Genomic DNA, 57,671 nt, shown 5'->3' on the forward strand with positions numbered 1-57,671 from the left:
CAGCAGTCGTAAACCCTAAAATCACCGCTGCCTGTTTTGGGGCGGCTTCGCCACCCAGCGGGAGCAAGCTCCCTCGCCACATTTAATGTTTGCCACATTTGTTGATTGTGGTTTTAAAACTGCCAATTGAGGCTCAGGCCTACGCCATGGCTTTTCTCGCGACTGGCCAGTTGGCCGGTGTAATCGAGGTTCAAGCGAATGTCCCGGCTCAAGGCCAGGCTGGCATGGGCACCCACCAGCGCCGCATCACGCATCATCGGCGAACTCTCCACGGAAAACGCTGTGCTGCCGCCGGCAAATGCCAGGTGTTCTTCAGAATCAGTAGGGCTCAGGTTGTGCTGCCAGCCGAGACTGCCGCTCAGGTCCAACTTCTGCTGGCCGGACAAATTCACGGTTTTCAATGCACGCACGCCCAACGTGCTGAGCACCGCGTCACGCGTGTCGCCACTGCTTTTCAGTGCCGCAGCGTCACCTTTCTCGGTGAAACCTTCGGTGTCGAGGTGCACGTAGGCCAGGTTCGCGAAGGGTTCGAGCGCCAGCGGTTGCAGGTTCAGGCGATATGCCGCTTCACCAAACACTTGGGTGGTTCCGGCATTGACCTTGGCTTTCTGTTTGGCGCTGACGTCGCCGTATTGCAGGTCACGTTTGACGTCGGCCCGATGCCAGCTGTAGGCGCCGCCGGCACTCAGGCGCCAGGCACCCAGCTCGCGGCCGGCATAAGCACCCAGGTGATAGCTATCGACTTTGGCCGATGAATGAGTGCCGGAGCCCATGCTCACCGAGCTGTCGCTGTAACCGGTGACCAGGCCGATCCGGGTTTGCTCATCGAGCGCCCCGTCGACACCGGCCAGCAAGCCGCCAATCGAAGTGGTGTAACCGGCGGTGTCATGGCGCTCATCGGTTTTGCCCCAGGCGCCCAGCGCCTTGATCCAGCCATTGCTTTGAGTGCCTTGGGCGTCAATCAACCGCTCACCGACAGCATCGCGCAGGTAGCGGCTGTCGTTGATCAGTACCGAACCCAGTGCCGGATAGATTTCCCCCGACAACTGCTGAAACGCCTGTTGGGCGGACGTCGCGGTGGGCGACAGCAGCAGGCTTTCGTAAACCGGATTGCCCGCCCCCAGCCCTTCGACGGCAGAAGCTACGGCGCGCTGGTTGGGCGTTTGGCCGACGCTGGCGAAGGTCGTGTCGTTGCGCTCGACACTCAATTGAATGCCGGTGGCGGCGTAATCGAGGCTGCCACCGATGAACAGGTAGTTGGGCAGCACCGCGCCGAACTGACCTTGAATGCCACCGGCCGCTTGCAGGATGTTGTACTGATGACCGAGCAGGCTTTGCACTTGTTGAGTGCTGAGCAAGTCCGGGCTGTTTTCCAGTGACAGGCTGACGGTCGCGCCGCTGACCGTGGCCGTGCCGCCCGCGACGATCCGGTCGCTATCGGTCGGCGATAGCTCCACCGCGTAGGTCGAACCCGGCGCAAACGTGACGGCACCGCTGACCTGCAAGGTGCCAATGGAATTGCCCGGCGCAACCGTAGCGCCGCGGTTGGCCGTCAGTGCGCCAACGCGCCCCGATCCGCCCAACGTGCCGCTGTCATTGACGGTCACTGGCGATGCCAGCGAACCGTTAACCGACAGCAGGCCGCCATTCACCGTGGTCGGCCCGCGATAAGTGCTGTTGCCGGTGAGCATCAGGCGCCCGACACCAGACTTGATCAGGCTGCCTTCGTAGACCCGAGTGGCGGCGGCGAGATCACGGGCCGTGCCCACCGCATAGTCGGTCTGATCCTGCTGGCTGGCACCGAGCGGTACACCGTTCTCCCAACCTTTGGTCTTCAGTGTCTGTTGCCAGGCACTGTGCTCCGCTGCGTCTTCGCTTTGACGCTGAATCAGCGCCTTGTCGGTGATGTCGTTGCTCCAGACATCGCTCTGCCCTGCCCCCAGATTGGCGTCGAAACGTCCGAGCAATTGGCCCGGCCCGTGCATCGCCAGTTCGAGGTTGGCGACGCCCCAGCCGATGCGGGTACTCGGCGCCTCGGTGATCGAGCCGTCGAGTTGGGTGGCGGTGGTCAGCAGCGTTTCCAGCGCCTGCTGGTTGTTCATGTACGGATAGCGTTCCATCACCAGCGCCAGGGCACCGGTGGCATGCGGCGCGGACATGGAAGTGCCGGACTTGATCGCATAGCCTGCGCCGGGAATGGTGCTGTCGATCTTCGCGCCGGGGGTGGTGATGCACCAATACTTGGCGATCCCACACTGGTTGTATTTCTGTTGGTTGCCTTGATCCAGCCCCGACACGGCCAGCCAGTGGCCTTCCAGGTCCGGCTCGAAATACGGCAAGGCCGAACGCACGCTGGCGTTGGGGTAACCGCTATTACCGGCGCTGAACACGTTGATCACGCCGCGCCGGGAAACGTCTGCGGCTTCATCGAGCCAGGTGCCTTTGTTCCAGTGCTGGGCGTAGGCCGCCTGCAGATCGGCGAGGGTCCGATAGCTGACATCCGGGGGTTGGCTGCCCCAGCTGTTGTTGATCGCTCGCACACCGGCATCCGCCAACGCGTTATAGACCGCTTTGAAGTAGCGTGGATCAGGGTTGGGGCCGAACAGGAAGCTGTCGTTCTTGTTGGTGTTGCCGACGTAAACCTGCGCGTTGTAGGCCACGCCGTGCATGCCGGTGCCGTCGCGCGAGGCACCGATAGTGCCGGCGACATGTGTGCCATGGGAGTCGTTGTTGGCGTTGAGTGTGCCGACGACATTGAACGGGGAGCCATCAACGTAACTGCCGCTGGCTGTCACCCCGTGGTAACGGTCGGTGGCGAATTCGGGATGGGCTGCATCGAAGCCAGAATCGAGCTCGCCGATTTTCACGCCTTTACCGGTGATGCCGGCGGCATAGGCTTGATCGGCTTGCATGCGGGCGAGTCCCCAGTCGCGCTGGAACTCCGCCGAGCGCCAACTGGCGGCATCGCCAGGCGTGCCGGTTTCCAGATAAGCGGCTTGCACCGAGACGGGCATTGCCGACACCAGGAGTAATAGCGTGCCGACCGACATCGGCTTGATCTGTACATCCATGTTCACTTCTCGCTTTTTTTGTTTTTTTGGGGGGCATTTATTGCGTTCTTGGGCCTTGGCCGAACGCCTCGTCAACCCTGGCCAAATCCTGCTCGTTCAACGTCCCGGCGTAGTAATGCAACTTGGTCCAGGCCATCAAGTAGTCGTAGCGTGCCTGTGCCAGATCGCGGCGGGTGGTAAATAGTTGTTGTTCTGCATTTAATGCATCGAGGTTGACGCGCTCGCCGCCCAAAATGCTTTGCCTGGTCGAAATCACCAGCGCTTCGGCGGACTTCAGGGCTTTCTGATAAGCCCGCAACTTGTTCACGCCCGACAGGCAGGCGCTGAACTGGCGACGCAGTTCAATCAACGTTTCCCGGGTCTTGCCGTCCAGTTCGTACTCGGCCTGCTCCATGGTGCGGCTGGCCTGGCGAGTCGATGCGGATACCCCGCCACCGGCGTACAGCGGCACGTTGACTTCAATCCCGATGGTGTTGGTGTCGTAACGCTGGTTGTAGGTGTTGCCGCTTTCCGACTCGTTCTGGCGTACCGAGGCGTAGGCGCTGACTTTTGGCAGGTGCCCGGCGCGGTTGCGTTCGACTTCATAACGCGCGACTTCCACGGCATGGCGCTGCGAAGCCAGGTTCGGGTTGTTGGCCACGGCCATCTCGTGCCAGGTGTCGTAATTGGCCGGCTGCAGGGTGAACGTCTGGAAACTCTGATCCAGCGGCGCTAAGTCCCCGATGTTGATCGCCGGCACGCCAATCAGCGCGCCCAGCTCTCGTAACGACGCGTCCTGCTCATCACGGGCTTCTATTTCCTCGGCCGTGGCCAGTTCATAGCGCGACTCGGCCTCAAGGATGTCGGTACGCGTGCCCTCGCCCTGACGGAACATGTGTTCGTTCTGCTGGAACTGTTGCTCGAAAGCCTTTTTCTTGGCCTGCGCGATGTCGATCTGATCCTGAGCGAACAGCGCCTGGGTGTAACTCTCCAGCACCCGAACCAGCAATTCCTGACTCTTGCCGCGAAAGGCTTCGTCGGCAAACAGCGATTGCGCCACGCCTTTGCGGTACGAGGCGTAAGCCTCGTAGTCGAGCAGCGGTTGTTGCAGGGTCAGGGTCGAGCCGTAACTGCTGTAGTTGCGGTCATCGGTGCGGTTCTGCCCGCGCTCATTGAGGGCGGTGGCCTTGGAGGAGTTGCGCCCCTTGTTGTAGTTGTAACCGATCCTGGGCAACAGCCCGGCGCGGCCAATGGCGCGGTTTTCAAGACCGGCATCGCGTTCCTTGATGGCGCCGAGAAACACCGGATCATTGCGCAATGCTTGTTCGTAAATGTCGAACGGTCCCATCGCCAACACACTGTTGCAGGTCAGCAACGCCAGGGTCGCTGCGAGCATGGAAAGCTTATTCATACAGCGGAACATCCTTATTCCTCAGTCAACGCGGAACCTGCCCGGTCGAGCAGCGGTTTGAACAAATAGTTGAGGAGTGAACGCTCACCGGTGCGCACGAACATTTCCGCCGGCATGCCAGGCTTGATCACCAGGCCGTTGAGTTTTTCCATGGCCTGATCGCTGACGCTGCTGCGCAGTACGTAATACGGCGCACCGGTTTTCTCGTCGATCATCTGGTCGGCGGAGATCAGGCTGACCTCGCCGGGCACCCGCGGCGTGCGGCTCTGGTTGAACGCGGTGAACAAGATGTCCACCGGCAAGTGCGTGCCGACCTTGTCGACCAGGTTGACCGGCAGGTGCCCTTCCACCTCCAGGCTCGTCCCCTGCGGCACGATCTCCAGCAGGGTATCGCCCTGACGCACCACCGCGCCCACGGTGTGAACCCCGAGGTTGACTGCAATGCCATCGGCGGTGGCGATGATCTCGCTGTGTTGCAGATCGAACCCGGCGGAGGTCAGTTGCTCTTCCAGCGTCACGCTTTTCAATTGCGCATCGGCCAGTTGGGTGCGGACTTCTTTCTGGTATTCCTCGATGTGCTGTTGCAGTTTCAGCCGCGATTCGAGGATGCCCTGCTCCACACGGCCGCTGTCGCCGCTGTTTTCCGCCAATTGTTGCTGAACCTGTGACAGCTGACGCTGGTACTCCATCAACCGATTGCGCGGGATGTAGCCGTTGTCCGCCAGGGGCTGAAGATTGCTCAGCTGTTGTTGCAGAGAGCTGGCCTGGGCCGTCAGGTCCATGCGGGCGCGGCGCATGCCGGCCAGTTGCGCGCTGGCGCCTTCGATGCTGGCGCGCAAGGCAGCCTGCTCGCGGGAAAACGCTTCACGGCGGCTGCTGAACAACTGCCGTTGACCTTCCAGCACCAAGGCCAGGCGCGGGTCGGGGTTGTTGCTTAGTTCAGCGGGGAAACTCACTTGTTTGAGGTTGTCCCGTTCACTCTGCCACCGCGCCAGACTGGCCCAGGCCATGCGGTATTGCGCTTGCAGCGATTGCACGTCCGCGGCGACTTGGGTCTGGTCGAGCTGGAACAATGGCTGGCCCTGCTTCACCACTTGACCCTCGCGCACCAGAATCTGGCTGACCACGCCACTGCTCATCGATTGCACGGCTTTGCGCTTGCCCGACACCACGACCGTGCCTTGCACGGGAATGCCTTGGTCAAGCGGCGCGAGACTGGCCCAGGTGAAGAAACTGCCGGCGCCGACGATCGCCAGAATCCAGCCCATGCGGACAAAGAAACGCGCGTCGCGCTCAGGGCGTTCGGCGATGTAGTCATGTTCCATGGTGGCTTCGCTGATGTTGCTCATACGCCCGAATTCCTTGTCGAGGGCTGATACTGCCGGCTCATGCTGAGCCCGCCCGGTGCTGGCGCGGTTTTCTCCCGCGGCTGCTCCTGATTGGCGGCGAGAGCCTTGAGCACGTCCTGGCTTGCACCGAAGGCTTGCAGGCGTCCTTCGTTGAGCACCAGCAGCTTGTCGGCCTGGGCCAGTGCCGAGGAGCGATGGGTGACCAGAATCACACTGGTGCCTTGGGCTTTCATTTGCGCAATGGCACTGGCCAATGCGGCTTCGCCCACGGTGTCGAGGTTGGAATTGGGTTCATCCAGCACCACAAGGCGCGGGTTGCCATACAACGCACGCGCAAGGGCCACGCGCTGCTTCTGTCCCCCGGACAAGCCGCTGCCGTCCTCGCCGAGCACGGTGTCATAGCCTTGCGGCATGCGCAGAATCAGTTCGTGAACGCCGGCCTGCTGCGCGGCTTCAACGACTTTTTTCGGCTGTGTCTCGCTGAAGCGGGCGATGTTTTCGGCGATGCTGCCGCTGAACAGCTCGATGTCTTGCGGCAGATAACCGATGTAGGGGCCAAGATCGTCGCGGTTCCAGCGATGAATGTCCGCGCCGTCGAGCCGCACCGTGCCACCCAGCGTCGGCCAGACGCCGACGAGTACCCGGGCCAATGTCGATTTCCCGGAACCGGAGGCGCCGAGCACGCCGAGCACTTCCCCGGCACCGAGGCTGAAATTGACCAAATGCAACGTGGCGGCCCGTTGCCCCGGCGGCGCGGCGCTGACCTGTTCAAACGCGATCTGGCCTTTCGGCGCGGGCAGCGCCATGGCTTCGTCACTCGGTGGAAAGGCTTGCAGCAATGAATCAAGACGACGGTAAGCGAGCTTGGCGCCGCTCCACTGTTTCCACACGGCGATCAACTGATCGATGGGGCTCAGGACACGGCCCATCAGAATGGAACCGGCGATCATCATCCCGGCAGTCATATCGCCCTTGATCACCAGCAAGGCGCCAAGGCCCAGCACCAACGATTGCAGGCACAGGCGCAAGGTTTTGCTCAGGGAGCTGATGACGGCACCAGTGTCGCTGGCCTGGTTCTGCAAGCCGAGGAAACGTGAGTGGACCTGGAACCAACGTGTACGCAACGCCCCGAGCATACCCATGGCCTGAATGGTTTCGGCGTTGTGCAGGTGGCTGGTGGCCAGTTGGCTGGACTTCTGGGAAAAACCGGCGGCGTCGCCCAAGGGCTTTTTGGTCATTGTCTCGTTGAGGCAAGCCAGGCCGATCAACAGCACCGTGCCCACCGTCGCAAACACGCCGAGCCAGACATTGAACAGGTAGATCACAAACAGATAAACCGGAAACCACGGCGCATCGAAGAAGGCAAACAGCGCGGGACCGGTGACGAATTGGCGAATTTGCGTCAGGTCCCCCAACGCTTGCCCGGCGTTGCCCTCGCCCCGAAACAGGTTGCGCTCGAAGGCGGCCTGGTAAACCCGCAGATTGAAGCGGCGCTCCAGTTGGCTGCCGATGCGGATAACGATGAAGCTGCGCACGATCTCAAGCAGACCGATGAAGGCAAAGAACCCGACCACCATTAACGACAACATCGCCAGGGTGGTTTCATTTTGCGAAGACAGCACGCGGTCGTAGACCTGCAGCATGTAAATCGACGGAACCAGCATCAGCACGTTTATTAACGCGGTAAAACAACCGACGCTGATCAGGATGCTCTTGTAGTCGCCCAATGCTTTGAACAAGGGAGCGCTGGCCGGACTCTTTGCCATCTTCATGGGTTATTCCTGAGGTGTTCTTCCTCGCCTTCTTCTGGCGAAGTTTCCATTAACTGTCCGCACTGGGGCGGATATAGGCCTTGCGGTAGCGCTTACAAACTAATAACAACTTTCCGTGGGCGACAGAACGCTGCCACTAGTTGGGTGGTGCTTATGCCAACCATGACAAGCGTTATGTTTGAATCGTGTTATTGCACCTGACGCACAAGTGTTATGACCAGATCGGATTTCAATGTGGCTTTATACGATCCATCACGTTGGCGGCTGAGAAATAGAACCTTCGAACCTTCTTTGCCAGTGATTGCCAGGCCATCCGGCTCAGGGAACCAGCCAATCGCAGATTCGCCGTCCAGCCAGGCGCTGAGACAATCGGCGCCCGCACCCAGCGACTGTTGCGGTTGAAAGTCGATGACGCAGACATTGGACGGTTTGTCCTGCAACGCCTGGGACTCTGACGAGTCATCTTTGGCCATCAGGGTCGCCTGCCATTTACCGGCCAGTTCCGAGGGGTCTGCTAATTTCAGGCTGCTCGCCATGGCTACATCTCCAAAAATCATCATGAACGTCGCCAATAGCCACGCGGTTGTTCTGTAAGTGAAGCCGTTGTGGATCATAAGGCGCTTTACTCATTTCAAGGGGCAGAGAGCAGCGCGTCTGCGCCGCCCTCCTTTTCACCTCACATTACGCAGCGATGTCGGAGTAAGCCGCCTGGCCCACGGTGCTGACCATGAAATCAGCCACGCCGTGCCCGGAGAAGTCCACCGACAACAGGCTGTTGCCGCCCGAAGAGGTCAACACTGCATCGCCTGCCGCACCGGTGAACGAGTTCACGAAATGCAGGCCCGCGCCGTTGGTGATGCCGGTCAGGTCAATCTTGTCCAGGCCGCTGACAAAATCGAGGATCTGGTCGATAGCACCGGGTTTGGAATCGCTGCTGGCGGCGAACACAAAGGTGTCCGAACCGGCGCCACCCCACAGTTTGTCCGCGCCGCCCGCGCCGAAGAGAATGTCGTTGCCGGCACCGCCCTTCAGTTCGTTGGACACGCTGTTGCCGATCAGCAGGTCGCTGCCCGAACCGCCGATAGCGTTTTCGACGGTGACGCCCTTGGCGATGGACACGTTACCCACCATGCCGCCAACGTCGGAGAACGAGGCCTCATTCAGGTTGATCTTCTGGTTTTGGGTAAAACCGGAGAAGTCCAGGGTGTCCTTGCCGCCCGCATCCCATACCGAAAACACAACCTTGTCCGACGACGAAGCCGCGCTCAGGAAGTCCCGTCCGGCGTTGGAGTTGAAGCCGTAAGTGGTGTCACCGGTACGGGTGGTGGTGTTGGCGCCGTAGAGCTTCTGGATGGCGGCGATATCGTCCATCAGCGGGCCGGACGAATAGGCTTCGACGCCGCCCTTGCTGAAGTTCTGGCTGGTATTGCTTTCACTCCAGTAGCTCATGACGCTGTAACCGCGGGTGTCTTGCCCGTAGGAAGCGTCGTTGTAGGTCGGAGCACCTTCGCCGGCGTTGTAGTCGCCAGGGTGGGCCAGGCCCAGGGAATGACCGATTTCGTGGGTCAGGGTCTGACGCCCGTAGTTGTTCAGGTCCGGCGTCTTGTTGACGTTATAGCCACTGCCCGTCAGATACCACGAAGTACCGTCATAACCAGCACCGGTGCCCGGCAGATAAGCGAATGCCGCTGCGCCATCCTGGCCACCGCTGTAGTTGCCGAAGGTCATATGAGCGTCGCCGCCCGTGGCTTTGTCGGTGAACGTGACATTGGCCACATCGGCCCAGGATTGCATGGCTAGCACGGCCTGGCCTTTCTGCTGAGCGCTGAACTGGCTGAACCCGGTAATCCCGTGTTTGTTCATGGTGCTCGACGACGCCGAGGTCAGGAACGTGTAGGTGAGTTCAATCTTGCCGCTGCCGTCCTTGTCCTGGTAGGCAGCACCATCGCGCAGCAACTGGGTCGCTGCCTGGTCGACGGAAAAGGAGGGTTTGCCATTGACCATGAGGTTGCCGCCCCGATCATACTGATGGCTGAAGCTATTGATCTGGTTGAACGCAGAACTGGATGCAGCCAATGCTTGCAGTGGCTGGAATGCCTGTTCGGCGGTATCAATAGCGTTGTCTTTTACTTTCGACATAAACACACTTCCTTGTTTAGCTATGGAACAGTTTTTTGTCAGACAGCGACAATCTCTGGCGAGATCGTCCTATCACTCGCCCAATGAAGGCGAAAGAAAACTGACACAATTCGAAATCAAACGTCTACATTTTTTTTGACGTCAAATTGAGTTGTTCCTGCAAGTACCCGGAAACAATGCCTGCGCTGTCGAAATATTGTTGGTTAGATGGCGGCTTGCGCAAATCGTCTGACGATTTGTTATTTAATTATTAAATAGAGGTAAGTTGCTTTTTGTCGACGGGGTCTCACTTTGCTGAACTTACTAATATAAGTGCCAGTGCATTGCCATCAATCAATCAATTAAACGTTTGGTGAGTACCGCGTGCAACAAGGTCGCGGAAGGAATTACCGACCAGATAAATCCCGCCGCTCTCCACTGATAAGTCAATCCTGAAGCTTTTTGCGTCCAGGCGGCACATGGATGCCTTCTATCTCATACACAACCCTGACATCAACATGCCTGCCGTTCTTGGCTCTCGCGCGGAAGTCCATGAGCCCGTTAATGCGAAGAGGTTCGCCAGGGTGCCTCTGAATCGTGACGTACCCCTCCTCTGCATGAAAAACAGGACCAAAAGGTTGAATGGTGTAGTAGGCGCTTACCTCATGACTGCTCACATCATATCTGCCGCTTGGTAAATCGTTGTTATCAATACTAAAACTAATTGATTTGCCGGCCCCCGGCACCTCTCCTTGCTCCTGGTCAGGCATCAACCCCCAAACATTGAATCGGCCTTGCGATTCATCCCTACCCACATGCGCAGCCAGATAATTGATCTCTTCGGCACCTACTTCGGTGACCGTCCCCTTCATGACGCCCGTTTGCGTAGACATAACAAACCCCCGATTAAAAATCAGTCCTCCCTGACGGCCATCAGCCGTCAAAGCATTGAACCAATCGCACGAGAGCTTTGCGACTGTCATAAATGACAGTTAGTTATACTTTTTCGCAATATCAGGCAGCTCGGCTTCCATGAACGGAAGCTAACGCTTCCGTTGAATATTTCTAATGCTTCAGCTCCCCGTTCGAATCTTGTTCCACACCCGTGTCCGCACCCGGTCGATGTTCAGCGGCATCGCCTCCAGCGCAAACAATTTCCCCATCATGTCCGGGCTCGGATAGACCTTGGTGTCGTTCTTGATCGCCGGGTCGATCAGGCTGTCGGCTTGCTCATTACCGTTGGCGTAGTGCACGTAGTTGCTGATGCTGGCCATGACGTCCGGGCGCAGCAGGTAGTTCATGAAGGCGTAGCCGGCCTTTTCGTCCGGGGCGTCCACCGGCATGGCGACCATATCGAACCAGATGGCGGCGCCTTCCTTGGGAATCTCGTAGCCGATGTCGATGCCATTCTTCGCTTCTTTCGCACGGTTTTCGGCTTGCAGAATGTCACCGGAGAAGCCGACGGCCACGCAGATGTCGCCGTTGGCCAGGTCGCTGGTGTACTTGGACGAGTGGAAATAGCTGACATACGGACGGACTTTCATCAGCAGCGCTTCAGCCTTTTTGTAGTCTTCCGGGTTCTTGCTGTGATGCGGCAGGCCCAGGTAGTTCAGGGCCGCCGGCAACAGCTCGGGGCCGTTGTCGAGGATGGCCACGCCGCACTTTTGCAGCTTTTGCATGTTTTCGGGTTTGAAAATCAGGTCCCACGAATCCACTGGTGCGTTATCACCCAACACGGCCTTGACCTTGGCGATGTTGTAGCCGATGCCGGTGCTGCCCCAGAGATACGGGAAGCCGTGTTCGTTGCCCGGATCGTTGGTTTGCAGGGCCTTGAGCAGCGTCGGGTTGAGGTTTTTCCAGTTCGGCAGTTGGCTCTTGTCGAGTTTCTTCAGCGCCACGCCTTGAATCTGCCGCGCCATGAAGTGGTTGGACGGGAAGACCACATCGTAGCCGGATTTGCCGGTCATCAATTTGCCGTCGAGGGTTTCATTGCTGTCGAAGACGTCGTAGCTGAATGCGATGCCGGTTTCTTTCTGGAAGTTTTTCGTGGTGTCCGGGGCGATGTACTCCGACCAGTTGTAAATCTTGACGATCTCGGCCGCGTGGCCGAGGGTCGCGAAGAGCGCAAGGGGAGCCAGAGTCAGTGTCTTTCGGATCATGAGTCGATTCCTGTTTGGTTTGTCTTGTTTTTATTGGGGAGCTGGCAGGCAATCAGTGGATCAAAAAATCAAAACGTAGGTCTTGCGCACGGTTTCCTGGATATCCCAGATACCGAGGCTGTTGGCTGGCAACATCAGTGCATCGCCGGCTTCTATGTGCAGGGTTTCACCGTCATCCGGGGTAAACGTGCAGCGCCCTTGGACGAAATGACAGAATTCCTGGGCGACGATCTGCCGCCGCCAGCGACCGGGCGTGCATTCCCAGACGCCGGTTTCGACGCCGTCGTCGCGTTCAACGCTGGTGGTCGAGGCCACTGCCACGGGCGAGCCCAGCGGTACGGCGACCGGATTCGACTGTTCCAGCTTCAGGGTTGCGGTGTTCTTGAATTGGGTGATGCTCATGGGAGTACCTGTCGATTGAGCCGATAGATGAATAACGCGCCGTTTACCGCATGAAACCTTCCATGAAGCCGGCAATACCGCTGGCCAGTTTTCGGCGCCAGGGTGCGGTGGTCGGGTTGGCCAGGGTCTGGTCTTCGTGGACAAAGCTGCGGATGATCGCGTTGTAGCCAAGCCAGCGGCAGGGCTCCGGTTCCCAGGCCCGGAGCGTGTCGAGTCCGCCGTGGATGACCCACGGCTGGCGAACCAGTTCGGTGTCGCGCTGCAGAATCAGGTCGGCCAGCGTCCGGCCGCCCAGGTTGCTGGCACCGACGCCCTCCCCGCCATAGCCACCCGACAAAGCGATGCCGCTGGCGGGATCGCACAACATGTGCGGCTTGAAACGCCGGGACATCCCCAGATTGCCGCCCCAGGCATGGGTAATCCGCACGTTCTTGAGCTGCGGGAAAAGTTCGCCAAACAGATAACGCCGCAGCTCCACTTCGCTGGTGGTCAAGTCGAAATTGTGGCGTAACCTGGCAGCGAACTGATAACCGCCCCGCGCGCCGAACACTAACCGGTTGTCAGCCGTGCGCTGACCGTAAGTGACCTGGCGACTGCTTTCGCTGAAAGCTTGGCCGCGACTCAGGCCGATTTCATCCCACGTGGCGGCGGATAACGGCTCGGTGGCCACTATCAAGCTTTGCACCGGCAACTGATAACGCCCCAACGGTGGCAAGGTGACCGAGTAACCTTCGACCGCCGGCACGATCCAGCGGCTGCGAACCGAGGCTTTCGCCGTGCGCAGCCCCCCCGACTGCCATTGGGTGACCGGGCTGTTTTCGTAAATTCTGACGCCCATTTTCTCCACCGTCCGGGCCAGGCCTCGCACCAACTTTGCCGGGTGAATGGTCGCGACGTGCGGTGCATAGATACCGCCATAAGGTTTGGCGACTCTGATCTGTTGCGCCAACTGCTCGGGGCTGAGCCAGCGGTAATCGCTTTCGGTCAACCCCTGGCTGTAGAGCGTGTCGAGATAGCGTCGAAGGCTGGCTTCCTGTTCCGGGTAGCGGGCAGCGCAATACAGCGCCCCGCCTTTGCGGTAATCGCAGTCGATGCCTTCACGTTCGAGGACAACCCCGACTTCATCCGGAATGCCGTGCAGCAAATCGAAAGAAGCCCGACGTTGTTCGGACGGCAAGTCGGCGAGCAAGCGGTCTTCGCCCAGCACATTGCCCATCAGCCAGCCGCCGTTACGCCCCGAGGCACCAAAACCGGCGGTTTGCGCCTCAACAATCGCAATGTTGAGATTGGGCGCCTGGCGTTTGAGGTAGTACGCGGTCCAGAGGCCGGTGTACCCCGCGCCAATGATGGCGACGTCAACGTCCAGATCCTGATCCAGCGCTGCACGCGCCAATAATGGCTCGTCGAGTTGATCCATCCACAAACTGATAGTGCGCCACGCCGACATGCAAGACTCCGCCACTCAAACTTCGATGGCGTCGATCCTAGTGCGTGGACTCAGAGGCTGTCTTGCGCGCGTGCACGCAAAGAAATTTGTTTGACGTAGGCCTTGGGCGACTGGCCGGTGTGCTGGCGGAAGCAACTGTAAAACGCCGACAGCGAATTGAACCCGGCGGCAAACGCCAGTTCGTCAATACGCAGTGGTGGCGTGGCGTTATCCAGTGCGGCGAGCAAATGCTGCAGGCGCGCCTGGTTGACGTATCGGTAGAAGCTCTGGCCAAGCACCTGATTCAGCAAGTAGGAAATTTGATTGCGGCTGTACCCGCACTCCTTCGCCACCCGTTGCAGGTCGAGTTCGGGATCGAGATAAGGTTGCTGGCGCTGAAAATACTGCTGCAAGTCTTCAGCCATGAAACTCAGCTGGCGTGCAGACAGCCCGAGTCGACTGACCGCCGGACGTTGGCTGCTGGTGGCCTTGCTGACGGGCTGTTCATGCACCAGCGAGGCATATTCGTTGACCCGCCAGATCAGTCCGTCACGGACGGTAATCGCCTCGCTGGCCCGGAACGACACCAGGCCTCCACCACCGCGCAGGGTAATACGGTACTGAATGAACGCCGTGTTGCCGTCCAGACGAATACGGTCCGAGTGCTCCAGGGCTTCATCGGCATCGCGGGGCATGCTACTGCGCACGTATTCATGTAACTCGGACAGCCCCATCACACGGTTCTGGAAGAAATCGCTGTACTGAATCTCCGGATGATAGAGCGCCATCACCCCGTCCAGATCCCGGTGTTTCCAACGCAAGTGATAGCGCATCACCGTGTCGCCCGTGGCCTGGGCTTGCAGCGGACCATCATCATCGGCGTGCATAGAGGACTCGGCGAAAAAAAACCGAGCTTGCCGAAATTCCGTCTCGGCTTCAATGACCAACCGTGATGGCCCATTGCCGGACCCGGGCTATTTCTATGACCTGCATCAAAAAAACTGAACCAATCGCTAAACGGCCTGAAAAATCCACATTCTTTTCACATTCGGATGCTACTTTTAAAGGCAGTCACCGGTTGAGCCATTGAAGGCTCTTCCCTCCTAACATGAGCTAAAGGAAGCGCTCGATGAATAAGGCGGGCTACATATGAATAAAGGCTTCAGTAAAGTCACCTTTCCCAATGCCTGCCAGCTGATGCGCTGGCATTTTCATCCCATGGGTTTCGAGGCGAGCATGGATGCGCCGGGCAGCATGATTGCCCGTCTTTTTGACCGTGCCAGTGGCGAGACCATGATCGCCATCGCCGGCATTCCTTGCGCGACGGTAATGAATGCCGCGGATGTAGAACGAATAATCGAAGCGGTGGAAGACGAGCTTGAGGCCTTCATTCCGCCAGCCGCCCTCAGGAGCTATGCCTGAAGGCTGAACTTCAAACAACAAGCCCACGTTTAGTGGGCTTTTTTGTGCGCGACGATTTTTTACGGTTTACGCCGATGTCTTGCCCTGTCGGTGATCGGCAAAGAACGCCTTGCCCTTGCCGATCCTGTCGGAAGCTTTAGGCACGTTGGCCGCCTGGGTGTCTTGCCCATCGACATACCAATAGCAATGACTCACCGCCCGAGTGATGCCGACGTAAGCCAGTCGCAGGATCTCGTCTTTCTGTGCGCTGTCATACGCTTCGCTGTCGCCTGGTTTGCCGAGACCCGCCATGCGGTAGACCTGATTCTTGTACGGCGAACTGGTGAGGTGTTGGCAGTCACCCAGCAGGAACACGGCGTCAGCCTGAAGTCCCTTGGCGCTGTGATAAGTCAGCTGCTTGAGCCTCCGCGCTTCGTACGGCAAGCTAGAATCCACATTAACTACAGACTGAATATGTTCTTCTATCAATGACTTATCGCTGCTTTTTCGATAAAGCATCAAGATTGAATCGCCCTTTTGGTAGTGCTCCATCAGGCGTTTGGCCATGCCTTGATCGTCACGATCGAGAACGTTAACCGGCAGCAATGCCTTCGGCTCGCCACTGGCCTTGGCCTTCTTGCCTGCGATCGCCGGCGCCGCACGAACGATGTGTTCGGCGGCATCGATGATGTGCTGGTGACTGCGGTAGTTGTCGCTCAGCATGACTTTGGTCGTGCCAGGTGAAGGGAATTCCTTGTTGAATTCCATAAAGTAAGTCGGCGAACTGCCCCGCCAGCCGTAGATGGACTGCCAGTCATCGCCGACACACAGCAACGACGAACGTTGTGCGCCGCGCCCCACGTGCATGGCCGGGCCGCGACTGCGGATTTCCGTGAGGCTCGCGCGAATCCAGGAAACGATCTGCGGCGATACGTCCTGAAATTCGTCGATCATCAGGTGCGACATCGGCCTGAGCAGCTCATCGCTCAGCAGCTTCAGATTTTCCGGTGAGTGTTCGCTGAACAAGGCAAACATCCGGTTGTAGGTCATCACCGGTGGTTTCTGATCAAGCAGATGATCTTCCAGCGCTCGCCAGTACAGGCTCAAGGCCTCGAAGAAAAACCGGTCGGGGTCGTCCTTGGCAAAACTCATCTGGCCCACGGCATTGGGAACATCCAGGCCAAGATTCTCGATAAATCCGGCGGCAGCGACAAAACAGTCCAGTAACGGCGCAGAGCTGAGCTCGCCCTTGACCTTGTAATCGAAGCCCGGCCCGGCACTGGCATCTCCAAGGGACGCCAATACACGTTTTGACGATTCGTAACTATCAATCCAAATCAATGGCTTACGACAGAAAGCTTGAAACAGGGTGCGCTTGACCGCCCATTCCGCACGCACGCTCAATTTGGCATTGGGGCGGCTGACCTGCGGGTTTTCCCGCGGATCGAATCCCAGCACCACCCAAGCGTCCAGGCTCGGAATATAGCCATGACAATGAAATGTCGAGCCGTTGATATCGAATGTCTGGCGCTTCGGCTCGATGCCTTTGATGGGCCAGGCACCCGCGCGAAACCACAAATCTTCGATTGCGTCGCAGAGCTCTTCATCACGCTTGGCGGCCAGTTCGGTCACGGCCATGCGTTTCTGCACGTCTGGGTGATCGCGCTCCAGCTCCTTGAGTTGCAGTGCATGACGAGACAACGGCTTGATCAGTTCGCGAAAGCGCTCATCGCGCGTGTGCAGGCGGTGATAGCAGGCGTTGAGTTGCTGGCGCTGGGCGTCGTTGATGCGCAGGTCGAAAGGGTTGCTGTCGACCTCTTCATCGCCACTTTGCGCACGGTGACTGAGGTTTTCGAAGGCTTGCAGCCGCTCGAAACCGGGCAGGCTGCGAACCATCGGCAGGATTCGCGAATGGAAAGTGCGCACCAGATCGCGCGCCGCCTTGAGGCTGAGCGACCGGCCCCAGAGCGCAAACAGCTCGATCAGTTTGTTGATGAAGTCTTTGCGCGATTCACGGGTAAAGGTCACCACCGTCATCGAACTCAGCTCGAACCCCAGATAATGGGTGAGCAGCAAAATACGCAACACCAACGTGGTCGACTTGCCCGCACCGGCACCGGCAATCACCGAGGTCGAGGGCGTGTCGCTGAAGATCATTTTCCATTGCGCGGTGCTGGGCTGGGCGTGCGCTGGCAACAGTCGAGCGACATCCGTCTTCATGCGCTTCTTCAACTCAGCGCTTAACGGCAGACGCCAATCGTCGAACAGATTCTCGTCAACATTGGGCGGACGGTGTTCGGTCGAGCGCGAGTCGCGGATCAACAATACCTGCCGGCCTTCCTCCAGCCCGTCAAGTTTGCCTTCCTTATAGCCGTAATCCACCCCGGCGCTGTGCCCGCTGCGAAAGCCGTCGGCCTGGCCGTGCAGCCAGGATGCCCGGTGTTGTGCGCGCAGACGCGTGAGTCCGTGACCAAAGAACCGGGCGGCCAGACGCTTGAGCAGCGGCATCTCGGCCAGGGGACGAAGCTCAGGAGGAAGATCGGGGGTGTGTTGCGGCACGCGGGCTGACTCCAGGGTGTGAGGCTGTTGCGGGCTATGGTGTCTGCATTTGCCATTCAGTTCTAGTGAAATGCTTACAGCTCATTGGCTTATGCGATGAAGTGAAGGTTGGGTGAGAATCTTTCGAGGTGATTAGATATCAAGTTATTCGATTGTATTGAGGCATTTTTTACGCTTTTTATCGATTAGTTCCTGATAGATGATGCTCGCCATCAACCACCGGTTCGCGTTTCGTGGCTCAGGCGCTGCGCCCCATGACGAACCTATTCAGGAGACGATCATGCTTGAACTCAGACCTTTCAGCTCCCTGGGCGGCGCCCACCATGGCTGGTTGGATGCCCATCACCACTTTTCGTTCGCCGAATACCACGACCCGAAACGCATGAACTGGGGCAACCTGCGGGTGTGGAACGACGATGTGATTGCGTCTGGCACCGGCTTCCCGAAACACCCGCACCGGGACATGGAAATCATCACTTACGTTCGTGAAGGCGCAATCACTCACGAAGACAATCTGGGCAACAAAGGTCGTACCGAAGCCGGCGACGTTCAGGTCATGAGCGCGGGTACCGGGATCGCCCACAGTGAATACAACCTGGAAGCCACCGAGACCAGGATCTTCCAGATCTGGATTATCCCGAACGAAACCGGTTTGGCACCGTCCTGGGGCGCCAAGCCGTTTCCAAAAGGCCAACGCGAAGGTTTCGTAACGCTGGCGAGCGGTAAAGCCGGCGACGATCAAAGCCTGCGCATTCGAGCCGATGCGCGATTGGTGGCCGCGAACCTGAAAGCTGGTGAATCCGCCGAGTATCGCCTGGACAATGGCCGTCGCGCCTATCTGGTACCGGCCACCGGCGTCATTGAAGTCAATGGCTTGCGCGCACAAGCTCGAGACGGTGTTGCGGTCGCCGATGAGCACGTGTTGCGGGTGACCGCCATCGAAGACAGTGAAATCGTCCTGGTGGACCTGGCTTGATCGGTTAAACGCGGGACAAAAAAATGGGGCGGCCATCATGGCCGCCCCTTTTTTACGTTCTGGATTACTTCGCAGAGATCGCGCCGTCCACAAGTGTTTGCGCTTCTGCCACCAATTGCTTGAGGTGTTCGTCACTGACGAAGCTTTCAGCGTAGATCTTGTAGATGTCTTCGGTGCCCGACGGACGCGCCGCGAACCAGCCGTTCTCGGTCATGACTTTCAGACCACCGATCGCCTGGTCGTTACCCGGCGCGTGGCTGAGGATGCTCTGGATTGCTTCGCCCGCCAGTTGGGTCGAGGTGACCTGGCCTGGCGACAATTTGCTCAGCAGTGCCTTCTGCTCAGGATTGGCCTTGGCATCGACGCGCACCGAGAACGGTTCGCCCAGTTCTTCGGTCAAGGCGCGATAGGCCTGACTTGGGTCGCGGCCGGTACGGGCGGTCATTTCTGCGGCCAGCAGCGCCGGGATCAAGCCATCCTTGTCGGTGCACCAGACGCTGCCATCCTTGCGCAGGAACGAAGCGCCGGCGCTTTCTTCACCGCCAAAGCCCAGGGAACCGTCGAACAGGCCGTCAGCAAACCATTTGAAGCCGACTGGCACTTCGTACAGACGACGCCCCAAACGTTTTGCCACGCGATCGATCAAGCCGCTGCTGACCACGGTTTTACCCACGGCCGCATCGGCGCGCCACTGCGGACGGTTCTGGAACAGATAGTCGATCGATACGGCGAGGTAGTTGTTCGGCGCGAGCAAGCCGCCGGACGGGGTCACGATGCCATGGCGATCATGGTCCGGGTCGCACGCGAAAGCTACGTCGAAGCGCTCTTTGAGACCGATAAGGCCCTGCATGGCGTGAGTGGACGATGGGTCCATGCGGATCTGACCATCCCAGTCAACCGTCATGAAGCGGAAGGTCGGATCGACCTGTTGGTTGACCACTTCCAGATCCAGGCGGTAATGCTCGGCAATCGCCGACCAGTAGCGCACCCCTGCTCCACCCAGCGGATCGACACCCAGACGCAGCTTGGCATCACGGATGGCGTCGAAGTCGATCACATTGATCAGGTCGGCAACGTAGGTATTGAGGTAGTCGTGACGATGGGTCGTGCTGGCCTTCAGCGCCTGCTCGTAGCTGATGCGTTTGACGCCGGCGAGCTTGTTGCTCAGCAGTTCGTTGGCCTTGGCTTCGATCCACTTGGTGATGTGGGTATCGGCCGGGCCACCGTTGGTAGGGTTGTATTTATAACCACCGCTTTGCGGCGGGTTGTGCGACGGCGTGATGACGATGCCGTCCGCCAGCCCCGACGTGCGTCCGCGGTTGTAGCAGAGAATCGCGTGGGAAATGGCCGGTGTCGGGGTGTATTCGTCACCTTCGGCAATCATTACCGTCACGCCGTTGGCGGCCAGCACTTCAAGGGCGCTGGTGCCGGCCGGGGTGGACAACGCGTGGGTGTCGATGCCGACGAACAGCGGGCCGTCAATGCCTTGGGCTTCGCGGTACAGGCAGATTGCCTGGCTGATTGCCAGAACGTGCCATTCATTGAAACTCAAGTCGAACGAGCTGCCTCGGTGCCCGGACGTGCCAAACGCTACGCGCTGGGTCGAAATGGCGGCATCGGGCTGACCGGTGTAATAGGCCGTTACCAGTCGCGGGATGTCGACCAACAGTTCTACCGGTGCCGGTTTGCCCGCAAAAGGACTGAGTGTCATGCAAAACCTCTGAAGTAGAGTGGTTCAGGAATAGGAACGCAGTTTACTGGCAGTTTGACCGCAGCGCGATGGGATCGATCCATGAGTATCACGCAGGGGCTGGGACCCCGTTCAATCGATCGATTCCAGACGCAAGGCGTCTCCTAACAAGCCCATCGCCGCGGCAAGGTCGTGATCACCGCCGAAGGTATGACTCAGGCGCAAATGTTGCGCATGCAAGCCCTGGAGACTGAACAGCTCTCCCGGTGCGAACACCACCTGATGCTTGAGCAGACGCTGGAACACCCGACGTACATCGACCTGGCGCAGCGAACGAACCCACACGGTCGCCCCGCCCTGAGGGTCGACAAAGTGCAAGGCATCCCCCAGACGCTCCTGCAACAGTTGTGTCATCTGCACTTTGCGGTCCTTGAGCATCCGCCGTAACACCTGAAGATGCTGATCGACACGTCCATTGCCGTACAAGCGGGCGATGGCTTTCTGGCGAATCGGTGACAAGCGGAACGAACGCAGCAGAAAGTACCGCTGCAATTCAGCACTGAAGTGCCGCGACAGCAGGTAGCCGTAGGGCGCCTCCGGCCCGATGATTTTCTCGAAAGTGGAAAACACGATCAGCCGATCGGGGTCCAGCAGGTCGCGAAAGCGCGGGCCGTCCGGTTCGAATCCTAGTTCGCCGTAGCAGTCGTTTTCCAGCACCCAACTGCCATGTCGCTCCAGCAACTGCGCGACGATTTGTCGGTTGTCGTCGGGTGCCAGGCTGCCTCGCGGCATATTCAGACCGGATGAAAGCATCACCAGCCGCACCGGCTCGGTCTCCAGCAGCTCTTTGAGCCATTCGACGTCCAGGCCACCGCAGGATTGCACCGCCAGCTCGATCACTCGCACCTGCGCAGCCTGGAGCAACCGCAGAATCGCCCAGTCGCACGGCGACTCGACCAACACCGTGGCGTCCTTGAGATTCAACACCGCGATTAGTATTTCCAGTACGCCACGCAGGTCGGCACCAATATAGACATCGTCGGCATGCCAGCAGCGCAGCGGCGAAGTGGTGTAGCGCGCGGCCAGGGCGATGCGCAACTCCAGCTCGCCGCAAGGTTGGGATGTCGGTTGCGGCTGACGCGGATACTGGCGCAGCAGTTCTCTTTCAAGTAGCAATAACGGACTGTCGAGGGGTTGCAGCAGCGCCGGTTCATCGGCGCTCAAGACCAGCATCCCCGGACGTCTGGCATTGACATAAACGGTTTCGAGCAGGTCGTTGCCACTGCTGAGCGTGTTGATAGAGGATACCGGCAATGCGTAATACCCGGACTTGGCCACCGAATAGACGCGACCTTCCTTCTCCAGCAGCGAATATGCGTACTGAATGGTCGAGATCGACACGCTCAGACGCTCTGCCAGCTGTCGCAACGAAGGCAGGCGGACCCGCGTGTCACTGACCGGTTCGTTGATCAGGTTAGTCAGATATCGGTACACCGCCTGATACGCGAAGTCTGTTTCTCGTGGCCCTTTCATGGACAAGAGCCGAATGCCGTGTGAACGTCCTCATGCATCGTCAGGAAGTCTGTCAAGCCACGCACTTTCAGCGCCCCGCTGACCATTCATCCGCCACCGCCGTGTCGTCGTCGCAAGCGGTTGCCGCTTGCACACCCGCGCTGTCGATTTCCAGCGCGCCTGCCCTGCTTTCATCTGCAGACAGCGGGGCCATGCGGTAAATCTTGCCAATCAAGTTGACAGGCAAACCGCTGACGTCGGTCATCCATTGCAGAACCTGCTCCGGCACCGGTTTGCCCTGCATTGCCCGGTGCAAATCAGGCATCGCCACGAGCATGCCGGGGTGGCACTGGCGAAGAAAACGCTCAAGCGCCGCGCCATTTTCGACGAAAGGTGAAAAAAGCAGACACACCAGTTGAGCCTCGTTCAGGCCAAAGCTTTTTTGCGCCTCGGCCGCCGCCAGCACGCGCAGTTCGGCCAACATCGCCGGATTGCCGAACGCCTCTACCGCTTGTTCGCACAACCGTTCCGCCAATTGCTTGCGCCGCATCATGATCAATGCACGCTGCAGGTATTCGGTGACACCTGTTTCGTAGCCGCGGTCGTGGACGAAGCACGACTGCAAACCCCGCATGTGGGCGCAGATAGAAAGGCTGACGTACTCGTTGTCGCTGAGCTGAGCCGCCAGTTCGTCGGCTTGAAAACCGAGAAACTCTGTGAGCAGCGGCCAACGCTCTTCCAGGTTGCTGACCAGCAAGTCGTGAATGTCGATGTACGTGGCGCGACGACAGGCCTCGAATCGTTCGGCCGGGCGCCATGCAACCTGGCCATGCTCGGCATAAAAAGCGCGGTAGCAGTCGCTGCCCAGTTCATCGAGCAATGCGAAAAGCGCCTCGTAGCCGGTTTCGTGATGATCCGGGGTCTTGAGCCCGGCCTTGGCGGCTGCACGTTTCAAGCCGTCGAGAAACTGCTTCTGCTGACGAGGTGAGTCGCTGCTGATCAACGCATCGACGCCGCGGTCCCAACGAGCTATTTGTCCATAGAACTCGCCGGTGGCCAAATACCCGTCGTCCCACAGTTCAAGCGGCCCGTTCCAGGCGCGACAATGGCCCACCATCAAAAGATTGAGCCGATTGGACTCTCGGCCACCTTCGGAAATCGGCGTCAAGTGGTTGAACGGCAGGACCTCCCGGTTATCAACCATCAACACTTCGACCCGAGGATCGTCGTAGAGGAACAAGGCGCTGTAGCTGCGATGGATGTTTTCCAGGGCGGTCGGGCTTGCGTCGTTCAAGCGCAAGGATGCCACACGCAACTGGAACGTCGCTGGCGCCCGGCCGGCGATACTCAGCTGTGCAGCGCGCAGCAGCGCCAAGGTGTAACAACTGTCACGGGATCCCGACTGAATGGCCAGGACCTTGAATTCGCCAATACGCTCCATGCCTCCGGCGGCCACCACCAGTCGCTGAATCATCAGCTGCAAAGCCGTGCGTTCGGCACGCGAGAAGAAACTCAACAATCGCTGCAGCACTTGCTGATAGACATAGTTCATCGCTTGGTCGTGGATATTGGTCATCTTTATTTACCTGATGCTTGTAAGTTCGATGTCGGGCCAACAACCACACGCATTGCGCAATGGGTTGCTTGCCCCGACTGAAGTACTGGACGCTATTGCCAAATGCTAGCACTTAAGCTTTTAGTAATTATTTGAAATAACTGGAAGTCCCCCTTGCTCCCGCCAGAGACAGGTGGCCGCGAACCCCTGTAGAGCCGGGCCCTTGCAGCCGACCGCGAGGTCCTAGGAAATATCCGACAACGTCCCACAGACAATTAGCACAAGAAATAGAGAAAGAAGTCACCCATGTTTTTTTGGTAACGGCGCAACGACGAACTATTGGTCGGATATGTATTAACAGTGTGTATTGAAAAGTATCAAGCTGACACCCAGCCATGACTCATTCCTTGAGATGAAAGTAATCATTCAATTATCAAGGCTTATATGATGATTAGAAGATACAGATTGAGAGCAAAAACCAGTTCAGTTGCTGGACTGATCCATTGACGGGGCAATGTGACGTCTCATTTCAGCGGGAGCTGAAAACAGAAAGTCCGCGGCGGGCACGGACTCTTGCAGAGGGGTTTACATGAAGGGCTTATGCAGGTGCGACCTGAAGGGCGACCCGTTCGCGGCATGGGCATTCGTCCATGTAGCGGTGTGCTTCTACAAACTCGGCAAAGGGGAAGACCCGAGTCTTGAGCGGTAGCAGCACGCGGTCGGCGGTCATCTGGTTGATGTCGCGCAAGGCGCGTTGCAGTGCAACCTGGTCCTGGATGATGCCCAGTTCCGGCTTGCCGGTGAAGTTGCCGATGCAGTGCACAAAGAACTGGATGTTCTTCTGGAACGCTGCGCAGGCCGGGAACGGCGTCTGGTTGCCACCTTGCAGGCCGTACAGTACCAGGCTGCCGCGAGGTGCCAGCACATCGCCAAGCAACGACATCTGTGGCCCGCCGAGACCGTCGAACACCACGTCCACGCCACGGTTGTCGGTGATTTTGTTGATCTGCATCAGCAGATCCTGTTCCTCAGTGACGATGACTTTCTCGGCGCCCAGGGACAGCAGATTCTCACGCTCTTCCGCGGTCTTGGTCGCGGCAATGACCCGGATGCCCAAAGCCTTGCCCAATTGTACGAAGGACGGACCGGCACAATGACTGGCGTCGGTCACCAGGGCGAATTGCCCGGGCTTGACCCGTGCCAGATCGACATAAGCGAAGTAAGCGATCAGCAGCGGCGTGTAATGCACACTGGCTTCGATCGGGCTGAGTACGTCCGGGTAACGGGTCAGTGCCGTGCGCGGCAGAACGATCTGTTCGCCGTAGACCGGATAATCGTTGGGGCTTTCCGCCGGGAAGCTGGCGACTTTGTCGCCGATTGCCAGATCATCGACGCCCTCGCCGACCGCCGTCACGACGCCGGACATTTCATGGCCAAGGCCTGAAGGCAGACGAGCGTGAGATGAGGCCAGGTTCTGGCGCCAGAGAATGTCGTACCAGCTGATGCCAATCGCCTCGACGCGCACCTGCACTTCGCCCGGTGCAGGGAGAGCGGCCGCATGCTCTTCGCATTTGAGCACCTCGGCTGGACCAAACTTGTGAAAACGGATCGTGCGGGACATCGCAAACCTCGTCAAAGAAACCTCTAATGCCCTGAACTCTATCCGGGCTTTCTACCCAAGACTATCAGTGGCTATTAATAGTCGACATGCCTGTCATTGATTCCGCAGCGCCGGTGACATCATCAAATGCCGTGAAAACCGAAGCATCCATTTCAGGAAAACTGAATTACTCGGTGCAGAGTAGCAGCCTTTCCCCTTAATATTCATGCCGGCCATTGTTCTCATATGGCCGCTCTCGTCAAGCTTGATGACTCTGCCAGGACTCCAGATGAATCGTAATGACCTGCGTCGTGTCGACCTGAACCTGTTGATCGTTTTCGAAACATTGATGCACGAACGCAGTGTGACCCGCGCTGCGGAGAAACTGTTCCTCGGTCAGCCGGCCATCAGTGCGGCGCTCTCGCGCTTGCGCGGGTTGTTCGATGATCCGTTGTTCGTGCGTACCGGTCGCAGCATGGAACCGTCCGCCCGGGCGGTGGAAATCTTCGCCCTCCTCTCGCCTGCACTGGATTCGATTTCCACCGCGGTCAGTCGTGCGGCGGAATTCGATCCGGCGACCAGCACTGCGGTGTTTCGCATCGGACTGTCGGACGATGTCGAATTCGCCCTGCTGCCGATGCTGCTCAAGCGCCTGCGTGCCGAATCCCCGGGGATCGTGCTGGTGGTGCGTCGGGCCAACTACATCCTGATGCCGAGCCTGCTGGCCTCGGGCGAGATTTCCATCGGCGTCAGCTACACTGCCGACCTGCCGGCCAACGCCAAGCGCAAAGTACTGCGCCGCAGCATGCCGAAGCTGTTGCGGGCCGACACCGTGCCGGGGCCGTTGAGCCTGGATGATTTCTGCGCGCGGCCTCATGCGCTGGTGTCGTTCGCCGGTGACCTGAGCGGCTTTATAGATGAAGAGCTGGAGAAACTCGGGCGCAAGCGTCATGTGGTGCTTGCCGTGCCGCAGTTCAACGGACTCAGCACTCTCATCAGCGGCACCGATATTGTCGCGACCGTGCCGGATTATACGGCTGAAGCATTAACGGCGGCCGGCGGTGTGCGGGCTGAAGACCCGCCGTTGCCGGTGCGCAGTTTTGAATTGCACATGGCCTGGCGTGGGTCGCAGGATAATGATCCGGGTGAGCGTTGGTTAAGGTCGCGCATTCAGATGTTCTTTGGTGATCCGGATAGTCTGGCCTGATCCTGGTTATGTGTGAGGGCTTCTGGCCCCATCGCGAGCAAGCTCGGCTCCTACAGGGGATGTAGGAGCCGAGCTTGCTCGCGATGGCAGCGACTCGATCCAACGCCTTACCTTTGCACTCCCCGCAACACAGAATTGTCATCATCCCAATTGATAGCCGCCTAACGAAAGGTGCACGCTAGAGAGCTTGGCTGGCGCTTATATCATTCCGAATGATAGTTATCTTTGCCTCATTCGATTCGTGCGATACATCCTCCCCGAGCATCATCCGCCCATTCTCAATACATTGGCGGATGCATCCATGGAACAATCACTCAAACATTTACGCTTCCCGTTGGCCCTGTTGGCAGTGCTGGTGATGAGCGCTTGCGGCAAGACTCCGGACACGGCCGCCACTATGCCCGCAGCCAAGGTCAGCGTGGCCAAGGTGCTGGAACAACCGGTGAACGAGTGGGACGAATTCACCGGGCGTCTTGAAGCGCCAGAAACCGTGGAAATTCGTCCACGAGTCTCCGGCCAGATCGATGAAGTGGCCTTCACCGAAGGTGCTTTGGTCAAGAAAGGCGACCTGCTGTTCCAGATCGACCCGCGTCCATTCCAGGCCGAGGTCCGCCGCCTCGAAGCGCTGGTTGCCCAATCCCGCGCCACCGCTACCCGCAGCGAAAACGAATCCCAGCGTGGCGAACGTCTGCGCACCAGCAACGCGATCTCCGCCGAGCTGGCCGATTCGCGCACCAGCGCTGCTCAAGAAGCCCGCGCCGCCGTCGGTGCCCTCCAGGCGCAACTGGACCTGGCCAAACTGAACCTGAGCTTCACCCGTGTCACCGCGCCGATCAGCGGCCGCGTCAGTCGCGCAGAAATCACTGCCGGCAACCTGGTGACCGCCGATACCACCGCGCTGACCAGTGTGGTGTCCACCGACAAGGTCTACGCCTACTTCGACGCCGACGAGCGTGTGTTCCTCAAATACACCCAGCTCGCTCGCCAGGGCAAACGCGGTGCTACCACGCCGGTGTACCTCGGCCTTTCCAACGAAGACGGCAACCCCCACCAGGGCGTGATGAACTTCGTCGATAACCAGGTCAACCCGAAAACCGGCACCATCCGCGGTCGTGCCGTGTTCGACAACAGCGACGGCGCCTACACCCCAGGCCTGTATGCCCGCCTGAAACTGGTCGGCAGCGGCACCTACTCCGCCGTGCTGATCAACGACGAAGCGGTCGGTACCGATCTGGGTAAAAAATTCGTGCTGGTGATGGATGCCGACAACAAGACGGCGTATCGCTCGGTCGAGCTGGGTCCGAAGATCGAAGGTTTGCGCATCGTGCGCAGCGGCCTGAACAAGGACGACACGATCATCGTCAAGGGGCTGCAACGGGTTCGCCCTGGTTCGCCGGTCACGCCAGAAGTGATCCCGATGGCCAGTGAACAAACCCTCGCGGCACTTGCACAACAACGACAAGCGCTGGAAGCCAGCAACCTGCCCCAAGTCGCACCTGCCAAGGTCGCGCCGGGTTCGGTTGTGAAATTGGCTGCCGCGACTCCACGCGGTTAAGGGACGACAACTCCGATGAATTTTTCCCAATTCTTCATTTCACGGCCGATCTTTGCAGCGGTACTTTCGCTGCTGATCCTGATCGCCGGTGCCATCTCGCTGTTCCAGTTGCCGATCAGCGAATACCCGGAAGTGGTTCCGCCGACCGTTGTGGTTCGTGCGAACTTCCCGGGTGCCAACCCTAAAGTCATCGGTGAAACCGTGGCCGCTCCATTGGAGCAAGCCATCACCGGCGTCGAGAACATGCTGTACATGTCCTCGCAGTCCACCGCTGACGGCAAGATCACCCTGACCATCACCTTTGCGCTGGGCACTGACCTGGACAACGCACAGGTACAGGTGCAGAACCGTGTAACCCGGACCGAACCCAAACTTCCAGAAGAAGTGACGCGCATCGGTATCACCGTAGACAAGGCGTCGCCCGACCTGACCATGGTTGTGCACTTGACCTCGCCGGACAAACGCTACGACATGCTCTACCTGTCCAACTACGCCTTGCTCAACATCAAGGATGAGCTGGCGCGTCTGGGTGGTGTCGGTGATGTGCAGCTGTTCGGCATGGGCGATTACTCGCTGCGGGTCTGGCTCGACCCGAACAAGACCGCTTCGCGCAACCTGACCGCGACCGATGTGGTCACCGCGATTCGTGAACAAAACCGTCAAGTAGCGGCCGGTGCCCTGGGCGCTCCGCCTGCGCCGAATGCCACTGCGTTCCAGCTGTCGGTCAACACCCAAGGTCGTCTGGTTTCCGAAGAAGAGTTCGAGAACATCATCATTCGCTCCGGCGACAATGGTGAAATCACTCGCCTGAAAGACATCGCTCGTATCGAACTCGGCTCCAGCCAATACGCCCTGCGCTCCTTGCTGAACAACCAACCGGCAGTGGCAATCCCGATCTTCCAGCGCCCTGGCTCCAACGCGATCCAGATCTCCAACGATGTCCGGGAGAAAATGGCCGAGCTGAAGAAGAACTTCCCGGAAGGCATGGATTTCAGCATCGTCTATGACCCGACGATCTTCGTGCGCGGCTCCATCGAGGCGGTGGTTCACACCCTCTTCGAAGCGCTGATCCTCGTTGTGCTGGTGGTGATCCTGTTCCTGCAAACCTGGCGCGCCTCGATCATTCCGTTGGTGGCGGTGCCGGTTTCGCTGATCGGTACGTTTGCCGTGATGCACCTGTTCGGCTTCTCGCTGAACGCCCTGTCACTGTTCGGCCTGGTATTGGCCATCGGTATCGTGGTCGACGATGCGATCGTGGTGGTGGAGAACGTCGAGCGAAACATCGGGCTCGGATTAACCCCTGTAGAAGCCACCAAGCGTGCGATGCGTGAAGTGACCGGCCCGATCATCGCAACGGCGCTGGTGCTGTGTGCGGTGTTTATCCCGGCCGCGTTCATCTCCGGGTTGACCGGGCAGTTCTACAAGCAGTTCGCCCTGACCATTGCGATCTCGACTGTGATCTCGGCGTTCAACTCGCTGACCCTGTCGCCCGCCCTGGCTGCGGTGTTGCTCAAAAGTCATGACGCACCGAAGGACCGTTTCTCCAAGGTTCTCGACAAGATCTTCGGTGGCTGGCTGTTCCGTCCGTTCAACCGCTTCTTCGACAAGGCCAGCCATGGTTATGTCGGCACTGTAGGCCGGGTTATCCGCAGCAGCGGTATCGCCTTGCTGGTGTACGCCGGCCTGATGGTGCTGACGTTCTTCGGTTTCTCCAACACCCCGACCGGTTTCGTACCCGGCCAGGACAAGCAATACCTGGTGGCCTTCGCGCAACTGCCGGACGCCTCGAGCCTGGACCGTACCGAAGACGTGATCAAACGCATGTCCGACCTGGCCCTGAAACAGCCTGGCGTGGAAAGTGCGGTGGCCTTCCCTGGCCTGTCGATCAACGGTTTCACCAACAGCCCTAACGCCGGCATCGTGTTCGTCACCCTGAAACCGTTCGACGAGCGTAAAGACCCGAGCATGTCTGCCGGTGCGATTGCCGGTGCATTGAACGGCCAGTTCGCCGGGATCGAGGAAGCCTACATGGCGATCTTCCCGCCGCCGCCGGTACAAGGCCTGGGCACCATTGGTGGTTTCCGCCTGCAGATCGAAGACCGGGGCAACCTGGGCTACGACGAGCTGTACAAAGAAACCATGAACATCATCACCAAGAGCCACAACGTGCCGGAACTGGCCGCCCTGTTCACCAGCTACACCGTGAACGTGCCGCAGGTCGATGCCGCTATCGACCGCGAAAAAGCCAAGACCCACGGCGTGGCCGTCAGCGACATCTTTGACACCCTGCAGATCTACCTGGGTTCGCTGTATGCCAACGACTTCAACCGCTTCGGTCGCACCTACCAGGTCAACGTTCAGGCTGAACAACAGTTCCGTCTCGAACCCGACCAGATCGGTCAGCTGAAAGTGCGTAACAACAGAGGCGAGATGATCCCGCTGGCGACCTTTATCAAGGTCAGCGACACCTCGGGCCCGGACCGCGTGATGCACTACAACGGCTTCATCACCGCTGAAATCAACGGTGCAGCCGCTCCCGGCTACAGCTCCGGCCAGGCCGAAAAAGCCATCGAGAAACTGCTCAAGGAAGAGCTTCCGAACGGCATGACCTACGAATGGACCGACCTGACCTACCAGCAGATTCTGTCCGGTAACACCGCACTGTTTGTGTTCCCGCTCTGCGTACTGCTGGCGTTCCTGGTACTCGCGGCTCAATACGAAAGCTGGAGCCTGCCATTGGCGGTGATCCTGATCGTACCGATGACCCTGCTGTCGGCCATCACTGGTGTGATTGCTTCGGGAGGCGACAACAACATCTTCACCCAGATCGGTTTGATCGTACTGGTGGGGCTTGCCTGTAAGAACGCGATTCTGATCGTCGAGTTTGCCAAGGACAAACAGGAGGACGAAGGCATGAACCCGCTCGCGGCGGTGCTCGAAGCTTGCCGCCTGCGTCTGCGGCCGATCCTGATGACTTCCTTCGCGTTCATCATGGGGGTTGTGCCTCTGGTGTTCTCCAGCGGTGCCGGTGCCGAAATGCGTCATGCCATGGGTGTGGCGGTGTTCTCCGGGATGCTCGGGGTGACCTTCTTCGGTCTGTTGCTGACACCTGTGTTCTACGTATTGATTCGTAACTTTGTGGAGCGCGGTGAAAAGCGCAAAGCGGCCAAGGTCCTGAAACTGGAGGCGCAACAATGAGTCTGAAAGCCTTCCTGCCGAGCCTTCTGGTACTGGCCCTGAGTGCCTGTGCCGTCGGCCCGGACTACAAGACTCCAGCCACTGAGCCGGCCAACATCACCACCGCCACCGATGGCAGCGCCGGTCAGAAGAACTACGACCGCTCGCGTTTCGAAGGCATCTGGTGGCAGCAGTTCGAAGACCCGACCCTCAATCAGTTGGTGACTCAATCGCTGCAAGGCAACCGTGATTTGCGCGTGGCCTTCGCTCGCTGGAAAGCGGCCCGGGCGATTCGCGATGACGTCAGCAATGACGCCATGCCAACCATCACCAGCCGGGCCAGCAGTGACCTGGCCAAGGGTCAGATTCCGGGCCAGACCACCAAACGGGTCAGTAGCGAACGCTACGACCTGGGCCTCGACATGGCGTGGGAGATCGACCTGTTTGGGCGTATCCAGCGCAACCTGGAATCCGCTGACGCCGAACAGCAAGCGCTCGAAGCCGATCTGTACCAACTGCAAGTCTCGATGATTGCTGAACTGGTGGATGCCTACGGTCAACTGCGCGGTGCGCAGCTGCGGGAAAAGATCGCCTTGGCCAACCTGAACAACCAGCAGGAATCGAGCAAGATCACCGTCAGCCTGCGTGATGCCGGCGTCGGCGATCAGCTCGACGTGGTCCGCGCCGATGCACGCCTGGCATCCGTCGAAGCCAGCGTGCCGCAATTGCAGGCCGAACAGGTTCGGCAGAAAAACCGCATCGCCACCCTGCTGGGTGAACGTCCGGACAAGCTGACCGTCGACCTGAGTCCAAAAGATTTGCCGGCGATCGCCAAGGCCCTCCCGATCGGTGATCCGGGTGAACTGCTGCAACGTCGCCCGGACATTCTCAGCGCCGAGCGCAAACTGGCCTCCGCCACCGCCCGAATCGGCGTGGCCAAGGCTGATTTGTTCCCACGGGTCAGCCTCAGCGGTTTCCTTGGCTTCACCGCCGGGCGCGGTTCGCAGATCGGTTCCTCGGCGGCCAACGCCTGGGCACTGGGCCCAAGCATTACCTGGGCCGCGTTCGACCTTGGCAGCGTGCGCGCCCGTCTAAGGGGTGCCGATGCAGATGCCGAAGGCGCCCTGGCGACCTACGAACAGCAAGTCCTGTTGGCGTTGGAAGAATCGGAAAACGCCTTCAGCGACTACGGCAAACGGCAACAACGCCTGATCTCACTGATCCGTCAGAGTGAGTCGAGCCGCGCCGCTGCCGACCTGGCGGAAATTCGCTACCGCGAAGGCACGGCGGACTTCCTCGTCCTGCTCGATGCCCAGCGTGAGCGTCTGGCGGCAGAAGACACTCAGGCCCAGGCCGAAGTCGATCTGTATCGCGGCATTGTCGCGATCTACAAAGCCCTGGGCGGTGGCTGGCAACCGGAGACGGTCGCCAGCAAGTAAAGTTTTAACGAGCTCCTTTGGTTGGCCGCAACCAACCAATTCCTTTGCCCTGCGCCTCATTCGGTCGCGGGGCTTTTTTTTGCCTGAATTAAGGGATGGGACGCGATCTGTAGGCAAAATCATTGAAAGGCCAGCCTGCCTCGAATTGCCTGACTGGCGAATTGAACGGCGTCTGGGTTTGACTCACAGCCTTGGCTGACCGAAGCTGGCAACTTTGCAACAGCTTGCCAGCTCCCGGATTCCTGCATGCCCCAGTCCCGCCGCTACCTGCTCATCAGCCTCTGCGTCCTGTTTGCCTTCGGTCTGGCCTGGTTTTTCCTGCGCAGTACAACCCCCGCCGTGCCGGAGGCAATCAAGCGTGGCTACAGCGAGGCGCTGAACCAGGCGCGCGCAGGTCAACCTGGCGCAGCGCGAGTTCTCTACCAGCAATTGGGCCGCCCCGATATATCGCCCAAGCGTCGCGTCTGGTTGCATGCCGAACTGCCCAACTACCCCAGCTCCGTGGCCCTGAAACTGGCGGATGCGGACTTGCAGCATGAATCGCCGGACGTGCGCATCGCCGCGATCAAAAGCATCAGCGGTCTGGTGCCTAGCGGCCAGCGCAGCCTGCTGTTGGGCCCGTTACTCGATGACCGCGAACAGCGCGTGCGCTATGCCGCGGTGAACGCCCTGCTCGGGCTATCGCCGGACGATCTCGGTTTGTACTTCGGGCCGCTGGAGCAAGCCATTGATGCCTGGGAACAGGACCTTAAGAGCCAGCCGCAAAGCGCCGACAACCAATATCAACTGGCTCGGTTGCATCTGCACAATGCCGAATTGAAAAAGGCGCAGCAGGCACTGCAGAACACCTTGCGACTTGCGCCCGGCAACCTGCCCGCGCTGGTGATGCAAATCGACGTGCTGGATCGCCTGGGCCAAAACGATGCGGCCCGACAGCTATTGGCCAAGCAGCTGAAGGCTCAGCCCGACTCGGCCTACCTGCAACATGCCCTGGGACTCTGGCTGTTGCATCACGGGCAAAGCGAGTTCGCCCTGCTCGGTCTTTCCAAAGCCGTGGAGCTGGAGCCGGACAACAAGGATTACCGCTACGACCTGGCCACCACGCTTCACGATCAACAAGAGCTGGAAGCGGCGCAGAAACAGTTGCAGGAGATCGTCCAGCGCCACCCGGCCGACCGCAGAGCCCGGGTATTGCTGATCAACTACTGGAAAGAAAGCGGCCAGCTACAGAACGTGCAGATTCTGTTGGCGCAACTTGAACAACTCAATCCCGACGACCCTGCCCTGCAGCAAGGGCTTTAACAACAACAAAAATTTCGTTGAACTCGTCGTCTCGACCAAGGGTCAAGAGATCAGGCAGTCCATTCAGGCACTACGGCCTGCTGCCTCGTTTCCCCTAGTCATGAGAGGGCATTTTTTGTCTACATCAAACGAGTTGATCAGTGCAAAAGCCGCCACCGGCATCGAAGGTCTGGATGACATCCTGGCCGGTGGTTTGTCCCGCGGCCATGTGTTTTTACTGGAGGGTGAACCCGGAACCGGCAAAACCACCGTCGCTTTGCATTTCCTGTTGGCCGGCGCTCGTGCCGGCGAACGCTCGTTGTACATCACCCTGTCCGAGACCGAACGCGAATTGCGCCAAGGGGCCTTGTCCCATGGTTGGGAGCTGGATGAGAACATCCACATCTTCGAGCTGACGCCCCCGGAAAGCCTGCTCAATGCCGAACATCAGCAAAGCCTGCTGTATTCCTCGGACCTTGAACTGGGCGAAGCCACCAAGCAGATTTTTGAAGTGGTCGAACGGGTCAAGCCGACTCGTGTGGTGCTCGACAGCCTTTCCGAGATCCGTTTGCTGGCCCAGAGTTCTTTGCGCTACCGTCGCCAGATCCTCGCGATCAAACACTACTTCGTGCGTTATGACGCCACGGTGGTGTTGCTGGACGACCTGACCACCGAATCCCTCGATAAAACCGTGCACAGTGTGGCCCACGGGGTGATTCGCCTTGAGGAACTGACCCCCAACTATGGCGCCGAGCGTCGGCGAATCCGCGTGGTGAAGTACCGTGGCCAGAAGTACCGTGGCGGGTTTCATGACTTCACCATCATGGGCGATGGCGTTCATGTGTTTCCGCGCCTGGTGGCCGCTGAGCATCGCGGTCGCTATATCCGTCAGCAACTGTCCAGCGGCATCAAGGAAATGGATGCCTTGCTCGGTGGCGGGATCGAGACCGGGTCCAGCACATTGATCCTCGGCCCTGCCGGGACCGGCAAATCACTGATCTCGATGATCTTCGCCGCTGCCGCCGTGGCCCGTGGCGAAAAAGCCGCGCTGTTCATTTTCGATGAAGAGCTCGGGTTGCTGTTCGAGCGCATGAAGAACATCGGCATCGACCTCAAGGCGCTGCAAGACACCGGCAACCTGCTGATCGAGCAGGTGGACGCGGCCGAGTTGTCCCCCGGAGAGTTTTCCTACCGGGTTCGTCGCTGCGTCGATGACGGCGATATCAAGACGGTCGTGATCGACAGCATCAACGGCTATCAGGCAGCGATGCCCGAGGAAAACGCGTTGGTACTGCACATGCACGAGTTGCTGCTGTACCTCAATCGCCAGGGTGCCGCGACCTTCATGACCGTCGCCCAGCATGGGCTGGTCGGCGACATGCAGGCCCCCGTGGACATCACCTATCTGGCCGACACGGTCATCCTGCTGCGCTACTTCGAGGCACTGGGCAAGGTGCGCCGGGCGATTTCAATCATCAAGAAACGTACGGGCAGCCATGAATCGACCATTCGTGAATACCGCATCAGCGCTCAAGGCATGACCATTGGTGAACCACTGGATGCCTTTCAGGGAGTGCTGCGCGGTGTCCCGACCTATCTGGGTGCCAGCAATCCCCTGCTTGAGGAACAAAGCCCGTGATCGCCCAGGAAGCGATGTCCGAGCGCGCGATCATTCTCGCGCCGCTGGGTCGCGACAGCCAGATTGCGCTGCTGATGCTCAACGAAGCGGGCTACGACGGGGTTATCACTCGGGACCTGGTGGCATTGTGCAGTGAACTGGAGCAAGGTGCAGGCTTGCTGCTGATCTCGTCCGAAGCCTTGCTGGGCGGTGACCTTGAGCCACTGCTCTTGCTGATCGAGCAACAACCGGCCTGGTCCGATCTTCCGATCGTATTGATGACCTACCATGGCGGCCCGGAACAAAACCCGGCGTCGCGCTACGGCCCGCAGCTGGGGAACGTGACCTTTCTTGAGCGTCCTTTTCACCCGGTCACGTTAATCAGCCTGGTGACCACCGCGTTGCGCGGCCGTCGACGACAGTACGAAGCCAGGGACCGGCTGATCGATTTGAGTCAAAGCGAACTGCGGTTGCAGAACACCCTCGAAACCCTCGAACAGCAGGTCGAGGAACGCACCGCCCAGCTACGACACAATGAAGAAGCCCTGCGTCAATCGCAGAAAATGGAAGCGGTTGGCCAGCTCACCGGCGGCATTGCCCACGACTTCAACAACATGCTGACCGGCATCATCGGCAGCCTGGAGCTGCTGCGTCGACGCCTGGCCCGTGGGCGCACTGAAGATCTGGACAGCCTGATCGACCTGGGCGTGACCTCAGCCAACCGCGCGGCAGGCCTGACCCACCGTTTGCTGGCGTTCTCCCGGCGTCAGTCGCTGGACTCCAAACCCGTGGCAATGAACACCCTGGTGGTGTCCATGGGCGAATTGCTTCAGCGCAGCATCAACGAAACCATTCAACTGGACATGCAGCTCAACGAGCAACTCTGGGTGGCCGAGGCCGATCCCAATCAACTGGAAAGCGCCCTGCTCAATCTGGTGATCAATGCTCGGGATGCGATGCCCGATGGCGGCAAACTGGTGGTAAAAACCAGCAATCAGCATTTGGACCTTGAGTTCACCAAGACGCAAAGCAACCTTCAGCCGGGCGATTACGTGGTGCTGAGCGTCACGGACACCGGCTGTGGCATGCCGCCAAGTACCATCAGCCGAGCCTTTGACCCGTTCTTTACCACCAAACCCATCGGTCAAGGCACCGGCCTTGGATTGTCGATGATCTATGGCTTCAGCAAACAATCACGCGGCCACGTCGCCATTCAAAGTGAAGTGGGCGAAGGCACCACGGTGAGCCTGTTTCTGCCGCGATGCGGCAGTGACCTGCCTCAGGCCAACCCGGTTAACGTCCAGCACGCGCCATATGCGCGCAATGGCGAAACGGTGCTGATCGTCGAGGACGATCCGGCGGTGCGGGTGTTGGTCAGTACGGTATTGAGTGACCTGGGTTATGCCTTCGTCGAGGCGGGCGATGCGGACAGCGCCGTGCCGATTCTCGATTCCGGGCAGCGTATCGATCTGTTGATCAGCGACGTTGGATTGCCCGGCATGAATGGCCGGCAACTGGCGGAAATCGGCCGGCAATACCGGCCGGACCTGAAGGTGTTGTTCATTACCGGATATGCCGAACACGCGGCGGTGCGCGGTGGTTTTCTGGATCCTGGCATGCAGATGATTACCAAGCCGTTCACCTTCGACCTGTTGACGGCGAAGGTGCGGGAGATGATCAGGATCTGAATGCCCCTGCTGCAAACACACCCATATTTGTGGCGAGGGGGCTTGTCGGAACGCCGCATCGCCCCGTTCGGCTGCAAAGCAATCGTACATCCAGGCAACGCGGTGTATATGAAAAGGTGTAGGGGCCGCTTCGCGACCCAACGGGGATAAATCCCCTCGCCACAAATGTTAGGCCCGCGCCTATGTGAACAGCATTACGCTCCTGCAAAGGGACTTACGACAGCATTTCCTGCATCAGTTCCTGCAACACATCCAGATCGAACGGCTTGGCCAGGATCGGCGCCTTACGGGTGATCGGGCTGTCCGTCTCGCGGATCTCCTGCGGATAACCGCTGATAAAGATCACCTTGAGCTCCGGTCGCAGCTTCACGGCAGGTTCAGCAATCTGCACGCCAGAGATGCCGCCCGGCAGGCGGAAATCGGTGATCATCATGTCCAGGTGCGGTTTGCTCGACAGGATTTCGAAGGCCTGCTCGCCGTTTTCGGCCTGCAATACCCGGTAGCCCTCACCCGACAGATAGGCCGAAAGCACCATCAGAATCGAGGGGTCATCTTCGACGATCAATACGACGTCTTGTGCATCTTCACTCATGGGAAGCCTTTGTTCGGTCAATAGCTGCTGATACGACCATGGGGCCGATCAGAGGTTGCGTTTATCTGGCCAGTTTCCTAAAGCGGCAGACAAACGCGAAACAAGGCGCCTTCGCCAATTTGGCTTTCGACGGTAATGGAACCGCCATGGGCGGCCACAATCTGCTCGGAAATAAACAACCCCAGGCCCAACCCCGCGACTGCGTGTTTGGCCGTGACGCGTTCGAACTGCTGGAAAATACGCATCTGGTTCTCTTCGTCGATGCCGATCCCTGAATCGCGCACTTCCACCCAAGCCTGATCGCTCTCACTGTACACCCTAACGGTGATCGGGCTCTTGGCGCCGTAGCGCAAAGCATTGGTCAGCAGGTTTGAAATCACCTGTTCAATGCGAAATTCGTCCCAACTGCCCACCACGGGTTGCTCGGCTTCCAGGGTGACCGAGGACTCGGCAGCATCGATCTGCGGGGCAAAGTTCTGCAACAAGTCGCGGACCAGCGCCGATAAATCGAAGCGCGTTGGTCGGATCGACAACTTGCCGGTGCGAATGCGCGACACATCGAGCATGTCCTCGATCAAGCGGATCAGGCTTTTGATCTGCCGCTCGTCGCGATCGACCATCGCGTGCATTTTGTCCAGGGTGAACGCCGCCGCGTTGTCCCGGGCCAGGTGCATCTTGCGCAATTGGGTTTCGAGGATCAGGCCATTGAGCGGCGTGCGGACTTCGTGGGCGACGATGGACATGAAGTCATCACGCATGCGCACCGCTTGCTCCAGTTCCAGTTGGGTACTCTGTAACTGCTTGAGCAATGCTTCCTGCTCGCGACGGCTTTGCTCCAGCTCTTCGACCTGCTGTTTCATCGCCTTGCTTTGGCGAAACAGTTCGACGAACACGTTGACCTTGCTCTTGACCGCATGGATATCCAGCGGCTTGTAGAGGAAATCCACGGCGCCGCTTTCATAGCCCTTGAACGCGTAGTTCAGCTCGCGACCGCCCGCACTGACGAACACGATCGGAATGTTCTTGGTCTTTTCCGTGCCGCGCATCAGCTCGGCCAGTTCGAAGCCGTTCATGCCAGGCATCTGCACATCGAGAATGGCCATGGCGAACTCGTGTTGCAGCAACAGCGACAAGGCCTCGTCGGCGGACAAGGCTTTGTAGACGATACGGTCTTCGCGCTTGATCAGCGCTTCGAGCGCCAACAAGTTCTCCGGTAGATCGTCGACGATCAGCAATTTGGCCTGGATAGTACTTAGCATGCGATTCGTTCCAGCTCGACAAGCAGACGGCCGATGCCGCGAATAGGGAGGATATGGTCCGGCTGGTGTATATCAAGCGCCGCCCGGGGCATGGTCGCGACCTGGGCTTCGTCCGGGTCCTGAACGATGGTCATGCCTCCACGACGCTTGACCTGGGCCAGGCCAAGGGCGCCATCACGGTTGGCACCGGTCAACAACACCGCAGCCAGGGCTGAACCGTAGGCATCGGCAGCCGACTCGAACAGGTAATCGATGGCCGGTCGCGAATAATGCACGCGGGCTTCCAGGCTCAAGGAAAAACTGCGGTCCTGCTCCACCGACAGGTGATAACCCGGAGCCGCGAAATACAGCGTTCCCGCTTCGACCAGCGTCTTGTCGCAGGCTTCCCGTACTGGCATGGCCACGCGCCGTGCGAACACCTCGACCAGATGACTGCGGCGTCCGTCCGGCAAGTGCAAAACCACAATGATTGGCAGTTTGAAGCCTTCTCGCAGTGGGCCGAGGATACTCAGCAACGCTTCCACTCCGCCGGCCGAGGCGCCGATCACAATAGCCTCAATAGAAGGCAGATCCGCTGCACTGTTCATGATTTTCGGTAGACCCGTTCTTGTTTGACCAACGGTTCGAACTGATTGCCGTAAGACGAGAAATCCGGGGTTTCCTTGCTGCCCAGCACCAGAAATCCTCGATGGCAAAGGGAATCATGGAACAAACCGAAAGCACGATCCTGAAGCTTTTTATTGAAATAAATCAAAACATTACGGCACGAAATCAATTGAGTTTCTGAAAAGACACTGTCAGTCGCCAGGCTGTGATCGGCGAAGGTCACGTTCTCACACAGGGACTTGTCGAAAATGGCGTAACCGTAAGCCGCTGTGTAGTAGTCGGCGAACGAACGCTGGCCACCTGCCTGCTGGTAGTTATGAGTGTAGGCGCGGACATTCTCCATCGAGAATATCCCTTGCTTGGCTTTATCCAGCGAGCGCGGATTGATGTCGGTGGCGTAAATGATGGTGCGATCGAGCAAGCCTTCTTCGCGCAGCAGAATGGCCATCGAATAGACCTCTTCACCGGTGCTGCAACCGGCGATCCAGATCTTGATCGAGGGGTAAGTCTTGAGCAGCGGCACCACTTCCCTGCGTATCGCCAGGAAATGCGAAGGGTCGCGGAACATTTCGCTGACCGGGATCGTCAGCAGTTGCAACAACTGCATGAATGCCATCGGGTCGTGCAGGACCTTATCCTGCAACGCTGAAATGGTCGTGCACTCGAACTGGCTCAACGCGTGATTGACCCGGCGCTTGATCGAAGCGCCGGAGTAATCGCGAAAGTCATAGCTGTATTTGAGGTAGATCGCCTCGATCAACAAGCGCAATTCGATTTCGGTGTTCTTTTCCACTAAATGCGTTCCATCTTCGGCAACCACACGCGAATCAGCGAGAACAGGCGATCCAGGTCGATGGGCTTGGCCAGGTAATCGTTGGAGCCCGCTTGCAAGCAGCGCTCCTGATCGTCCTTCATGGCCTTGGCCGTCACCGCAATGATCGGCAGCTTGCGCCAGCGCGGGTCCTTGCGGATCTCGATGGTGGCTTCGAAACCATCCATTTCCGGCATCATCACGTCCATCAACACCAGATCGATGTCCTCGACTTCATTCAGTCTTTCAATCGCTTCACGACCGTTGCGACCGATGACCACGACTGCACCCTTTTGCTCCAGGGCACTGGTGAGGGCGAAGATGTTGCGCACATCGTCGTCCACCAGCAGCACCTTGCGACCCTCGAAAACCTTGTCGCGACTGCGCGCGGTCTTGAGCATCCTCTGGCGTTCATGGGACAACCTGGATTCGACTTTGTGCAGAAAGAGTGTGACCTCATCCAGCAAACGCTCTGGCGAACGTGCGCCCTTGATGATGATCGAGCGCGAATACTTGCGCAGCTCGGCCTCTTCGTCCCGGGTCAGGTTGCGTCCGGTGTAGACGATCACTGGTGGGAAGGAGCAGATATCTTCCGTGGACATGCGCTTGAGCAAGTCGTTGCCGAGCATGTCCGGCAGTTTCAGGTCGATGATCATGCAATCGAAAATCGTCGTACGCAGCAGGTCCAGCGCATCTTGTGCCAGGCCAACGGCAGTGATCTCGATGTCCTCGTCGCCGATCAGCCGGGCAATGCTGTCGCGCTGCAGGTCATCGTCTTCGACCAGCAGGACGCGTTTGACTTTCTGGGTCAGCTTGGCCTCAAGGCGGGCAAACACGTCCTTGAGCTCTTCTCGGGTAGTCGGCTTGACCGCGTAACCGATAGCGCCCATGTGCATTGCGGCTTCGACCCGGTCTTCCACGGAAATCACATGCACCGGGATATGCCGGGTTTCAGCGTGTTCCTTCAGACGCTGCAACACAGTCAACCCGGAATGATCCGGCAGACGCATGTCCAGCAGAATGGCGTCCGGGATGAATTCCCTGGCCAGGTCGTAACCTTCGTCCGCCCCGTGCGCCACCAGGCACTGATAACCCAGCTCATGGGCCAGGTCGTACAGGATATTGGCGAAGTTCGGCTCGTCTTCCACCACCAGAATGCAACGCGTGGCAAATGGCGCTTTGGTGCGATCATCGTCGAAGCGTGGAATATCGATTTCGGCGATCAGCGGTACCCGCGCAGCGGGCGTCACTCTTGGGGTCATGGCAACCGGGGTGGCTCTCAGCGGTTCGACAGGTTCTTCGCCCGGTTCAACGTATTGCTGCGGCAACACCAGGGTGAACACACTGCCCTGCCCCGGTTCGCTGGTGACGCTGATGGAGCCGCCGAGCAAGGCGGCCAGGTCACGGGAAATCGACAAGCCAAGGCCGGTGCCGCCATAACGGCGATTAGTGGTGCCATCGGCCTGGCGGAAGGCTTCGAAAATACTGTCCTGCTGATCCGCGGCAATGCCAATCCCCGAATCGCGAATGATAAAGGCAATACCGTCGGCAGGCTGACTGGCAACTGTCAGGCTGACCTCGCCTTTTTCAGTGAATTTCACCGCGTTGGACAACAGGTTCTTGATCACCTGCTCCAGACGCTGGCGGTCGGTGAAGATCATCATCGGCGCACCGGCCTGCACTTCGACCTGGAAATGCAGTTTCTTATCGGTGGCCAAGGGCTGGAACATCTCGCGTAACCCATCCACCAGTCGCGCGACGCTGGTGTTCTCCGGCCGCATTTCGAGCTTGCCGGCCTCGACCTTGGAAATATCGAGAATGTCGTTGATCAAGTTGAGCAGATCATTGCCGGCAGAATAGATCGACTCGGCAAACTTGACCTGCTCGGCGCTGAGGTTTTCCTGGGGGTTTTCCGCCAGCAACTTGGCCAGGATCAACGAACTGTTCAGCGGCGTGCGCAACTCGTGGGACATGTTGGCAAGGAATTCAGACTTGTACTTGCTCGAGCGCTGCAACTCTTCGGCGCGCTCTTCGAGCTGGTGCTGGGCCTGATTGAGCTCGGTATTTTTCTTGTCCATGGCGTCGCGCTGATCCGCCAGGATCAACGCCTGTTCGGCGAGCTGCTCATTGGTTTGTTCAAGCTCGACCTGCTGGGTCTCCAGATGAGCCTGGGATTCCTTGAGAATCCGCGACTGCTCTTCCAGCTCTTCGTTGGCGGTCTTGAGTTCTTCCTGCTGGACTTGCAGCTCTTCATTGAGCTGCTGGGTTTCAGCCAGCACTTCTTGCAGGCGCTGGCGATAGCGAGCGGCCTCGATGGAGGTGCCTATGTTGCCGGCAATCAGTTCAAGCAATTCGACATCGCGATCCATCAGCGGGCGCAGGAAACCCAGTTCGATCACACCGTTGACCCGATCATCGTCACTGGTCGGCACCACCAGCACACTGTGCGGCAAACCCTCGCCCAGGCCGGAGCTGACCTTGAAGTAACCATCCGGGACGTCATCGAGACGGATCAAGCGAGCCTGGTGCGCAACCTGGCCGACAATGCCTTCATCGCTGTAAATCTGCTGTTCGCGCGCTTCCTGCTCGCGGGAGAAACCGTAAGAGGCAATGCGCTTGAGACCGCCATGTTCTTCGCGGACATAAATGGCGGCTACGGCGGTGCCCAGGTACTGCGCGCAGAACTGCAGAATGTTGCGGCCCAGCAGATTCAGCGACAGTTGCCCCAGCACTTGTTCGGCCAGTTCAGTCTGGCCATTGCGCAGCCAGGCCTGCTGTTCCAGACGCTGGGCACTGGCCTGTTGCCCGGCGAGGTTGGCGCTGTAACTTTGCGAAAGGTTGAGCAGATCCCGACGACCAATGTAGGCCAGCAAGGCGCTGATCCCGGCGATGAACAACAGGTAAAGGCTGATGCTCCAGATCGTGGTACTGCGCACTTCTTCGTTGCGCGTGGTGCGCAACTGTTGCTCCATGTCGATCACGTCTTCGAATTGCTTGCGGATCTCATCGGTCAGCCGCTTGCCGCGTCCGGCCTTGACCGCGCTGCGGTAATCACCGCTGGATCGTTGCAATTCAATTAGGGTCTGCGCGTAAGCGGCCCACTCATTCTGCAAGGCCTGGAGCCGGTGCAGACGGTCGGTCTGCACCGGGTTGTCCGCGGTCAGGTCGAGCAAGGTTTTGAGGGCCACTGCAATTCGCGGCTTGGCCGTTTCGTAGGGTTCAAGGAAGTGCTCGTCGCCAGTCAGCAGGAAGCCGCGCATTCCGGTTTCCAGATCGACGGTCAGTTTGATCGACTCATTGGCGTTATTGATCACCCGGTCGGTGTGCTCGACCCACTGGGTCACCGACAGCAGGTAAGTGATCAGCGAAACAAAGAACAGTGCACTGAGCGCGCCGACCCCTAATGGCAGGCTGACGTTACGGCTCAGGAGTTTACGGAATCGTTGCTCATCAACCGAAGACGCGGATGTCATGGGGGAAACCTTGTCGAACTGTTGAAAACCAAGGAGTTTGCCCCAAAAGCGCCGGCTTGATCCAATTTTCTGACACCTTTTCGCGCAAAATCCCACATTCAACTGCTCCACTGCCAAGGAGCGGTTATCCTTGCCAACGCTTGTGTGACTATTCTTTTTTCTACCGCGTGGGAACTTGTCGGGTTCCGTCACTTACTCAAGCAAGAGCCCGGCGATTTCGATCGACCGACCACCCGCGCATTCAACCTCTGAGAACCCACTATGTCCGCCACCGCATCCATCATCCTTGTAGTCGAAGACGACCCCATCGTGCGCATGCTGATTGTCGATGTGCTGGAGGAACTCGAGTTCAAGGTGCTCGAGGCCGATGGCAGCGAACAGGCGCTGGAGTTTCTCAACGATGAAGACCAGTACATCGATTTGATGATGACCGACGTTGGGTTGCCAGTAATGGACGGCCGTGAACTGGCCACCCAGGCCCGGATGCTGCGCCCCGAGCTGCCCATCCTGTTTGCCAGCGGTTATGCCGAAAGTATTGATGTGCCCGAAGGTATGCACGTGATCGGCAAACCGTTTTCCATTGATCAGTTGCGCGACAAGGTCAAAGGCATGCTGGCCTGAGAGTTGTTTGGGGCTGTGGCCCCTCCACTTCTGCATAAACCGACGCAAGGCTGCATTTTTCGGCGTTTTTCGGCTCTGACCTGTCAACTCTGACAGTAGAAAAGGCCGCCCGCCTGGCGTTTGATTGGACCGGTGATTCCCACTCATAAGGAACCGAGTCCATGCCGAATCAAACCGAACGCTACGCCCATTATTTGAAAATCAGCGGATTGTTGCTGATGCTCATCGCCGGATATGGTTGCCAGTCAGCCTCTTCCGACAATCCCCAGCACTGCTTTGAACAGAGCGGACAGGCGTTCAGCGAAGTATTGAGCTGCTATCGCAAAGCCGAAGCGACGCAACCGCTGCGCTACATCAGTAAGGGGCAAGAGCAACAGCCCGGCGTCAACATCCGGCGCTTCGAGCTGAGGTCACAATCCTGGAGCCAGGGCGGTAAAGTCGCCCCGGCAGACTGGATTCATGGAGTCGACCTGTACATTCCCGACAACGTCAAGGGTACGCGTGCCGTGCTGGTCGCTAACGACGGCGTCAATAATCCTTTGCCCGGAGAGTCTCCGGGAGCACCCAACAACTTTTCGAAGCAAACACTGCTCAACATTGCCCGGCAAACCGGCTTGATCGTAGTGGCTGTCAGCAATGTCCCCAACCAGTATTTGACCTACAGCGATGACGGCGTGCCGCGCACGGAAGATGGCAGCGTTGCCCACAGCTGGAAACTATTCATGCAGGCCCCGGAACAACAGCCTTTTATGTCACTGCATGTGCCGATGATGGAAGCGCTGGTCAAGGCCATGGACCTGACGCAAAAGGAAACGCAGCCAGGCCAGGTGGTGAGTTTTCTTGCCACCGGCGCGTCGAAACGCGGTTGGGCGGTATGGCTGTCCGCCCTTTCGGACTCACGCGTCGATAGCATCGTGCCGTTTGTCATAGACGTCTTGAACACGGACAAAGTGTTCGACCAGACGTTTCTGGCTTACGGCGGTAACTGGCCTCTGGCGTACATCGACTACTACTCGCAAGGCGTGATTGCCCAACGCAAGAGCGAGCCGTTCAAGAAGTTGCTGCAAGTCGAAGATCCAATGAACTATCGAAATCTATCCGGCTACATCGACCGCATGAAGATCCCGAAATACATCGTCAACGCCAGTGGCGATGACTTCTTCATCCCGGATGCTTCGCGCCAGTATCTTGCGGATCTGCCGGGGGACAATACACTTCGGGTCATTCCCAACGCCGCCCACGATGTGCGGGCGTTTGTTGAAGCGAACCTGATTCCTTACATCAAGCGGCGGCAGACCGGCCATACCGCGCCGAGGTTAAAGGCACAGGAACAGCATCTGGACGCCACATCAACCCAGTTGCAGCTGACCTTGTCCGAAATGCCAATCAGGATGACCCGGTGGACAGCCCACAACCCAAAGGCCCGGGACTTCAGGTACAACTGCGGCGTGCGCTACACCGAAGCACAGTTGCCGGCCTCAACGGAAGTCCATGCGACTCTCCGTGCTCCCAAGATGGGTTGGAGCGCAGAGTTCTTCGAGGCTGAGTACGCAGACGGCGTTGTCGAAACGACAATGGTCAAGATTCTTCCGGATACGTATCCGAATCAGGCACCACCCGCCGATGGAGCGTTTTGCAGAACACTACCCGCCACCCTGGGTCAGTGAATCAAGACACGAAAATCTCGACCGCTTTGCTCAGGGGGTTGTCGTGTTTCCTTGACTGCACGTGACTGACAAACCGTTTTCCACTGATCAGTAGCGAAATAAAGTCAAATGCACCATTTAAAACTCCAACAAACTACCTGGCCCTCTTGCCTGTTATAGCAAAGAGGTCTTCGCAGTCGAACAACATGACAACCCACTAACTACGCAATTATTCCAAACAAATGCAATACACACTTACATACGTCGACTTGCCATCAATTAAATACTAAAAGAGGATACCTCAAACATACAACCCTGAAATAACTGGATTTACCATGAGCTCTAGCAATACATTTCAAAGGCACTTGTCAAGACCTTTGATTTATAGCCCGCCTCAAGATCACAACAGTCGTAAAGACAATATCGAACGACGGGAATTTCTCGACAAATTAAAGCGTCGAGTGCAAGACAGTAGTCACTCCAGGGAAGTCAGCCTGGAAGGTTCTTTTATCTCCCTCGAACCTGGCTCATCGCTAGAAGAAACTCTCCAGCCCGCAAGAGTCATGTTGCGAAACATGGTCGAAAAAACCTCTTTCAAAAATCTTTTATTGAAACTCCGGCTGCCCGAAGACTCACTGTTTGAAGTAACAGCCACAGGTCAGGTCAAGGCACACTACGCTGGTAGAACCCTGAGTTTCGAGAGTGCATTCAAACTGGCTCCGGATCTGAACGATGATCTTGTTGTATTGGTTGAAATGGCGCAATTGACCGGTGGCGTCGTCACCCTTGACGACCAGGTCGGCATGATTCAATGGTTGAGATTCCATCGTTACCTCCTCCCTCGAACGGTAATCGATGCTCAGAATTTGATTGCCTTCCTGGAGCAGTCACATCCGGAAAGTCCACCATTCGGCAACTATTGGGAAATGGTAATGGCCGGCGAAAATAATCCGCTCACTATGTCATCAGCACAGCGGGACCGGCTTCGAACACTGATCAAGGAGTACACCAAGGGCGAGTCATTATTGGAACTGCTTTCAGACACTATTCTGGGTGGACGATCCTCTCCCATCAAACGATCGGAGGCGGAGTACTTTCTGAAAATGCTTGTTTCCAGCCCCATTGCTCTAATCTGGGCAAAAAGTTTTGTACGGGACCTGAAGTGGTATGGTGCGCAAGATGATCAGCCCTTATCGGATGAATCTCTCCAGCAAATACTTTTCACTGCGCTACTGTTGGATCTCCATCCGAAGGTCGGGGAGCAAGAGCCGCGCAATCAAGTGGCCGGGTTCGATCTCTATGCAGCCCAACATATAGAGAAGTCTTTCACCAGTGTTCAAACGGAATTCGAAAGACATTTGATCAATCAGCACCGGATCACTGAACAGAACGTAGCACTGGCCTCCCATTTATTGCTGGCCGGCACCGCGCCGGAGTTCCTGGTCCAGGACTTGCCACCTACTTTGCTATTAGGCACCCCGCAATGGGTTGATTACTGCCGGACCATCGCGGTGCAGGAAGCTATCTCACCGGGATCGTCGCGCGTAATGACCCATGCGCAAATACAACACCTGATGAAGTCCGAGTCAGTCACAGAGTCGCAACAGGCACTCAATGCCTTGGCTGCTGTAGATCCAGTGATCAACTGGGCGTTGCTCAACAGTATCGTCACCCATGATGAAGTGAACCGCTCGGCCAAGGATTCGCTTGAAGTGGCCGTGGCCGCTTACGCCCGCCATGCGAAAACCCTTGCTGAAACGGCTGAAACGCTGTCTCGCCCCTTGCCGACCCGCAAGAGCGTCGCCCTGGATATCCTCAAGCAAGTCGCCAAAGGATGCACCTATCTTGAAGATGACGTCCTTCACCAAAAGAGCAATCGATCACTCGAAGACGCCTATGCCGACCCGTTTCTCATGTCCCCTGTAGACCTGCACATGTCCAACGACCTGCAGACAGGCGATTGGGACTTGAAGCATGGAGCAAGTATTTATACTGCGTTTCCAAAGATGCTCCCCAATCTGATCTCCGCGCAGGGAGAGTTTTACCGCCAATTCAATCGGAACTACCTGTTACATGCGCAGGCTATGTATACGCATTTGAAACTAGCCCTTTCATCCTTGCCGCTTGTTGATCGAGTGCGGCTGCTGCGCGGACAATTGACGATATTCTCTGTACGGCCTTCAGTCGCCACTATTCACCCAATCACCCGTTTCCCCATGAATCCATTAGCGTCAACCCTTGACGTCATACTTAAAGTGCCGAATCGGGTTCCCATGGAGAGTCATAAAGACAAAGAGCAGGCCACCGGTCGTTACGGCGTGGTGATGTGTACCTACTTCGAAGGACGATTGAGCTGTTATGAGCTGTTCACCTTGCACGGAGTCTGTCGTGAAAACACGGAACTGGCCGAGCTGATCGAAAGGGAGAACCTGTTACGTACAAGCCCCCGCGGCAGTGAAAAGAACCACACCCATCCGGCACCGGTGCATCAACTGCCCACGGACATCGAGTGCTACACCCATGGGGTCACACCTGGCCTCGTCAATACCAGTCGTGGCGTCATTGAAAAGATCGGTGAACTATCCGCACCCCCACTGGCTTCGGACATTGAAAGCAAAGGCTATTACCAAAGTTTCTATTCAAGTGAATTCGAGTCACTCGTAAACTTCGTGCTCAAGCACCGGCCAATCGCAACCTACGATGAGTTGGTGAAAGAATGTTGGGGGCAAACCCGGCTGGAGGCATTGCGTGCAGAACGTGAAGAGGCATTGAACACGTTTCTCAATATTGTCGTACCGTTCAAATCATGCATCGAAGACATCAGTTCAGACGATCTGGATCGACAGTTCCAAGGCGTAGGTGCCTGCACCCTGGAAGCTGCGATGACGCTTCTGTTGGTGGTCGGGGCCATTGGCAAGATAGCCAGTATTGCCGCCCGAAGCATGACCCTTGCAACGAAAGCCAGCGCCCTGGCCAAAACTGGCCTGGGCCTGGTAAGCAGCTTGCTAAACCCGCTGGATGGCGTTCCGGATTTGCTTATAGGTGGCGCGAAACTGTTGCGCAAAGGTATTAACGGGAGTCTTGCGGCCTTGGAAAACGCCGTTTCCGATCTTCGACAGTTGACGGGTCAGACTCAATTCGAGCAATTGGCCAGAGCCGGCGATCCAGACATCATTCGTCTCGGAACCTGGCGCCCTGCGCAAACTTCCCAGGATGCCTTCCAGGTATGGGGTATACGCCACCATGACGAATGGTACGCACTGAACCGATTTGGTGAGCCTTGGGGAGCCAAACTGAAGGGTTTTGATCTCAAACTTAAATTGCCCATCCCACGCTGGCATAAAATCATGCCTAAAAGCTACGCTCGTACAGTGATCAAAGAAGGCTTACCACTCGCCAGCAGAAAAGTAGACGATGCCATCAACGTATTGAATGACCCAACGCTGATCCAGGAATCGAATGCGGCGCTTGTCCTTCTGCTTGCGAATGACTCTTCCGCAGCCCGAAGTGCTTACCGTGACTACCTGATTGCAGTAAAAGAGGACCTTACAAATATCAAACCCGGCAACTTTATCCTCGACAGCAGTAAAGAAAGCGACTCAGTAGCCGAGCTGCATTGGGGGCTGTACAACGACTGGAAGACTGGCGACAAGGCGCAAAATGCCAACAACGAATTTATCCGGGTCTACAGTGACAACTTCAACGAGGCTTATCGCAGGGATCATTTCAACCCGGGCATTACTGCCGATACTTTCGTTCATGAAATGTTCCACGGTGCGCCGAAAACCAAAGATTTCGCCTACGCTGAAGACACCGGATTATTTCAGCGTGGCTCTCAACAATTGGACGTGAGTCCACTCCTGAATCTCGCCAACGGCAAGATGTCCATGGGACTGCCGAGTTTTCCAAATACCAACTACAACAGCAGCATGGCGTTTAAAAATGCCGACTCGTTTGCATTGACGACATCGCTGCTCAGCCAATTAAAGACCAACAAGCAAGCGTATCAGCAGAATATAGCGACCATGAAAGCGGCACTCAAAAATGCCAACCATGGATACATCAATGGGCAGACACTGGTAAAAATCAACATTCTCTGAGTTTCAGACAGACCGAGTTAACGATACCGGGCGCATGCGACCACTACTGTACTGTGGTTTAATTGCGCCCTTTTTTGCCCCCTCGCTTGCTGCAAAGGATCACTGTTCATGACCCAGCCCCACGCAACCAAAGTCCTGGTCATCGGTTACGTCTGGCCCGAGCCCCGCTCTTCAGCGGCCGGTGGACACATGATGCAAATTCTCGAGACCTTCTTGCAGCAAGGCTGGGACATTACTTTCAGTAGTCCGGCCAGCTCCGGTGAGCATCGGGCAGACCTGTCGGTGTTGGGCATTCGCGAAATCCCGATCGAATTGAACAACAGCAGTTTCGACACGTTCATCAGCGAACTGGCTCCGGATATCGTTTTGTTCGATCGGTTCATGATGGAAGAACAGTTCGGCTGGCGAGTTGAAAAGCACTGCCCCCATGCCTTGCGCGTGCTTGAGACCTCCGACCTGCAAAGCCTGCGAGATGCCCGCCATCAACGCCTCAAGCAGCGTTTGAAGGCGAATGACGACACCAATGACTTCAATGAACTGTTCGCGCCAGCGTTACGTGAAGAGTTTGAGCTCATGGCCGAGACCGATCTGGCCAAACGGGAAATCGCAGCGATTTATCGTTGCGACTTGAACCTGATGATTTCCGAAGTAGAGATCGAGTTGCTGGTCGAGCAATTCAAGCTGCCGCGCCACTTGCTGCACTGGTGCCCGCTGATGGTCGATCTACCGAGCGTGCCGCCGGTTTCTTTTGAAGACCGTGCGCACTTTCTCAGCATCGGCAACTTCCGTCATGCGCCGAACTGGGATGCGGTGCTCTGGATGAAAACCACTATCTGGCCGCTGATCCGCGAACAACTGCCCAAGGCTCAATTGCACATTTACGGTGCTTACACACCACCCAAAGCGACTGCGTTGCACAACCCCGGCCAGGGCTTTCATGTGATGAACTGGGCGCAAGATGCGTTAAAGGTCATGTCTGACGCACGGATTTGTCTTGCGCCCCTACGCTTTGGTGCCGGCATCAAAGGCAAGATTGTCGACGCCATGTTATGCGGCACGCCCACGATCACCACGCCAATCGGCGCAGAAGCGATGCATGGTGAACTACGCTGGCCGGGGGCTGTGACCCGAACAGCACAGGCGTTCGCCGAGTGCGCGGTTCAGCTGTACAAGGATGAAGCTCTGTGGATGGACGCCCAATCCCTTGGGCAAACGTTGCTCGCCGATCGTTATCGACAATCGGAACATGGCCCGGCACTGATCGAAAAGTTGTTGTATTGCCAGCAACATCTGGCACGACTTAGAAGTGATAACTTTACGGGAAGCATGTTGCGTCATCACCATCACAAAAGCACGCAATACATGGCGCAATGGATTGAAGCAAAGAATCGAAATACGCCATAAAGCTCACACCAACAATAAATATTCTGCATCACCACCCTTATTGACCAGGCCAACTCCACATCTTATAAGTACCCGCCGAACTTGAACTTCGCTAGTTAAGTTCGCATAACTAATTTCTATCTTTAAAACAATGCAAGGATGCGTTGAATGGATAACTTTCTTCAGAATACAAACACGCTTAAAAACTGGATGCTCGCCACGCCGGCAATTGATTCATTGTCACTCTGTGAATTGACACTGCCGGGTACACACAACGCAGGCTGCGACTGGAAAGCGTCCTGGCCGTTTTTTGGCCCTCCCGCCCATTGGGTGGCATGTCAGCATGAGTCGTTCTACAGCCAGCTGTGTCACGGTTCTCGGGCTCTCGACATCCGTTTATTGCAGGACGATAGCGCAAAAGGACTCGACAAGTTCGGCATGCATCACAACGGCTCCCGCAATTCTCGCACCTTGAGGAATCTCGTGACCGACGTGGAACAGTTTCTTAAGGAGAGCCCGAATGAATTCATTATTTTAGACTTCCATCAACTACAGGGTGAGGGGTTTGATTTCACTAACTTCAATAATTTGGTGAAACAGTATCTTGGCCATCGCATAATCCCCACCAAAAATCTATCTCTAAGCTTACATCAGCTCAAACAAATCAGCGCTGCGCAAAGAATTATAGTCGCGGCCCCATGGCACAGCGCTCTTGATCGAACTGTATTTCACGAGCAAATCAGGCACAAATGGTCTGGCAGCGGTATCACTAACGCCGCTGATTTGAAGCAACACATTATTAATGTATTGAAATACCCGCCAGGCACAGGCGCACCGTGGTCACTTTCCGCCACCAGTTACAGCGCGCTCGGTGGCCCCGTGGATATTCATGACGAGCTTAATTCCTGGTTCGATCCGAATAACAGCGATTGGGCGTCAAAATGCAACATCATCAACGTCGATTTTATTGAAGAGTCCAACATCGTCTCTTATTGCCGAACGGTAAACCTGATGAAAGCGCGCGATCGGGTCCCCCGTTAGCGAAAGTCGTGGCAGGCTGGCACAGAAGGCGCCAAAAGAGGCATGATCGAATAGCGATAACAAGAAAAGCATCCTGACATGACCCGATCAGCCCGCGTGACAGACCCCTCCTACGAACTGATGGACGACCACAACGGGTTGTCCATCATCTACCGTCAGCACGGATTCCCTTGCCCGCTGGTGCGTTGGCATTTTCACAAGGAATACGAACTGCACCTGATCGTCGCCAGCTCCGGCAAAGTGTTCATCGGTGACTACATCGGTAATTTCTATCCGGAATCGCTGTTCCTCACCGGCCCCAACCTGCCCCACAACTGGATCAGCCAGGTGGCCGAAGACGAAGTGGTGCCCAAGCGCGACATGCTGGTCAATTTCACGGACGAGTTGTTCGACAGCGGCCACTTGGTGTTTGCCGAGCTCAAGGCACTGGCGCCACTGTTGGAGCGCGCCCAGTACGGCATCGAGTTTCGCTGCAAGCGCACCATCCGCCAGGCCATGACCTTGATGCAACGCATCGCCGATACCCAGGGCGTGACGCGTCTCGGGCACTTTTTCATTCTGCTGGAGTTGCTGGCCGCCTCTGACGATTTTCAGTTGCTGTCCGGGGCCACGACACCGCAATTGGCCGACGAGCACAATATTGATCGCACCAACCGGGCGGTGGATTACATTTTCGCGCATTACGCGCGGGAACTGCCGCTGGAAGAAGTCGCCGAGCACTTGGGCATGAAGCCGACCTATTTCAGTCGAGTGTTTAAACAAGCCACCGGCCGCTGCTTCATCGAATTCGTCAATCGCCTGCGCATCAGCAAATCCTGCGAGTTGCTGGCCGATGGCAACAAACCGGTGACCGATGTGTGCTTCGAGTCGGGCTTCAACAATATTTCCAATTTCAATCGGCGCTTTCAGCAACTCAAGGGCATGACACCCTCGCATTACCGACGGTTGGCGGTGCAGCGGTTGACCGAACAAAACCTTGGGTAAACACAAATCCATGTGGGAGCGGGCTTGCTCGCGAAAGCGGTGGATCATTCAACAGTAATGTTGACTGACACGACGCCTTCGCGAGCAAGCCCGCTCCCACAGGTTAAGACCTGTTTTCGCACTAAAAACCTGTACGTATTCGATAGGCGTTAACCGCTGAAAACCCGTCCCCTGCACCTCTCCTCTCAAAGCCAAGTGCAAAATAGTATCGATTCAAGTGCGATGGATGATTTGTCACGTCATCAATTGAAGGCTGTAATCAGTGCACATTCTTCCCCCCGCAGGAAGACACAAAAACAATAACTGTCCTTCTGTAACCCGCCGGGTGCAGAAAAGGAGTGCACGATGCAACCTTCTGTAAAAGCTCTGCTTGCCCTTACCTGCATGACCCTCAGCAGTGTCAGCCTCGGCGCCCAGACCCTGACCATCGCCACCGTCAACAACAGCGACATGATCCGCATGCAAAAACTCTCGAAAACCTTCGAGGCCGAGCATCCGGACATCAAACTCAATTGGGTGGTGCTGGAAGAAAACGTGCTGCGCCAACGCCTGACCACCGACATCGCAACCCAGGGCGGACAGTTCGATGTTCTGACCATTGGCATGTACGAAGCCGCACTCTGGGGCGGCAAAGGCTGGCTGGAGCCAATGAAGGACTTGCCGGCCAGTTATGCCCTCGACGACGTGTTTCCATCGGTGCGTGAAGGCTTGTCGGTCAAGGGCTCGCTGTACGCTTTGCCCTTCTACGCCGAAAGCTCCATCACCTATTACCGCACCGACCTGTTCAAGGAAGCCGGGCTGACCATGCCCGAGCACCCGACCTGGACCCAAATCAGCGAATTCGCCGGCAAACTCACCAATAAGGATAAAGAACAGTACGGCATCTGCCTGCGCGGCAAGGCCGGTTGGGGCGAGAACATGGCGCTGATCACCACCGTCGCCAATGCCTATGGTGCGCGCTGGTTCGATGAGCAATGGACGCCGGAATTCACCAGCCCCGAGTGGAAAAACGCGCTGAACTTCTACGTCGACACTATGAAGAAATCCGGTCCGCCGGGCGCATCGAGCAACGGTTTCAATGAAAACCTCGCGCTGTTCAACAGCGGCAAATGCGCGATCTGGGTGGATGCCAGCGTCGCCGGCTCCTTCGTTACTGACAAGACCCAAAGCAAGGTCAGTGACCACGTCGGTTTCACCTACGCACCGCACGAGACTACCGATAAGGGTTCAGCCTGGTTGTATTCCTGGGCGCTGGCGATTCCGACCAGTTCCAAGGCCAAGGACGCAGCGAAAACCTTCAGCGCCTGGGCCACCTCCAAGGAATACGGTGCTTTGGTAGCCGAGAAAGACGGCATCGCCAACGTACCGCCAGGTACTCGCGCTTCGACCTACAGCGATGAATACATGAAGGCTGCGCCGTTCGCCAAGGTGACCCTTGAATCGCTGAAAGCCGCGGACCCGAGCAAACCGACCCTCAAGCCCGTGCCCTATATCGGCATTCAGTTGGTGACCATTCCTGAATTCCAGGCCGTGGGCACCCAGGTCGGCAAATTGTTCTCGGCAGCGCTGATCGGCCAGACCACGGTCGACCAGGCGCTGACCGCTGCCCAGTCAACCACCGAACGTGAAATGAAGCGCGCCGGTTATCCCAAGTAACCCCGCTACCAATGTGGGAACTGCTTGTGTGGCGAGGGAGCTTGCTCCCGCTCGACTGCGCAGCAGTCGCAAAGCTTTTGGGGCCGCTTCGCGACCCAGCGGGAGCAAGCTCCCTCGCCACACAAGCCCGCTCCCATAGTTGATCTTCATTTGTCTGTTCTTAATCGGTTCTATCGCCATGAATATTTCAACTGCCAAAGCTCACATGGACATTCCCCAACCGGTGCGTAAAAGCCGGTTGGCCAATCCCGGCTGGTTCCTGGTCAGTCCCTCGGTGGCGTTGTTGCTGCTGTGGATGATCGTGCCGCTGGGCATGACCGTTTACTTTTCGCTGATCCGCTACAACCTGCTCTACCCCGGTGAAAACCAATTCGTCGGGCTGGAGAACTTCAGCTACTTCCTCAGCGACTCGGGCTTCATACCCGGCGCCACCAACACCTTGTTGCTGGTCGGCAGCGTGCTGCTGATCAGCGTGGTGTTCGGCGTGTTGATCAGTGCGCTGCTGGAGGCCAGTGAATTCCTCGGTCGCGGCATCGTACGGGTGATGCTGATTTCGCCGTTTTTCATCATGCCCACCGTCGGCGCGCTGATCTGGAAGAACCTGATTTTCCATCCGGTGTCGGGGATCCTCGCCCACGTCTGGAAGCTGTTCGGCGCGCAACCGGTGGACTGGCTGGCGCACTACCCGCTGCTGTCGATCATCATCATTGTCTCGTGGCAATGGCTGCCCTTCGCGATCCTGATCCTGATGACTGCCATGCAGTCCCTCGACCAGGAACAGAAGGAAGCCGCGCGCCTCGACGGTGCCGGGCCGATCGCGATTTTCTGGCACCTGACCCTGCCGCACCTGGCACGGCCGATTGCCGTGGTGGTGATGATCGAAACCATCTTCCTGCTCTCGGTGTTCGCCGAAATCTTCACCACCACCAACGGCGGCCCCGGCTACGCCTCGACCAACCTCGCCTACCTGATCTACAACCAGGCGCTGGTGCAGTTCGACGTCGGCATGGCGTCCGCCGGTGGCTTGATCGCAGTGGTGATCGCCAACATCGCCGCCATCGTGCTGGTGCGCATGATCGGCAAAAACCTGACAGACAAAGCCTGAGGCCTGCGCCATGACCCTTCAACAATCCCGCCGTCTGCAAAGCCTGCTGCTCGGCACCCTGGCCTGGGCCATCGCGATCCTGATCTTCTTCCCGATCTTCTGGATGGTGATGACCAGTTTCAAAACCGAAATCGACGCGTTCGCCACGCCGCCGCAGTTCCTCTTCACGCCGACGCTGGAGAACTACCTGCACATCAACGAGCGCAGCGATTACTTCAGCTTCGCCTGGAACTCGGTGGTGATTTCGTTCAGCGCTACGGCCCTGAGCCTGCTGATCGCGGTGCCGGCGGCGTACTCGATGGCGTTCTACGAAACCCAGCGCACCAAGGGTACGCTGCTGTGGATGCTCTCCACCAAGATGCTGCCACCGGTGGGCGTGCTGATGCCGATCTACCTGCTGGCCAAGAGTTTCGGCCTGCTCGACACGCGCATCGCGCTGATCGTGATCTACACGCTGATCAACCTGCCGATCGTGGTCTGGATGATTTACACCTACTTCAAGGACATCCCCAAGGACATCCTCGAAGCCGCGCGCCTCGACGGTGCCACGTTGTGGCAGGAGATGGTCCGGGTGCTGCTGCCGATCGCCAAGGGCGGGTTGGCGTCCACAGTGTTGCTGTCGCTGATCCTGTGCTGGAACGAGGCGTTCTGGTCGCTGAACCTGACCTCGTCGAAAGCCGCGCCGCTCACTGCGTTGATCGCCTCCTACTCAAGTCCCGAAGGTCTGTTCTGGGCCAAGTTGTCGGCAGTGTCGACCCTGGCTTGCGCACCGATCCTGATCTTCGGCTGGATCAGCCAGAAACAATTGGTCCGCGGCCTGTCGTTCGGCGCCGTGAAATGACGATCGCCGACTCAATGCGACCACTGTGGGAGCGAGCCTGCTCGCGATGGCGGAATGTCATTCAACAGTGATGTCGACTGACACGGCCTCATCGCGAGCAGGCTCACTCCTACAAAAAAGCCCGCACGGCTCAACTGAATAACAACAAGTGGAGGCCCATCATCATGGCCAACCTGAAAATCAAGAATCTGCAAAAAGGCTTCGAAGGCTTTTCCATCATCAAAGGCATCGACCTGGAAGTGAACGACCGCGAGTTCGTGGTGTTCGTCGGCCCGTCGGGCTGCGGCAAATCCACCTTGCTGCGCCTGATCGCTGGCCTGGAAGAAGTCAGCGGCGGCACCATCGAACTCGATGGCCGCGACATCACCGAAGTCAGCCCGGCCAAGCGCGACCTGGCGATGGTGTTCCAGACCTACGCCCTGTACCCGCACATGAGCGTGCGCAAAAACATGTCGTTTGCCCTCGACCTGGCGGGCGTACCGAAAGCCGAGGTCGAGAAGAAAGTCGGCGAAGCGGCGCGCATCCTCGAACTGGGGCCAATGCTCGAACGTAAACCGAAACAGTTGTCCGGCGGTCAGCGTCAGCGCGTGGCCATCGGCCGAGCCATC

Annotated in this window: 40 protein-coding genes (1 of these 40 running past the window's edge); 19 read left to right on the top strand and 21 right to left on the bottom strand. The window is 57.8% G+C overall.

Translation table 11 applies throughout. The features are described 5' to 3' along the window. Nucleotides 1-113: 113 nt before the first annotated feature. The 11 genes from eprS to PFAS1_RS26485 all read right to left on the bottom strand — a co-directional run bounded on the left by eprS (nt 114) and on the right by PFAS1_RS26485 (nt 14,574). A complete protein-coding gene (eprS, locus tag PFAS1_RS26435) occupies nt 114-3,071 on the bottom strand; it encodes an autotransporter serine peptidase EprS (protein ID WP_076031146.1) in 2,958 nt (985 codons plus the stop codon). 37 nt (nt 3,072-3,108) lie between these two features. Beyond that, nucleotides 3,109-4,473 carry a TolC family outer membrane protein gene (locus tag PFAS1_RS26440; RefSeq protein WP_076031147.1) on the bottom strand — a complete coding sequence of 455 codons (1,365 nt, stop codon included), beginning with the start codon at nt 4,471-4,473 and terminating at the stop codon, nt 3,109-3,111. Between the two features lie 2 nt (nt 4,474-4,475). After that, nucleotides 4,476-5,810 carry an HlyD family type I secretion periplasmic adaptor subunit gene (locus PFAS1_RS26445; protein ID WP_076031148.1) on the bottom strand — a complete coding sequence of 445 codons (1,335 nt, stop codon included), beginning with the start codon at nt 5,808-5,810 and terminating at the stop codon, nt 4,476-4,478. Further along, a complete protein-coding gene (locus tag PFAS1_RS26450; protein ID WP_076031149.1) occupies nt 5,807-7,582 on the bottom strand; it encodes a type I secretion system permease/ATPase in 1,776 nt (591 codons plus the stop codon). Before PFAS1_RS26450 ends, PFAS1_RS26445 begins: the two co-directional genes overlap by 4 nt. Before the next feature lie 188 nt (nt 7,583-7,770). Next, nucleotides 7,771-8,196, bottom strand: a complete 426-nt coding sequence (locus tag PFAS1_RS26455; RefSeq protein ID WP_076031150.1) for an AprI/Inh family metalloprotease inhibitor — start codon at nt 8,194-8,196, stop codon at nt 7,771-7,773. 67 nt (nt 8,197-8,263) lie between these two features. Next, a complete protein-coding gene (locus PFAS1_RS26460; protein ID WP_076031151.1) occupies nt 8,264-9,721 on the bottom strand; it encodes a serralysin family metalloprotease in 1,458 nt (485 codons plus the stop codon). A 425-nt stretch (nt 9,722-10,146) separates the two neighbouring features. Further along, complete coding sequence (locus PFAS1_RS26465) at nt 10,147-10,593, bottom strand: hypothetical protein (RefSeq protein WP_156886760.1); 447 nt, start codon at nt 10,591-10,593, stop codon at nt 10,147-10,149. 180 nt (nt 10,594-10,773) lie between these two features. Continuing rightward, entirely contained in the window at nt 10,774-11,859 is a 1,086-nt protein-coding gene (locus tag PFAS1_RS26470; protein WP_076031153.1) for a polyamine ABC transporter substrate-binding protein, read from the bottom strand. Nucleotides 11,860-11,919: 60 nt separating this feature from the next. Then, a complete protein-coding gene (locus PFAS1_RS26475; protein WP_076031154.1) occupies nt 11,920-12,261 on the bottom strand; it encodes a cupin domain-containing protein in 342 nt (113 codons plus the stop codon). Between the two features lie 43 nt (nt 12,262-12,304). After that, the gene (locus tag PFAS1_RS26480) at nt 12,305-13,708 is read right to left on the bottom strand and encodes an NAD(P)/FAD-dependent oxidoreductase (RefSeq protein ID WP_076031155.1); all 1,404 of its coding nucleotides are present in this window, start codon (nt 13,706-13,708) and stop codon (nt 12,305-12,307) included. 50 nt (nt 13,709-13,758) lie between these two features. Then, a complete protein-coding gene (locus PFAS1_RS26485) occupies nt 13,759-14,574 on the bottom strand; it encodes a helix-turn-helix transcriptional regulator (protein WP_076031156.1) in 816 nt (271 codons plus the stop codon). Between the two features lie 262 nt (nt 14,575-14,836). Between PFAS1_RS26485 and PFAS1_RS26490 the strand changes: the two genes are divergently transcribed. Beyond that, complete coding sequence (locus PFAS1_RS26490; protein WP_008156356.1) at nt 14,837-15,109, top strand: DUF1652 domain-containing protein; 273 nt, start codon at nt 14,837-14,839, stop codon at nt 15,107-15,109. Between the two features lie 66 nt (nt 15,110-15,175). On the opposite strand, the gene PFAS1_RS26495 is transcribed toward PFAS1_RS26490, so the two are convergent. Then, on the bottom strand, nt 15,176-17,647 hold the full coding sequence (locus tag PFAS1_RS26495; RefSeq protein ID WP_076031157.1) for a UvrD-helicase domain-containing protein: 2,472 nt from the start codon (nt 17,645-17,647) through the stop codon (nt 15,176-15,178). Nucleotides 17,648-17,927: 280 nt separating this feature from the next. Between PFAS1_RS26495 and PFAS1_RS26500 the strand changes: the two genes are divergently transcribed. Beyond that, nucleotides 17,928-18,623, top strand: coding sequence for a pirin family protein (locus PFAS1_RS26500; protein WP_076031158.1), 696 nt, complete (start codon nt 17,928-17,930; stop codon nt 18,621-18,623). A 64-nt stretch (nt 18,624-18,687) separates the two neighbouring features. Here PFAS1_RS26500 and pgm read toward each other — a convergent pair whose 3' ends face one another. From pgm to PFAS1_RS26520, 4 genes are all read right to left on the bottom strand, one after another. Beyond that, nucleotides 18,688-20,334 carry a phosphoglucomutase (alpha-D-glucose-1,6-bisphosphate-dependent) gene (pgm, locus tag PFAS1_RS26505; protein WP_076031159.1) on the bottom strand — a complete coding sequence of 549 codons (1,647 nt, stop codon included), beginning with the start codon at nt 20,332-20,334 and terminating at the stop codon, nt 18,688-18,690. A gap of 111 nt (nt 20,335-20,445) precedes the next feature. Beyond that, on the bottom strand, nt 20,446-21,846 hold the full coding sequence (locus PFAS1_RS26510; RefSeq protein WP_076031160.1) for an aminotransferase-like domain-containing protein: 1,401 nt from the start codon (nt 21,844-21,846) through the stop codon (nt 20,446-20,448). A gap of 67 nt (nt 21,847-21,913) precedes the next feature. Beyond that, a complete protein-coding gene (locus PFAS1_RS26515) occupies nt 21,914-23,401 on the bottom strand; it encodes a hypothetical protein (protein WP_076031161.1) in 1,488 nt (495 codons plus the stop codon). 577 nt (nt 23,402-23,978) lie between these two features. Continuing rightward, on the bottom strand, nt 23,979-25,001 hold the full coding sequence (locus tag PFAS1_RS26520) for a zinc-dependent alcohol dehydrogenase family protein (RefSeq protein WP_076031162.1): 1,023 nt from the start codon (nt 24,999-25,001) through the stop codon (nt 23,979-23,981). Nucleotides 25,002-25,269: 268 nt separating this feature from the next. Between PFAS1_RS26520 and PFAS1_RS26525 the strand changes: the two genes are divergently transcribed. From PFAS1_RS26525 to PFAS1_RS26555, 7 genes are all read left to right on the top strand, one after another. Continuing rightward, entirely contained in the window at nt 25,270-26,187 is a 918-nt protein-coding gene (locus PFAS1_RS26525) for a LysR family transcriptional regulator (RefSeq protein ID WP_008156370.1), read from the top strand. A gap of 301 nt (nt 26,188-26,488) precedes the next feature. After that, nucleotides 26,489-27,742: a multidrug efflux RND transporter periplasmic adaptor subunit MexE gene (mexE, locus tag PFAS1_RS26530; protein ID WP_076031163.1), complete on the top strand. Its 1,254-nt coding sequence runs from the start codon at nt 26,489-26,491 to the stop codon at nt 27,740-27,742. A gap of 15 nt (nt 27,743-27,757) precedes the next feature. Continuing rightward, the gene (locus PFAS1_RS26535) at nt 27,758-30,940 is read left to right on the top strand and encodes an efflux RND transporter permease subunit (RefSeq protein ID WP_076031164.1); all 3,183 of its coding nucleotides are present in this window, start codon (nt 27,758-27,760) and stop codon (nt 30,938-30,940) included. Continuing rightward, a complete protein-coding gene (locus tag PFAS1_RS26540) occupies nt 30,937-32,358 on the top strand; it encodes an efflux transporter outer membrane subunit (protein WP_076031165.1) in 1,422 nt (473 codons plus the stop codon). The genes PFAS1_RS26535 and PFAS1_RS26540 overlap by 4 nt, the downstream gene beginning before the upstream one ends. A gap of 246 nt (nt 32,359-32,604) precedes the next feature. Then, nucleotides 32,605-33,660, top strand: a complete 1,056-nt coding sequence (locus PFAS1_RS26545; protein ID WP_076031166.1) for a tetratricopeptide repeat protein — start codon at nt 32,605-32,607, stop codon at nt 33,658-33,660. A 115-nt stretch (nt 33,661-33,775) separates the two neighbouring features. Next, entirely contained in the window at nt 33,776-35,278 is a 1,503-nt protein-coding gene (locus tag PFAS1_RS26550; protein ID WP_076031167.1) for an ATPase domain-containing protein, read from the top strand. A gap of 14 nt (nt 35,279-35,292) precedes the next feature. After that, the gene (locus tag PFAS1_RS26555; protein WP_076031608.1) at nt 35,293-36,945 is read left to right on the top strand and encodes an ATP-binding protein; all 1,653 of its coding nucleotides are present in this window, start codon (nt 35,293-35,295) and stop codon (nt 36,943-36,945) included. 214 nt (nt 36,946-37,159) lie between these two features. On the opposite strand, the gene PFAS1_RS26560 is transcribed toward PFAS1_RS26555, so the two are convergent. The 5 genes from PFAS1_RS26560 to PFAS1_RS26580 form a co-directional block, all read right to left on the bottom strand. After that, nucleotides 37,160-37,537, bottom strand: coding sequence for a response regulator (locus tag PFAS1_RS26560; protein ID WP_008146959.1), 378 nt, complete (start codon nt 37,535-37,537; stop codon nt 37,160-37,162). A gap of 77 nt (nt 37,538-37,614) precedes the next feature. Further along, on the bottom strand, nt 37,615-38,796 hold the full coding sequence (locus PFAS1_RS26565) for a hybrid sensor histidine kinase/response regulator (protein WP_076031168.1): 1,182 nt from the start codon (nt 38,794-38,796) through the stop codon (nt 37,615-37,617). Further along, entirely contained in the window at nt 38,790-39,383 is a 594-nt protein-coding gene (locus PFAS1_RS26570; protein WP_076031169.1) for a chemotaxis protein CheB, read from the bottom strand. Before PFAS1_RS26570 ends, PFAS1_RS26565 begins: the two co-directional genes overlap by 7 nt. Next, entirely contained in the window at nt 39,380-40,195 is an 816-nt protein-coding gene (locus tag PFAS1_RS26575) for a CheR family methyltransferase (protein WP_083671769.1), read from the bottom strand. Before PFAS1_RS26575 ends, PFAS1_RS26570 begins: the two co-directional genes overlap by 4 nt. Then, nucleotides 40,195-43,686: a response regulator gene (locus tag PFAS1_RS26580; RefSeq protein ID WP_076031171.1), complete on the bottom strand. Its 3,492-nt coding sequence runs from the start codon at nt 43,684-43,686 to the stop codon at nt 40,195-40,197. The genes PFAS1_RS26575 and PFAS1_RS26580 overlap by 1 nt, the downstream gene beginning before the upstream one ends. Nucleotides 43,687-43,947: 261 nt before the next feature. On the opposite strand from PFAS1_RS26580, the gene PFAS1_RS26585 reads away from it, so the two are divergent. From PFAS1_RS26585 to PFAS1_RS26630, 10 genes are all read left to right on the top strand, one after another. After that, nucleotides 43,948-44,307: a response regulator gene (locus tag PFAS1_RS26585; RefSeq protein ID WP_076031172.1), complete on the top strand. Its 360-nt coding sequence runs from the start codon at nt 43,948-43,950 to the stop codon at nt 44,305-44,307. Nucleotides 44,308-44,525: 218 nt separating this feature from the next. Beyond that, complete coding sequence (locus PFAS1_RS26590) at nt 44,526-45,974, top strand: PhoPQ-activated protein PqaA family protein (RefSeq protein ID WP_232252182.1); 1,449 nt, start codon at nt 44,526-44,528, stop codon at nt 45,972-45,974. 314 nt (nt 45,975-46,288) lie between these two features. Continuing rightward, nucleotides 46,289-50,053 carry a hypothetical protein gene (locus PFAS1_RS26595; protein WP_076031174.1) on the top strand — a complete coding sequence of 1,255 codons (3,765 nt, stop codon included), beginning with the start codon at nt 46,289-46,291 and terminating at the stop codon, nt 50,051-50,053. 108 nt (nt 50,054-50,161) lie between these two features. Then, nucleotides 50,162-51,457: a glycosyltransferase gene (locus PFAS1_RS26600; RefSeq protein WP_076031175.1), complete on the top strand. Its 1,296-nt coding sequence runs from the start codon at nt 50,162-50,164 to the stop codon at nt 51,455-51,457. Nucleotides 51,458-51,604: 147 nt separating this feature from the next. Then, nucleotides 51,605-52,477 (top strand): phosphatidylinositol-specific phospholipase C domain-containing protein, encoded by an 873-nt coding sequence (locus PFAS1_RS26605; protein ID WP_076031176.1) that lies wholly within the window; start codon nt 51,605-51,607, stop codon nt 52,475-52,477. A gap of 78 nt (nt 52,478-52,555) precedes the next feature. Next, on the top strand, nt 52,556-53,461 hold the full coding sequence (locus PFAS1_RS26610) for an AraC family transcriptional regulator (RefSeq protein WP_076031177.1): 906 nt from the start codon (nt 52,556-52,558) through the stop codon (nt 53,459-53,461). 345 nt (nt 53,462-53,806) lie between these two features. After that, nucleotides 53,807-55,117: an ABC transporter substrate-binding protein gene (locus PFAS1_RS26615; RefSeq protein ID WP_076031178.1), complete on the top strand. Its 1,311-nt coding sequence runs from the start codon at nt 53,807-53,809 to the stop codon at nt 55,115-55,117. A gap of 178 nt (nt 55,118-55,295) precedes the next feature. Further along, entirely contained in the window at nt 55,296-56,222 is a 927-nt protein-coding gene (locus PFAS1_RS26620; RefSeq protein ID WP_076031179.1) for a carbohydrate ABC transporter permease, read from the top strand. Nucleotides 56,223-56,232: 10 nt separating this feature from the next. Continuing rightward, nucleotides 56,233-57,063 (top strand): carbohydrate ABC transporter permease, encoded by an 831-nt coding sequence (locus PFAS1_RS26625; RefSeq protein ID WP_074876465.1) that lies wholly within the window; start codon nt 56,233-56,235, stop codon nt 57,061-57,063. Between the two features lie 164 nt (nt 57,064-57,227). Beyond that, nucleotides 57,228-57,671, top strand: the beginning of a protein-coding gene (locus PFAS1_RS26630) for an ABC transporter ATP-binding protein (RefSeq protein ID WP_076031180.1). 660 nt of this gene lie beyond the right edge of the window; 444 of the gene's 1,104 nt are visible here — the first part of the coding sequence; the start codon lies at nt 57,228-57,230; its stop codon lies beyond the right edge, outside the window.

The sequence above is a fragment of the Pseudomonas frederiksbergensis genome, assembly GCF_001952935.1.
Lineage (GTDB): Bacteria > Pseudomonadota > Gammaproteobacteria > Pseudomonadales > Pseudomonadaceae > Aquipseudomonas > Aquipseudomonas frederiksbergensis.

What these genes read in the sequence shown, in the direction of transcription:
- PFAS1_RS26590 (WP_232252182.1), top strand. Translation starts at nt 44,526, where the DNA reads ATGCTCATCGCCGGATATGGTTGCCAGTCAGCCTCTTCCGACAATCCC.
- PFAS1_RS26520 (WP_076031162.1), bottom strand. Translation starts at nt 25,001, where the DNA reads ATGTCCCGCACGATCCGTTTTCACAAGTTTGGTCCAGCCGAGGTGCTC.
- PFAS1_RS26515 (WP_076031161.1), bottom strand. Translation starts at nt 23,401, where the DNA reads ATGACCAATATCCACGACCAAGCGATGAACTATGTCTATCAGCAAGTG.
- PFAS1_RS26625 (WP_074876465.1), top strand. Translation starts at nt 56,233, where the DNA reads ATGACCCTTCAACAATCCCGCCGTCTGCAAAGCCTGCTGCTCGGCACC.
- PFAS1_RS26480 (WP_076031155.1), bottom strand. Translation starts at nt 13,708, where the DNA reads ATGTCGGCGTGGCGCACTATCAGTTTGTGGATGGATCAACTCGACGAG.
- PFAS1_RS26525 (WP_008156370.1), top strand. Translation starts at nt 25,270, where the DNA reads ATGAATCGTAATGACCTGCGTCGTGTCGACCTGAACCTGTTGATCGTT.
- mexE (WP_076031163.1), top strand. Translation starts at nt 26,489, where the DNA reads ATGGAACAATCACTCAAACATTTACGCTTCCCGTTGGCCCTGTTGGCA.
- PFAS1_RS26620 (WP_076031179.1), top strand. Translation starts at nt 55,296, where the DNA reads ATGAATATTTCAACTGCCAAAGCTCACATGGACATTCCCCAACCGGTG.
- PFAS1_RS26595 (WP_076031174.1), top strand. Translation starts at nt 46,289, where the DNA reads ATGAGCTCTAGCAATACATTTCAAAGGCACTTGTCAAGACCTTTGATT.
- PFAS1_RS26475 (WP_076031154.1), bottom strand. Translation starts at nt 12,261, where the DNA reads ATGAGCATCACCCAATTCAAGAACACCGCAACCCTGAAGCTGGAACAG.
- PFAS1_RS26545 (WP_076031166.1), top strand. Translation starts at nt 32,605, where the DNA reads ATGCCCCAGTCCCGCCGCTACCTGCTCATCAGCCTCTGCGTCCTGTTT.
- PFAS1_RS26500 (WP_076031158.1), top strand. Translation starts at nt 17,928, where the DNA reads ATGCTTGAACTCAGACCTTTCAGCTCCCTGGGCGGCGCCCACCATGGC.
- PFAS1_RS26445 (WP_076031148.1), bottom strand. Translation starts at nt 5,810, where the DNA reads ATGAGCAACATCAGCGAAGCCACCATGGAACATGACTACATCGCCGAA.
- PFAS1_RS26455 (WP_076031150.1), bottom strand. Translation starts at nt 8,196, where the DNA reads ATGATCCACAACGGCTTCACTTACAGAACAACCGCGTGGCTATTGGCG.
- PFAS1_RS26440 (WP_076031147.1), bottom strand. Translation starts at nt 4,473, where the DNA reads ATGTTCCGCTGTATGAATAAGCTTTCCATGCTCGCAGCGACCCTGGCG.
- PFAS1_RS26490 (WP_008156356.1), top strand. Translation starts at nt 14,837, where the DNA reads ATGAATAAAGGCTTCAGTAAAGTCACCTTTCCCAATGCCTGCCAGCTG.
- PFAS1_RS26485 (WP_076031156.1), bottom strand. Translation starts at nt 14,574, where the DNA reads ATGCACGCCGATGATGATGGTCCGCTGCAAGCCCAGGCCACGGGCGAC.
- PFAS1_RS26555 (WP_076031608.1), top strand. Translation starts at nt 35,293, where the DNA reads ATGTCCGAGCGCGCGATCATTCTCGCGCCGCTGGGTCGCGACAGCCAG.
- PFAS1_RS26585 (WP_076031172.1), top strand. Translation starts at nt 43,948, where the DNA reads ATGTCCGCCACCGCATCCATCATCCTTGTAGTCGAAGACGACCCCATC.
- eprS (WP_076031146.1), bottom strand. Translation starts at nt 3,071, where the DNA reads ATGGATGTACAGATCAAGCCGATGTCGGTCGGCACGCTATTACTCCTG.
- PFAS1_RS26465 (WP_156886760.1), bottom strand. Translation starts at nt 10,593, where the DNA reads ATGTCTACGCAAACGGGCGTCATGAAGGGGACGGTCACCGAAGTAGGT.
- PFAS1_RS26580 (WP_076031171.1), bottom strand. Translation starts at nt 43,686, where the DNA reads ATGACATCCGCGTCTTCGGTTGATGAGCAACGATTCCGTAAACTCCTG.
- PFAS1_RS26570 (WP_076031169.1), bottom strand. Translation starts at nt 39,383, where the DNA reads ATGAACAGTGCAGCGGATCTGCCTTCTATTGAGGCTATTGTGATCGGC.
- PFAS1_RS26560 (WP_008146959.1), bottom strand. Translation starts at nt 37,537, where the DNA reads ATGAGTGAAGATGCACAAGACGTCGTATTGATCGTCGAAGATGACCCC.
- PFAS1_RS26565 (WP_076031168.1), bottom strand. Translation starts at nt 38,796, where the DNA reads ATGCTAAGTACTATCCAGGCCAAATTGCTGATCGTCGACGATCTACCG.
- PFAS1_RS26470 (WP_076031153.1), bottom strand. Translation starts at nt 11,859, where the DNA reads ATGATCCGAAAGACACTGACTCTGGCTCCCCTTGCGCTCTTCGCGACC.
- PFAS1_RS26460 (WP_076031151.1), bottom strand. Translation starts at nt 9,721, where the DNA reads ATGTCGAAAGTAAAAGACAACGCTATTGATACCGCCGAACAGGCATTC.
- PFAS1_RS26510 (WP_076031160.1), bottom strand. Translation starts at nt 21,846, where the DNA reads ATGAAAGGGCCACGAGAAACAGACTTCGCGTATCAGGCGGTGTACCGA.
- PFAS1_RS26540 (WP_076031165.1), top strand. Translation starts at nt 30,937, where the DNA reads ATGAGTCTGAAAGCCTTCCTGCCGAGCCTTCTGGTACTGGCCCTGAGT.
- PFAS1_RS26450 (WP_076031149.1), bottom strand. Translation starts at nt 7,582, where the DNA reads ATGAAGATGGCAAAGAGTCCGGCCAGCGCTCCCTTGTTCAAAGCATTG.
- PFAS1_RS26610 (WP_076031177.1), top strand. Translation starts at nt 52,556, where the DNA reads ATGACCCGATCAGCCCGCGTGACAGACCCCTCCTACGAACTGATGGAC.
- PFAS1_RS26535 (WP_076031164.1), top strand. Translation starts at nt 27,758, where the DNA reads ATGAATTTTTCCCAATTCTTCATTTCACGGCCGATCTTTGCAGCGGTA.
- PFAS1_RS26605 (WP_076031176.1), top strand. Translation starts at nt 51,605, where the DNA reads ATGGATAACTTTCTTCAGAATACAAACACGCTTAAAAACTGGATGCTC.
- PFAS1_RS26600 (WP_076031175.1), top strand. Translation starts at nt 50,162, where the DNA reads ATGACCCAGCCCCACGCAACCAAAGTCCTGGTCATCGGTTACGTCTGG.
- pgm (WP_076031159.1), bottom strand. Translation starts at nt 20,334, where the DNA reads ATGACACTCAGTCCTTTTGCGGGCAAACCGGCACCGGTAGAACTGTTG.
- PFAS1_RS26615 (WP_076031178.1), top strand. Translation starts at nt 53,807, where the DNA reads ATGCAACCTTCTGTAAAAGCTCTGCTTGCCCTTACCTGCATGACCCTC.